This is a genomic window from Klebsiella sp. MS 92-3 (assembly GCF_000195655.1).
GTDB classification, from domain to species: Bacteria; Pseudomonadota; Gammaproteobacteria; order Enterobacterales; family Enterobacteriaceae; genus Klebsiella; species Klebsiella pneumoniae.
The window spans coordinates 10,431-55,389 of record NZ_GL882715.1 but is presented as its reverse complement, the minus strand read 5'-3'; the positions used below and the strand labels follow the sequence as shown (position 1 = coordinate 55,389).

Annotated in this window: 44 protein-coding genes and 1 pseudogene; 17 read left to right on the top strand and 28 right to left on the bottom strand. The window is 56.4% G+C overall.

Annotated features, from left to right (window positions below; genetic code table 11):
• Positions 1–68 precede the first annotated feature (68 nt).
• From glpX to gmk, 6 genes are read right to left on the bottom strand one after another with little or no spacing between them, the layout of a single operon-like run.
• Positions 69–1,079 (bottom strand): class II fructose-bisphosphatase, encoded by a 1,011-nt coding sequence (gene glpX, locus HMPREF9538_RS25455; RefSeq protein WP_002922903.1) that lies wholly within the window; start codon positions 1,077–1,079, stop codon positions 69–71.
• A 48-nt stretch (positions 1,080–1,127) separates the two neighbouring features.
• On the bottom strand, positions 1,128–3,209 hold the full coding sequence (gene recG, locus HMPREF9538_RS25460) for an ATP-dependent DNA helicase RecG (protein WP_004151504.1): 2,082 nt from the start codon (positions 3,207–3,209) through the stop codon (positions 1,128–1,130).
• 5 nt (positions 3,210–3,214) lie between these two features.
• Positions 3,215–3,904 carry a tRNA (guanosine(18)-2'-O)-methyltransferase TrmH gene (trmH, locus tag HMPREF9538_RS25465; RefSeq protein ID WP_004181538.1) on the bottom strand — a complete coding sequence of 230 codons (690 nt, stop codon included), beginning with the start codon at positions 3,902–3,904 and terminating at the stop codon, positions 3,215–3,217.
• A 4-nt stretch (positions 3,905–3,908) separates the two neighbouring features.
• Positions 3,909–6,029 carry a bifunctional GTP diphosphokinase/guanosine-3',5'-bis pyrophosphate 3'-pyrophosphohydrolase gene (gene spoT, locus HMPREF9538_RS25470; RefSeq protein ID WP_004150214.1) on the bottom strand — a complete coding sequence of 707 codons (2,121 nt, stop codon included), beginning with the start codon at positions 6,027–6,029 and terminating at the stop codon, positions 3,909–3,911.
• An 18-nt stretch (positions 6,030–6,047) separates the two neighbouring features.
• Complete coding sequence (gene rpoZ, locus HMPREF9538_RS25475; RefSeq protein WP_000135058.1) at positions 6,048–6,323, bottom strand: DNA-directed RNA polymerase subunit omega; 276 nt, start codon at positions 6,321–6,323, stop codon at positions 6,048–6,050.
• Positions 6,324–6,377: 54 nt separating this feature from the next.
• On the bottom strand, positions 6,378–7,001 hold the full coding sequence (gene gmk, locus HMPREF9538_RS0126785; RefSeq protein ID WP_002922664.1) for a guanylate kinase: 624 nt from the start codon (positions 6,999–7,001) through the stop codon (positions 6,378–6,380).
• A gap of 258 nt (positions 7,002–7,259) precedes the next feature.
• Here gmk and ligB point away from each other — a divergent pair, with 258 nt between their 5' ends.
• Complete coding sequence (gene ligB, locus HMPREF9538_RS25480; RefSeq protein ID WP_020316975.1) at positions 7,260–8,936, top strand: NAD-dependent DNA ligase LigB; 1,677 nt, start codon at positions 7,260–7,262, stop codon at positions 8,934–8,936.
• Positions 8,937–8,941: 5 nt separating this feature from the next.
• Here ligB and HMPREF9538_RS25485 read toward each other — a convergent pair whose 3' ends face one another.
• Complete coding sequence (locus tag HMPREF9538_RS25485) at positions 8,942–9,559, bottom strand: trimeric intracellular cation channel family protein (RefSeq protein ID WP_002922654.1); 618 nt, start codon at positions 9,557–9,559, stop codon at positions 8,942–8,944.
• 275 nt (positions 9,560–9,834) lie between these two features.
• On the opposite strand from HMPREF9538_RS25485, the gene HMPREF9538_RS25490 reads away from it, so the two are divergent.
• Positions 9,835–11,085 (top strand): chloride channel protein, encoded by a 1,251-nt coding sequence (locus HMPREF9538_RS25490; RefSeq protein WP_009483931.1) that lies wholly within the window; start codon positions 9,835–9,837, stop codon positions 11,083–11,085.
• A gap of 55 nt (positions 11,086–11,140) precedes the next feature.
• Here HMPREF9538_RS25490 and HMPREF9538_RS25495 read toward each other — a convergent pair whose 3' ends face one another.
• The 3 genes from HMPREF9538_RS25495 to HMPREF9538_RS25510 form a co-directional block, all read right to left on the bottom strand.
• Complete coding sequence (locus HMPREF9538_RS25495; RefSeq protein WP_009483930.1) at positions 11,141–12,199, bottom strand: bifunctional transcriptional activator/DNA repair enzyme AdaA; 1,059 nt, start codon at positions 12,197–12,199, stop codon at positions 11,141–11,143.
• 2 nt (positions 12,200–12,201) lie between these two features.
• Positions 12,202–12,948 (bottom strand): isocitrate lyase/PEP mutase family protein, encoded by a 747-nt coding sequence (locus HMPREF9538_RS25500; RefSeq protein WP_009483929.1) that lies wholly within the window; start codon positions 12,946–12,948, stop codon positions 12,202–12,204.
• A 182-nt stretch (positions 12,949–13,130) separates the two neighbouring features.
• Positions 13,131–13,994 (bottom strand): YicC/YloC family endoribonuclease, encoded by an 864-nt coding sequence (locus HMPREF9538_RS25510; RefSeq protein ID WP_002922636.1) that lies wholly within the window; start codon positions 13,992–13,994, stop codon positions 13,131–13,133.
• A gap of 499 nt (positions 13,995–14,493) precedes the next feature.
• Here HMPREF9538_RS25510 and HMPREF9538_RS25515 point away from each other — a divergent pair, with 499 nt between their 5' ends.
• A complete protein-coding gene (locus tag HMPREF9538_RS25515; protein WP_009483928.1) occupies positions 14,494–16,194 on the top strand; it encodes a lysophospholipid acyltransferase family protein in 1,701 nt (566 codons plus the stop codon).
• A gap of 37 nt (positions 16,195–16,231) precedes the next feature.
• On the opposite strand, the gene HMPREF9538_RS32020 is transcribed toward HMPREF9538_RS25515, so the two are convergent.
• On the bottom strand, positions 16,232–16,363 hold the full coding sequence (locus HMPREF9538_RS32020; RefSeq protein WP_015959141.1) for a hypothetical protein: 132 nt from the start codon (positions 16,361–16,363) through the stop codon (positions 16,232–16,234).
• On the opposite strand from HMPREF9538_RS32020, the gene HMPREF9538_RS25520 reads away from it, so the two are divergent.
• From HMPREF9538_RS25520 to pyrE, 5 genes are all read left to right on the top strand, one after another.
• Complete coding sequence (locus tag HMPREF9538_RS25520) at positions 16,323–17,249, top strand: HlyD family secretion protein (protein WP_269465108.1); 927 nt, start codon at positions 16,323–16,325, stop codon at positions 17,247–17,249. The genes HMPREF9538_RS32020 and HMPREF9538_RS25520 overlap by 41 nt on opposite strands.
• Positions 17,242–18,159, top strand: a complete 918-nt coding sequence (locus tag HMPREF9538_RS25525; RefSeq protein WP_009483927.1) for an ABC transporter ATP-binding protein — start codon at positions 17,242–17,244, stop codon at positions 18,157–18,159. The genes HMPREF9538_RS25520 and HMPREF9538_RS25525 overlap by 8 nt, the downstream gene beginning before the upstream one ends.
• Positions 18,146–19,285: an ABC transporter permease gene (locus HMPREF9538_RS25530; protein ID WP_002922603.1), complete on the top strand. Its 1,140-nt coding sequence runs from the start codon at positions 18,146–18,148 to the stop codon at positions 19,283–19,285. Before HMPREF9538_RS25525 ends, HMPREF9538_RS25530 begins: the two co-directional genes overlap by 14 nt.
• Positions 19,286–19,381: 96 nt before the next feature.
• Entirely contained in the window at positions 19,382–20,098 is a 717-nt protein-coding gene (gene rph / locus HMPREF9538_RS25535) for a ribonuclease PH (RefSeq protein WP_002922602.1), read from the top strand.
• A 110-nt stretch (positions 20,099–20,208) separates the two neighbouring features.
• Positions 20,209–20,850, top strand: coding sequence for an orotate phosphoribosyltransferase (pyrE, locus tag HMPREF9538_RS25540; protein ID WP_002922600.1), 642 nt, complete (start codon positions 20,209–20,211; stop codon positions 20,848–20,850).
• 47 nt (positions 20,851–20,897) lie between these two features.
• Here pyrE and slmA read toward each other — a convergent pair whose 3' ends face one another.
• The 3 genes from slmA to coaBC all read right to left on the bottom strand — a co-directional run bounded on the left by slmA (position 20,898) and on the right by coaBC (position 23,269).
• Positions 20,898–21,494 (bottom strand): nucleoid occlusion factor SlmA, encoded by a 597-nt coding sequence (gene slmA, locus HMPREF9538_RS25545; protein WP_002922598.1) that lies wholly within the window; start codon positions 21,492–21,494, stop codon positions 20,898–20,900.
• 124 nt (positions 21,495–21,618) lie between these two features.
• Positions 21,619–22,077, bottom strand: a complete 459-nt coding sequence (gene dut / locus HMPREF9538_RS25550; RefSeq protein WP_004145270.1) for a dUTP diphosphatase — start codon at positions 22,075–22,077, stop codon at positions 21,619–21,621.
• On the bottom strand, positions 22,055–23,269 hold the full coding sequence (gene coaBC, locus HMPREF9538_RS25555) for a bifunctional phosphopantothenoylcysteine decarboxylase/phosphopantothenate--cysteine ligase CoaBC (protein ID WP_004188117.1): 1,215 nt from the start codon (positions 23,267–23,269) through the stop codon (positions 22,055–22,057). The genes dut and coaBC overlap by 23 nt, the downstream gene beginning before the upstream one ends.
• A 172-nt stretch (positions 23,270–23,441) precedes the next feature.
• On the opposite strand from coaBC, the gene radC reads away from it, so the two are divergent.
• The 4 genes from radC (at position 23,442) to mutM (ending at position 25,693) form a co-directional block, all read left to right on the top strand.
• On the top strand, positions 23,442–24,107 hold the full coding sequence (gene radC, locus HMPREF9538_RS25560; RefSeq protein WP_002922589.1) for a RadC family protein: 666 nt from the start codon (positions 23,442–23,444) through the stop codon (positions 24,105–24,107).
• A 216-nt stretch (positions 24,108–24,323) separates the two neighbouring features.
• Positions 24,324–24,560, top strand: a complete 237-nt coding sequence (gene rpmB / locus HMPREF9538_RS25565) for a 50S ribosomal protein L28 (RefSeq protein WP_000091955.1) — start codon at positions 24,324–24,326, stop codon at positions 24,558–24,560.
• A gap of 20 nt (positions 24,561–24,580) precedes the next feature.
• On the top strand, positions 24,581–24,748 hold the full coding sequence (gene rpmG, locus HMPREF9538_RS25570) for a 50S ribosomal protein L33 (RefSeq protein WP_002922510.1): 168 nt from the start codon (positions 24,581–24,583) through the stop codon (positions 24,746–24,748).
• A gap of 135 nt (positions 24,749–24,883) precedes the next feature.
• On the top strand, positions 24,884–25,693 hold the full coding sequence (gene mutM / locus HMPREF9538_RS25575) for a bifunctional DNA-formamidopyrimidine glycosylase/DNA-(apurinic or apyrimidinic site) lyase (RefSeq protein ID WP_004173907.1): 810 nt from the start codon (positions 24,884–24,886) through the stop codon (positions 25,691–25,693).
• Between the two features lie 188 nt (positions 25,694–25,881).
• On the opposite strand, the gene coaD is transcribed toward mutM, so the two are convergent.
• From coaD to rfaQ, 7 genes are all read right to left on the bottom strand, one after another.
• On the bottom strand, positions 25,882–26,361 hold the full coding sequence (gene coaD, locus HMPREF9538_RS25580; protein WP_002922501.1) for a pantetheine-phosphate adenylyltransferase: 480 nt from the start codon (positions 26,359–26,361) through the stop codon (positions 25,882–25,884).
• Positions 26,358–27,134, bottom strand: coding sequence for a glycosyltransferase family 2 protein (locus HMPREF9538_RS25585; RefSeq protein ID WP_004145264.1), 777 nt, complete (start codon positions 27,132–27,134; stop codon positions 26,358–26,360). Before HMPREF9538_RS25585 ends, coaD begins: the two co-directional genes overlap by 4 nt.
• Positions 27,134–28,408 (bottom strand): lipid IV(A) 3-deoxy-D-manno-octulosonic acid transferase, encoded by a 1,275-nt coding sequence (gene waaA / locus HMPREF9538_RS25590; RefSeq protein WP_004145263.1) that lies wholly within the window; start codon positions 28,406–28,408, stop codon positions 27,134–27,136. Before waaA ends, HMPREF9538_RS25585 begins: the two co-directional genes overlap by 1 nt.
• A 91-nt stretch (positions 28,409–28,499) precedes the next feature.
• Positions 28,500–29,489 carry a glycosyltransferase gene (locus tag HMPREF9538_RS25595; RefSeq protein WP_004173909.1) on the bottom strand — a complete coding sequence of 330 codons (990 nt, stop codon included), beginning with the start codon at positions 29,487–29,489 and terminating at the stop codon, positions 28,500–28,502.
• Positions 29,490–29,518: 29 nt separating this feature from the next.
• Positions 29,519–30,613, bottom strand: coding sequence for a glycosyltransferase (locus HMPREF9538_RS25600; protein ID WP_009483924.1), 1,095 nt, complete (start codon positions 30,611–30,613; stop codon positions 29,519–29,521).
• A gap of 2 nt (positions 30,614–30,615) precedes the next feature.
• Positions 30,616–31,743: a glycosyltransferase family 4 protein gene (locus tag HMPREF9538_RS25605; RefSeq protein WP_009308781.1), complete on the bottom strand. Its 1,128-nt coding sequence runs from the start codon at positions 31,741–31,743 to the stop codon at positions 30,616–30,618.
• Entirely contained in the window at positions 31,740–32,816 is a 1,077-nt protein-coding gene (gene rfaQ / locus HMPREF9538_RS25610) for a putative lipopolysaccharide heptosyltransferase III (protein WP_004181527.1), read from the bottom strand. Before rfaQ ends, HMPREF9538_RS25605 begins: the two co-directional genes overlap by 4 nt.
• Before the next feature lie 111 nt (positions 32,817–32,927).
• On the opposite strand from rfaQ, the gene HMPREF9538_RS25615 reads away from it, so the two are divergent.
• Both HMPREF9538_RS25615 and HMPREF9538_RS25620 read left to right on the top strand, forming a co-directional pair.
• Complete coding sequence (locus tag HMPREF9538_RS25615; RefSeq protein WP_002922494.1) at positions 32,928–33,890, top strand: polysaccharide deacetylase family protein; 963 nt, start codon at positions 32,928–32,930, stop codon at positions 33,888–33,890.
• An 18-nt stretch (positions 33,891–33,908) separates the two neighbouring features.
• Complete coding sequence (locus HMPREF9538_RS25620; protein ID WP_009483922.1) at positions 33,909–34,988, top strand: glycosyltransferase family 9 protein; 1,080 nt, start codon at positions 33,909–33,911, stop codon at positions 34,986–34,988.
• 43 nt (positions 34,989–35,031) lie between these two features.
• Here HMPREF9538_RS25620 and HMPREF9538_RS25625 read toward each other — a convergent pair whose 3' ends face one another.
• From HMPREF9538_RS25625 to rfaD, 5 genes are read right to left on the bottom strand one after another with little or no spacing between them, the layout of a single operon-like run.
• The gene (locus HMPREF9538_RS25625) at positions 35,032–36,201 is read right to left on the bottom strand and encodes an O-antigen ligase family protein (protein ID WP_032456976.1); all 1,170 of its coding nucleotides are present in this window, start codon (positions 36,199–36,201) and stop codon (positions 35,032–35,034) included.
• Complete coding sequence (locus HMPREF9538_RS25630) at positions 36,179–37,087, bottom strand: sugar glycosyltransferase (RefSeq protein WP_002922468.1); 909 nt, start codon at positions 37,085–37,087, stop codon at positions 36,179–36,181. The genes HMPREF9538_RS25625 and HMPREF9538_RS25630 overlap by 23 nt, the downstream gene beginning before the upstream one ends.
• Positions 37,087–38,058, bottom strand: coding sequence for a lipopolysaccharide heptosyltransferase RfaC (rfaC, locus tag HMPREF9538_RS25635; RefSeq protein WP_009483920.1), 972 nt, complete (start codon positions 38,056–38,058; stop codon positions 37,087–37,089). The genes HMPREF9538_RS25630 and rfaC overlap by 1 nt, the downstream gene beginning before the upstream one ends.
• A 3-nt stretch (positions 38,059–38,061) precedes the next feature.
• Positions 38,062–39,120: an ADP-heptose--LPS heptosyltransferase RfaF gene (gene rfaF / locus HMPREF9538_RS25640; RefSeq protein WP_004145251.1), complete on the bottom strand. Its 1,059-nt coding sequence runs from the start codon at positions 39,118–39,120 to the stop codon at positions 38,062–38,064.
• Between the two features lie 9 nt (positions 39,121–39,129).
• Complete coding sequence (gene rfaD / locus HMPREF9538_RS25645; protein ID WP_002922463.1) at positions 39,130–40,062, bottom strand: ADP-glyceromanno-heptose 6-epimerase; 933 nt, start codon at positions 40,060–40,062, stop codon at positions 39,130–39,132.
• Positions 40,063–40,275: 213 nt separating this feature from the next.
• On the opposite strand from rfaD, the gene kbl reads away from it, so the two are divergent.
• From kbl to HMPREF9538_RS25660, 3 genes are all read left to right on the top strand, one after another.
• On the top strand, positions 40,276–41,469 hold the full coding sequence (gene kbl / locus HMPREF9538_RS25650; RefSeq protein ID WP_002922462.1) for a glycine C-acetyltransferase: 1,194 nt from the start codon (positions 40,276–40,278) through the stop codon (positions 41,467–41,469).
• A gap of 12 nt (positions 41,470–41,481) precedes the next feature.
• On the top strand, positions 41,482–42,507 hold the full coding sequence (gene tdh, locus HMPREF9538_RS25655) for an L-threonine 3-dehydrogenase (protein ID WP_002922461.1): 1,026 nt from the start codon (positions 41,482–41,484) through the stop codon (positions 42,505–42,507).
• A gap of 168 nt (positions 42,508–42,675) precedes the next feature.
• Positions 42,676–43,464, top strand: a complete 789-nt coding sequence (locus tag HMPREF9538_RS25660) for a glycosyltransferase family 2 protein (protein ID WP_004186125.1) — start codon at positions 42,676–42,678, stop codon at positions 43,462–43,464.
• 5 nt (positions 43,465–43,469) lie between these two features.
• Here the strand turns inward: HMPREF9538_RS25660 and HMPREF9538_RS0126775 are convergent, their stop codons facing one another.
• Together HMPREF9538_RS0126775 and envC are read right to left on the bottom strand one after the other, a co-directional pair.
• On the bottom strand, positions 43,470–44,417 hold the full coding sequence (locus HMPREF9538_RS0126775) for a divergent polysaccharide deacetylase family protein (RefSeq protein ID WP_032456975.1): 948 nt from the start codon (positions 44,415–44,417) through the stop codon (positions 43,470–43,472).
• A 3-nt stretch (positions 44,418–44,420) separates the two neighbouring features.
• Positions 44,421–44,900, bottom strand: a pseudogene (gene envC, locus HMPREF9538_RS32720) (murein hydrolase activator EnvC); the annotation flags it as partial.
• Between the last annotated feature and the right edge of the window lie 59 nt (positions 44,901–44,959).

Sequence of the window (44,959 nt, the reverse complement as noted above, 5' to 3'; positions counted from 1 at the left end):
AAAAAAAAAAAAAAAAAAAAGGGGGGCCCCCCGCGGGGGGGGGGTGGCCTGGGAGAGAAAAAGCGGTATTACAGGATGTGTTGCTGAATGTCCGGATCTTTACGGTCGAGGTAATGAATCGACTGGATACGACGGATAGTGCGCGACTTGCCGCGGATCAGCAGCGTCTCGGTGGTGGCCATGTTGCCCTTGCGGGTGATGCCGTCCAGCAGATCGCCTTTGGTGATCCCGGTGGCGGAGAAGACGACGTTATCGCTGCGCGCCATTTCATCCAGACGCAGCACTTTGCCCGCTTCAATGCCCATGGTTTTGCAGCGCGCCAGCTCATTTTCACCGATGCGGCGGTTCTCTTCGTTATCGCCCTTCACGTGGTGGCGAGCCAGCAGGCGCCCCTGCATATCCCCGTCGAGGGCGCGGATCACCGCGGCGGAAACCACCCCTTCCGGCGCGCCGCCGATGCCGTACAGTACGTCGACTTCGCTATCCGGCATGCAGGTGAGAATAGAGGCCGCGACGTCGCCATCGGGAATAGCGAACACGCGCACGCCCAGCTGCTGCAGCTGGGCAATGACCGCGTCGTGGCGCGGTTTCGCCAGCACGGTGACGGTCAGCTCGCCCAGCGGCTTGTTCAGGGCGCGGGCGATATTGTGCAGGTTCTCTTCCAGCGGCAGATTAAGGTCGATAGCGCCTTTAGCGCCCGGGCCGACGATCAGCTTTTCCATATACATATCCGGCGCGTTGAGGAAGCAGCCCTTATCGCCGACCGCCATCACCGCCAGGGCGTTGGCCTGGCCCATCGCCGTCATGCGGGTGCCTTCGATGGGATCGACGGCGATATCTACCGCATCGCCCTTGCCGGTACCCACTTTTTCGCCGATATAGAGCATCGGCGCTTCATCGATTTCGCCCTCGCCGATGACGATGGTGCCGTCGATATTGACGAGGTTAAGCATAATGCGCATGGCGTTAACCGCTGCGCCGTCGGCGGTATTCTTATCGCCGCGGCCCAGCCATTTATAGCCCGCCAGCGCGGCGGCTTCGGTGACACGCGAAAATTCGATGGCCAGTTCTCGTTTCATAATCCACTCGTTGTGTAGAAAAGTTGCCCGCAGCGCGGCAAAAGCGCGCTACGCGTTGGAATAGCGTTCGGTTTCCGGCATCCAGCGCTCGATAAGCGCCTGGGCCTGCAGCGGATAGCGTTCATGAATGTGGCGAGCAATGCGCTGGACATCGGGGATCATCGCCTGATCGCGCAGTAAGTCCGCCACTTTAAATTCGGCGTTGCCGGTCTGGCGGGTGCCGAGCAGCTCGCCGGGACCGCGAATTTCGAGGTCTTTCTGGGCAATGACGAAACCATCGTTGCTGTCGCGCAGGACCTGCAGACGTTTCTGCGCCGTTTTGGAGAGCGGCGATTTATAGAGTAGCACGCAGTGGGAAGCGACCGCGCCGCGACCAACGCGCCCTCTGAGCTGGTGCAGCTGCGCCAGACCCAGACGTTCCGGGTTTTCGATAATCATCAGGCTTGAGTTAGGCACGTCGACACCGACTTCAATCACCGTGGTGGCTACCAGCAGATGCATCTCGCCCTGCTTGAAGGCCTGCATCACCGCCTGCTTCTCCGCCGGTTTCATCCGCCCGTGGACGAGGCCGATATTGAGCTCCGGCAGCGCCAGTTTGAGCTCTTCCCAGGTGGCTTCCGCCGCCTGGGCTTCCAGCAGATCGGACTCTTCAATCAGCGTACAGACCCAATAGGCCTGGCGACCTTCATGGGTACAGGCGTTGCGCACGCGGTCGATAATATCGCTGCGCCGGGTGTCGGGGATGGCGACGGTGGTCACCGGAGTTCGGCCTGGCGGCAGCTCGTCGATAATCGAGGTGTCCAGATCGGCGTAGGCGGTCATCGCCAGGGTGCGGGGGATCGGCGTGGCGGTCATGATCAGCTGATGCGGGTGGAATCCCTGCTGCTGACCTTTCTCCCACAGCGCCAGCCGCTGATGCACGCCGAAGCGGTGCTGTTCGTCAATAATCACCAGCGCCAGGCCGTTAAACTGCACCTGCTCCTGGAAGATGGCGTGGGTGCCGACAATCATCTGCACCTCGCCGCTGGCGATAGCCTCCTGCTGCGCCTGGCGGGCTTTGCCTTTCTGTTTGCCCGCCAGCCAGCCGACTTCAATACCCAGCGGTTCGAACCAGTTGCGGAAGTTATTGGCATGCTGCTCGGCAAGCAGTTCGGTGGGCGCCATCAGCGCCACCTGTTTGCCGTGGACGATAGCGCGCAAGGCGGCCAGGGCAGCGACCAGCGTTTTACCGGAGCCAACGTCGCCCTGCACCAGGCGCATCATCGGCACGTCCAGCGCCATATCGTGTTCAATCTCGGCGGTAACCCGCGCCTGCGCGCCGGTGGGCTTAAAGGGCAGGGAGGCCAGCAGTTGGTTTTTCAGGGTATCGTTGGCGCCGAGCGGCAGGGCGTGATAGCGCTGGGCGCCTGCCCGTAGCGCCAGCATGCTGAGGTTATGCGCCAGCAGCTCTTCCAGAATCAGACGCTGCTGCGCCGGGTGCTTGCCGCTTTCCAGCTCGCTAAGTTGCAAGGAGGGAGGCGGGCGGTGCAGCGTACGCAGCGCCTCCGGCAGGCTCATCATCCCCTGCGCCAGCTCCGGCGGCAGGAGTTCGCTAATCGCGCAGGTTTCCAGGAGCTCAAGCGCCTGATCGGTGAGCTTGCGCAGGGTCGCCTGCTTGATGCCTTCGGTGGTCGGATAAACTGGGGTTAACGTTTCCTGCAGCTCCGGAGTACTCATATCGCCCTGGACGCGATATTCCGGGTGGATCATCTCGGCGCCGTACTTCCCGCGTTTGGCTTCACCGTAGGCCAGCACCCGACGACCGGTCGCGAGGCTGTTTTTCATCGCCGCGTTGAAGTTGAAAAAGCGCATGGTGAGGATGCCGGTGCCATCGCTGATCTGGCAGGTCATCATCCGCCGGCCGCCGAAGGTGATATTGCTGTTGAGCACTTCACCTTCCACGGTGGCATAAACTCCGGGAAGCAGCTCGGCTATCGGGTAAAGATGGGTGCGATCTTCGTAGCGTAAAGGCAGGTGCAGCAGCAGATCCTGTACCGTATGCAGGCCAATCTTCGCCAGTTTGCTGCTCTGCGCAGCGCCCACACCGGTGAGTGAACTGAGCGGAACGGCATCTAACAGGCGGCCTGACATTGGGTTTACCTCGCAGCCTGCATGGTAGCCCACCACGCGGCATCGGCTTCCACTTCGCCCTGCTCGTTAACGTGGGGGTAAGGCAGACCTTTTTGTCTGGCAACGCGGGCCAGCACCGGATAGCCGCCTTCGAACAGCAGGCGCTGCTGCTCTTGTGGCGGCAGCATGCTGTTGGCGCGTTGGTACATCCCGGCATTCTGCCGCTGGCGCTGCGCCTCGTAAAGGATCAGCGCCGAGGCGACGGAGACGTTCAGCGACTGCACCATGCCGATCATCGGGATAATGATGTCCTGATCGGCCAGCGCCAGCGCTTCCTGGGTGATGCCGGTTTTTTCCTGACCCATCAGGATGCAGGTTGGACGCGTATAGTCGATTTCACGAAAATCGATGGCTTTGTCGGAAAGGTGAGTGGCGAGAATTTGCATGCCCTGGCCTTTCAGGTGGCCGACGGCATCTGCGATAGTGCGGTGGGTTTTAACCTGCACCCAGCTGTTGCTGCCCGCGGCGGCGGAGGCCATGGTACGCATCCGGCTGCTCGGCCAGACGGCATGCACTTCGTGTACGCCAACGGCATCTGCGGTCCGGATGACCGCAGAGACGTTATGAGGCTTATGGACCTGCTCCATGCAGACCGTCAGGTCAGGCTGACGCCTGGCGAGCATCTCGCAGATACGCTCGTAGCGCTTTGAGTTCATAAAGCTAGTTTCGGTTACGGGTGACTTTAATCACGTCCGGCATGACGCGGATTTTGCGCATGATATTCGCCAGATGCACGCGGTCGCGCGCGGTCAGGCGGATAAAGGCGCTGTATACGCGGCCATCTTTCTCTTCCGTATTCAGGCTCTGGATATTGGAAGACGCGGTGTTGATCGCCGCCGTCAGGTTAGCCAGCGCGCCCTGGTGGTTAAACATGTCCACCTTGATTTCGGTGATGAACTCCTGAGCGGTCTCTTTATCCCACTCAACCGCCATAAATTTCTCCGGCTCTTTCTGGTAGCCGCGAATGTTACGACAGGATTCATGGTGGATAACCAGCCCTTTACCCGGGCTGACGTGGGCGATAATCGGGTCACCTGGAATTGGACGACAGCACTTGGCGAAGGTGATCAACACGCCATCGGCGCCTTTGATTGGCAGATGACCGTGGTTCGACGCGTTGGCCGGCACCGGCGCCGCAGCGGCTTCGCCCTGCTGCAGGTTTTTTGCCACCACGACGCTCATGGCGTTGCCCAGACCGATTTCCGCCAGCAGATCGTCAAGCGAGGCCAGCTTCATGCGATCGAGTTCGCGCTGGATATTCTCCGGTGGGATCTCGGCGAGTTTGCGGCTTCCGCCCAGCGCGTGATTGAGCAGACGACGGCCAAGGCTGACCGAATCGTCGCGCTTAAGGTTTTTCAGCAGCTGACGGATCTTGGCGCGCGCTTTCGAGCTGACGACAAAGTTCAGCCAGGCGGCGTTCGGGCGAGCGCCCGGCGCGGTGATAATTTCGACAGTCTGACCGCTGGAGAGCGGCTGCGACAGCGGATAGGGCTGACGGTCGACGCGCGCGCCGACGCAGGCATGACCGATATCGGTATGCACCGCGTAGGCGAAGTCCACCGGCGTGGCGCCGGCAGGCAGTTCGACAATGCGCCCTTCCGGGGTGAAAACGTAAATCTCATCGGGGAACAGATCGGATTTTACGCTCTCGATAAATTCAAACGAGCTACCGGCGCTCTGCTGCAGCTCCAGCAGGCTTTGCATCCAGCGCTGAGCGCGGATCTGCGCGGTGGTGCTGCTTTCGCCGCCGTGCTCTTTATAAGCCCAGTGCGCCGCTACCCCCATCTCCGCCATCTGGTCCATGTCTTCGGTACGAATTTGTACCTCGACCGGGACGCCGTGGGGGCCGATCATCGAGGTGTGCAAAGACTGATAGCCGTTAGCTTTCGGAATGGCGATATAGTCTTTAAAACGACCCGGACGCGGTTTGTAGAGGCTGTGCATCTGGCCGAGCACGCGATAGCAGATATCGGCATCATGGACGATAACGCGGAAGGCGTAGATATCCATGATCGAGTGAAAACGTTGCTCTTTGAGCACCATTTTACAGTAGATGGAGTATAGATGCTTCTCGCGACCGCTGACGCGGCAGGGGATCCCCGCTTCCTGCAAACGCCCTTCGATTTCGGAGAGGATCTTTTGAATCATCTCCTTACGGTTGCCGCGCGCCGCTTTGACCACCTCTTTAATGACGCGGTAGCGATTAGGGTACAGTGCTTCAAAGCCCAGCTCTTCGAGCTCGGTTTTGATGTGATGGATACCTAAACGGTGCGCCAGCGGGCTGTAAATTTCCAGCGTTTCGCGGGCGATGCGGCGGCGTTTATCCGGGCGCAGCGAGCCCAGAGTACGCATGTTGTGGGTGCGGTCGGCAAGCTTGATGAGGATGACGCGAATGTCCTGCACCATCGCCATGATCATTTTGCGAAAGTTTTCGGCCTGCGCCTCTTTCTTATCGCGGAACTTGAGCTTATCAAGTTTCGACACCCCCTCTACCAGCTCGGCGACGCTTTTACCAAAAAGCTGTTCCATGTCCTGATAGGTGGCGGGGGTATCTTCAATCACATCATGCAGCAGCGCGGCCATCAGCGTTTCATAGTCGAGCTTCATCTCGGCCAGAATGCAGGCTACCGCGACCGGGTGCGTGATATAGGGTTCACCGCTTGAACGTGTCTGACCCTCGTGAGCGTCACGTGCAACGAGATACGCCTGCCGCAGACGCTTAATCTGGTCTTCCGGCAGGTAGTTTTGAATCAGCTGATTCAGGCTTTCAAACAGATACAAGGGCGACCCGCTGTGTGATTAACGACGACCTTCAGCAATCGCGGTAACGGCTTGTAATTCAGCGGCTTCCTGCTCTTGCTGTTCCTGGCGCTCACGTACGTCGAGGATCTGGTTGTTGATCAGACCTTCTTCGATTTCGCGCAGTGCGATAACGGTGGTTTTATCGTTTTCTTCCGGTACCAGCGGATCCTTTCCGCCAACCTGCATCTGACGAGCGCGACGCGCGGCGACCAGTACCAGGTCAAAACGGTTACCAATTTTCTCTACAGCGTCCTGAACAGTTACGCGTGCCATACTTAAAATGCTCCACAGGTGAAGAAATGACTGGGCATGATACTGAATGTGGGTTCAGTCTGCCAATAGTTTGGTGATTAAAGCGCCATGTCGCTGCTTTTGGCGGCTCATGCGCAGACGTTCAGCGCGGATGATATTTTTCAGGTCGCTCAGGGCGGTGTCAAAATCATCGTTCACAATCAGGTAATCATATTCCGCGTAATGGCTCATTTCCGCAACGGCCTGGGCCATCCGTTTCGCGATCACCTCTTCGCTGTCCTGGCCGCGGCCGCGCAGGCGACGGTCCAGTTCATCTTTTGACGGCGGCAGAATAAAAATACTGCGCGCGCCGGGCATGCTTTTACGGATCTGCTGCGCGCCTTGCCAGTCGATATCGAGGAAGACATCGACGCCGGTCGCCAGCACCTGCTCGATCGCTTTACGCGACGTGCCGTAATAGTTGCCAAAGACCTCTGCATGTTCCAGAAACGCGTTTTCGCCAATCATCGAGCGGAATTCGTCGTGATTCACGAAGAAATAGTGTTCGCCGTGCACTTCACCCGGACGCGGCGCCCTCGTGGTATGGGAGACCGATACCTGGGTGTCATACAACGGTTGGGTTTTTAATAAAGCCTGAATCAGGCTGGATTTACCCGCGCCGCTAGGGGCGGAAACAATATAAAGCGTGCCTTGAGCCATGAGTGTCTTTTGTATGTGGTTATCGAAAGAGGTCCTACATACGAGCCTATTATACACGTCGCCGCGGCGTGACGCAGTCATTGTCACACTTTTTGCCGCTGTTTCTTTCATTTTGCCTGCCGTTTTCCTGAATTCGCCAGCCGTTGCTGCAATGAGGCGTAAATCCTGGAAGGCGCTTCGCAAGGCGAAAAAGCTTCCGTCGCGGCTCGCGGCATTCTGCAGCAGACTCTCCGCCAGGTGATGGAGGAGGGGACTGCAATGCGTAAAGGAGGGTGGTGGCTGGCGTTAGGGATGTTCTCTGCCAGCGCGCTGGCGACGTGTCCGGACTGGCCGCCGGCCAGAGGAAGGCAGGAGACATCACGCCTTCATCAGCAAATTGTCGCCTGGAAAGAGGCTTACTGGCGGCAGGGCGCCAGCGGAGTGAGCGATGACGTTTACGACCAGCTCACCCTGCGCCTGGCGCAGTGGCGACAATGCTTTCCGGGCGCGACGCCTGAGGATGACGATCTGCCTCCGCCCACCGGCGATGCGCGTCATCCGGTGGCCCATACCGGCGTGCGCAAGCTGGCGGATGAGGACAGCGTTGCCCGCTGGATGAAAAATAAATCCGACCTGTGGATACAGCCTAAAGTGGACGGCGTGGCGGTGACTCTCGTTTATCGCCAGGGGCGTCTGGTTCAGGCCATTAGCCGCGGCGATGGTCTACGCGGTGAGGCATGGACCGCCCGAGCGCGGCAGATCCCGGCGCTGGCGAAAGTGATGACCGGTGAACTGGCCGACAGCGTACTGCAAGGGGAACTGTTTCTGCGCCGGGACGGCCATGTCCAGCAGCAGGCCGGGGGGATGAATGCGCGGGCGAAAGTCGCCGGGTTGATGATGCGAGCCGACGCGGCGGCTGCGCTCGGCCAACTGGACGTCTTTATCTGGGCCTGGCCAGACGGCCCGTCGGATATGCGCCGTCGTCAGCAGCTGCTGGCGCAGGCGGGGTTTAAGTACAGCGGACAATATACCCATCCGGTGTCGCGCATCGAGCAGGTGGCGCAGTGGCGCCAGCGCTGGTATCGCTCGCCGCTGCCCTTCGTCAGCGACGGTGTGATTGTGCGCGAAGGACGCGAGCCGCCGGGACGAGTCTGGTCGCCCGGAAAGGGCGAGTGGCTGGCAGCCTGGAAATATCCTCCGGCATCGCGGGTGATGCAGGTACGGGCGATCCGTTTCAGTACCGGCCGCAGCGGCAGACTCAACGTGGTGGCCGAGCTTGAGCCCCAGCGGCTGGATGATAAACGCGTGCAGCGGGTTAACGTTGGCTCTGTGTCCCGCTGGCAGATGCTGGATATTGGGGTTGGCGATCAGCTGCAGATCAGTCTGGCAGGGCAGGGTATTCCTCGGGTCGACGCCGTCGTCTGGCGGACGGCCGAGCGCCATAAACCGACGCCGCCGCCGGCGAAATTTAATGCGCTAACCTGCTATTTCGCCACCCCTGAGTGCAGCGAACAGTTTCTTTCCAGGCTGATCTGGTTGTCATCAAAGTCCGCCCTGAATGTCGATGGCGTGGGGGAAAATTTATGGCGCGTCATTCAGCAGCAAAACCCGATGACGCATATCTTTTCCTGGCTGGCGCTTACCGTTGAGCAGCTGCAGGCGGTGCCAGGGATTTCCGCCGCCCGCGGGCAGCACCTCTGGCATCAGTTTGATCTTGTTCGCAAACGACCTTTTATCCGCTGGGTGCTGGCGATGGGGATCCCGGTGCCGCAGGGGGCGCTGGCGCAGCTCGAAAGCGAGAACTGGCATTTGCTGGCGGCAAAAAGTGAAGCGCAATGGCGCACGCTGCCGGGCGTGGGGGAGATCAGAGCCCGCCAGCTGGTGGCTTTCCTGCACCATCCGGACGTGGTGGCGCTGGCGCAATGGCTTAGCGGGCAGCGCATCCCCGGATTTTAAGGCGGTTAGTGGGCGTCATGGGTGTAGTGGAAGACCGGTAGCCCCAGTTTCCAGCGTAGCGCCAGCATGCGGGCGGTAAAGCCGAACAGCAGTGTAGCCAGCACCACCACATCGTGGCTGCTGACGTAATGTTGCAGAGCAATATAGAGTACGGCTGCGGCAAAGGAGATCCCGGCATACAGCTCTTTCTGGAAGACCAGCGGAATGCGTTTGCAGAACATATCGCGCAGTACGCCGCCGAAGACACCGGTGATCACGGCGGCAATAGAGGCGATAACCGGGCCTTCGCCCATGTCCAGGGCGATCTGCGCGCCGATGATGGAAAACACGATCAGCCCCAGCGCGTCCAGCACCAGAAACAGCCGACGAAGGTGCGGCATCACCGGAGCGGCAATGGTCGTGAGGACGGCGGCGACGGCGACAATGATGACATATTCGGGATGCTTCACCCAACCAAGAGGATAGTGCCCCAGCAGGATATCGCGAACGGAACCCCCGCCCAGCGCGGTCGCAGTGGCGATAATGATGACGCCAAACGTATCCATCCGCCGGCGCCCGGCAGCCAGTGCGCCGGTCATGGCTTCCGCGGTGATACCGATTAAATACAGAACATGAAGCAGCATAGATCCCCCCAGGTAATGGCGGGCAGGTTAACGATTTGTGCGCAGGATCACGATTGAGATTTTCTAAAGCGAATCATTTACGCCAGGAAAAATTAATGGAAATAGTATCCGTGATGGCTTGATTTAAAGGTTTATTGTTTTTTTAGGGATTTTTATTGATTAGAAAAAGTAATGCTAAGTGAAGCGATGGGTATCACTATCGAAAACACTATGATTACGCAATGTTTAAGTCTCGTCCTTTATTCTTTTATTTTTCCTTTTCAAGGCCTGAGAAAATGAGCGTCGCCGCCGGGAATAAAAATCATCTGATCCGCCTGATAGCCGTGGTATTAACCGGGATTCTGGCCGGTCTGTCCGGCATGGTTTTGGCACTAATTTTACACGCGATTCAGCACCTGGCTTTTGGTTACAGTTATGGGCAGATCGTCGGTTCGGTGTCATTTTTACAGGGCGTCACGGAGTCGTCCTGGCCACGCCGCATCGTGGCAATCGTGGCCGGCGGCGCCGTCGCCGGATTTGGCTGGTGGCTGCTTGGTCGCTATGGGCAGAGGCGGGTTTCCATTGCGGCGGCGGTGGCCAACCCCTGCGCACCCATGCCCGCGGGCACCACGACGATCCACGCGCTGCTGCAGATCGTCACAGTAGCGCTGGGCTCCCCGCTTGGCCGCGAAGTGGCGCCCCGGGAAATGGGCGCGCTGGGGGCGGGGATGGTGGCGCGTAAGCTGCGCCTGCTGGAAGATGAAACCCGCACGCTGATTGCCTGTGGGGCGGGCGCGGGTCTGGCGGCGGTCTATAACGTCCCGCTGGCCGGGGCGTTGTTCAGCCTTGAGGTCATGCTGCTGTCGTTTAGCTGGGAAAAAACGCTGGCGGCGATGATGACCTCGGCGATTGCCGCCTGGACGGCCACCCTGGGGTTAGGGGATGAATCGCAATACCATTTTGTTTCCAGCGCACTTCCGCACACCTTTCTCTGGTGGGCGATTCTGGCGGGCCCGATTCTTGGCACCGGCGCCTGGCTCTTTCGCAAAGCGACCAGCGCGGCGCGTTCACGCGCGCGAAGTAACTGGCAGATGCCGGTGTTCTGTCTGCTGGGGTTTTCTCTTCTTGCCATCCTGAGTCTTTATTTCCCCGAGCTTCCGGGCAATGGCAAGGGTCCAATGCAGCTGGCGCTCAGCGACGGGCTGCCTCTCTCCATGGTCGCTGTCCTGTTAGTATTGAAGATGGTGGTGATTCTGGCGGTGCTGCGCGGCGGCGCGGAGGGTGGATTGTTAACCCCAGGGCTGGCGGTGGGCGGATTGGTCAGCCTGCTGCTCTGCGCGCTCTGGCAGCTCGGCTTCCCTGGCGGTGATAAAAGCAGCTTCGCTGTGGTGGGGGCGGCCGCGTTTCTCGCCGCCTCCATGCAGATGCCGTTGACCGCAGTGGCGCTGGTGATGGAGTTTACCCACATGGATCACAGCTATCTGGCTCCGGCGCTGCTGTGCGCGGCAGGGGCGTTTTTAACCTGCCGGGTGCTGGATAAAAAATAGGCTTACCGAGCCGCGGTGAAAGTCAGGGAGGGGCCCGTTGATCCTGAAAGTAAAATCAGCCGCGTTTTTTCCTGATGGTTTCCTCATGGTTAATAAGCCATATTTTTCGTGCAATGCCGCCGCCGTAACCGGTCATCGAACCATCTTTGCCGATAATTCGATGGCACGGGATGATAATCGCGACGCGGTTAGCGCCGTTTGCAGCAGCCACCGCGCGCGTGGCCGTTGGTTTACCTATCTCCATCGCAATCGATTGATAATGCGTCGTCTCACCGAAGCTAACGTGCTGTAAACGGCGCCAGACCGCTCGCTGGAATTCGCTGCCTGGGGTATCAAGCGCCACCTCGAACGATTGACGCTGTCCGGCGAAATACTCCGTTATTTCCTGTTGCGCCTGCCTGGTGTGGGCATTTTCACCTGCGATGATGCTGGCGTTGAACCGCCGCTGCAGGTCGCTGAATTCTGACTCCAGCGCTCGTCTGTCGACAAACTCCAGCAGACAAATTCCCCGTTGCGTTGCACAAACAAACATTGGCCCTAACGGGGTGGTAAAACGATGAATTAAAACAACCTGGCGTTGCGCGCTGGGTGCGAAACCGGTCAATTTTTTGCAGGTATAGCCGAAGCCGCTTAAGGACTCGTAACCGCTATCGAAAGCGACATCGGTAGTTGAGCGGCCTGCTTTTAATTCCTGAAGCGCCATATTCAAACGCTGCATCCGTTGAAAAGCCTGAAAGGTGATCCCGTGGTTTTGCAGGAACCAGCGGCGAACGCGTTCCGGGCTAATATCGTGCTGACGTAGCTCGCTATCGCTGAGGCGGACCTTTGGAGCTTCTCGCAGCAGGCGGAGCGCTTGTTCAACAAAGGCGGGGGCCGTCCGGGCATTCTCCGTCGGGCGACAGACTTTGCATGGCCGGAAGCCGGCATCCAGCGCGGATTTAAAGTCATTATAAAATTCGACGTTTTCCCGCCGGGGTTTTCGCGCCCGACAGACCGAGATACAAAATACGCCGGTGGTTTTCACGCCGACGAAAAAAACGCCGGTGAATTCCACCGCGCGTTCAAGCAGCGCCTGATACCAGATATCGCACTGCATGCTGTCGGTAATTTTCATGGTCAAAAAACACCTGAGAAAGAGTGTTGGGTTTGCACCTGACATAATAAGTCTTTCAGTCTGGCCTGCGTCGCAGCATAAATAAAATTGCCCATCGAAATTCGTTTTACGCCCAGTGTCGATAAGGTGCTGAAGTCAGCCAGCTCAGGCATACACATTACGTTTAAGGGTAAACGCACGTGGTGAACGATGGCGATAATATCCTCCGCGCGGGTGACGCAAGGCACAAAAAAACCGCATGCGCCGTGTTTGGCGTAGAGTTGACCGCGATAGAGCGTCTGAACCAGCGCATCTTGTACGTTGAGAAGAAAGGTATCGGTGCGGACATTAACAAACAGACCGGGACAGGCGCGGGTTATTTCCTGCAGTTTGACGGCAAAGCGCTCCGCATCGTCAAGACGACGCGTACCATCCACCACATGACTATCCTCGAGATTTATTCCACTCACGCCGAGTTGCGCCAGACGCCGGATATTGTCAATGATGTGGCTGGTTGTCGCGCCGTAGCCCGCCTCTAAATCGACGCTTAACGGCAGTTCGCTAACGGTTTTGATGCGTGAGACGACATAAAACAGCTCGTCAAAACTCATCTCTTCGCCATCTTCATACCCTAACATTGCGGCGATAGCAGCGCTGGAGGATCCCAGCGCCTGATAACCAGCCTGCTGAGCAGCCTGAGCGCTGCTGGCATCCCAGACATTGGCAAGCAACAAAGGTTGGTTTTGCTGGTGAAGCGCATTAAAGTCCATTCTTTTCTCTCGCGGTAGTGTTTTCCTGACTGTGCCGCGTTGTGCTTATTTGCCACAACCGAAAACTGGACGACTATTTTTTATAAGTAGATTCTTATCATTCGCCCGTGAGAGAGATAAATAAAAAGGCCATGATTTATCATGGCCCTGGATACCGAAATACATTAACAAACGAGAAAGCGTTACTCGATATTCTGGATTTGCTCGCGCATTTGCTCGATGAGTACCTTCAGCTCAATCGCGGAGTTGGTCACCTCGGCGTTAATCGATTTTGACGCCAGGGTGTTCGATTCACGGTTGAACTCCTGCATCATAAAGTCGAGACGGCGACCCACAGCTTCTTTCTTCTTCAGAATGTTATAGGTCTCTTTAACGTGCGCTTCGAGACGGTCCAGTTCTTCGGCAACGTCGATACGCTGCGCCATCAGCACCAGCTCTTGCTCAAGGCGGTTATTTTCCAGCTGCACTTCCGCATCTTCCAGCTTGGCGACCAGACGCTCGCGCTGCCACTGGAGAATTTCCGGCATATGAGCGCGAACTTTCGCCACTTCGCCGCTCACGCCTTCAAGCCGCTGCTCGATAAGCGCTTTCAGGGCCTGGCCTTCCGTTTCGCGGGCGACGATGAAGTCGTCCAGCGCGCCGTCAAGAGCGGCCAGAATGTCGGCGGCGATGGCGTCGAGATCCTGCTCTTTGGCGGCCATCACGCCCGGCCAGCGCAGGATATCAACCGGGTTGATTTCCCCTTCATCGCTCTGCATTTTCACCCAGTTGGCAGCGTTTACCAGCTGTTTAGCCAGCTTTTCGTTGAGGATGAGTTCACCCTGAGCGCTGGGATCTTGTTCAAAACGCAAGGTGCATTCGACTTTACCGCGAGTCAGGCGGGCGCGAATGCGCTCGCGTACCACGGGCTCCAGACTACGGAACTGCTCCGGCAGGCGGAAGTACGTTTCCAGATAGCGCTGGTTTACCGAGCGCAGCTCCCATGCGGCGCTACCCCAGTCACCCTTGATTTCACGGCGGGCATAGGCGGTCATACTGCGGATCATAGGCGTTCCTGTTTTCGTAATAATGAATGCAAGGATTATAGCCGTGCGGGCGGTGACTTAACAGGAATAGTGATGAAATACTTCAAGGACGATTGTTTTAAGGGATATCGCCGCAAAGTTATTTTCACCAGGGGCTGTAGGTGGGGTTATATATTATGGGAATCCGTAGTTAATATTTTCTGATATTAGATACGGGCATGGAATTCGGATGCCTTTGTACAAATGCATATACCGCCAGACAAGCTATTCTGTGAGTTTTAGGAAGTATAACCACCAGCAATGAGATAGGGTATTACCTTTAAGCATTATGTATGTTTTTTTTGCATTGATTACTATAAATTTATTAAAACTTTGGTGATTGTATTTATGGTGAGAATACTGTTGTATTAATTATATCTAATTGTTTTGTTTTGGCCTTTTTAAGTTTTATGCGGTATTGTCCGACTGAAAGAACGCTAGTATAGTCGTTTAAGATGAGTTCTATAAAAAGGATTTTAATATGGACGCTATCTTTGACAGAGTCGTAAGGGAATTTTTTCCAAATACAACCATACCTTTTTGGAAAAAATGGCTGTTCAGGACGGCATTTGGCAATAAGGTATTTTCTCGCTTAATATATAACGAGCGACTCGTTAATAAAAATGGGGTCGAGTGGGTTAATGCAGTTGTTGAACTCCTTGAGTTGAAATGTGAAAGCGAACACCACCAACTTAACAACATACCTGGGCATGGGGCTACGGTTGTTATTTCAAATCATCCGACGGTTATCGATGGACTTAGCTTAATACATACGGTCTCCCGAGTCAGGAGTGATATAAAAATAATAGCTAATCACGTTTTGCCAATTATATTCCCCCAGGTATCGGAACTTACCATTGGAATTGAGAATATGGCCGGTAAGATGAGCCATAAAAAATTCCGCGAGATGAACGATCACCTGCGAAAAGGAGGCGTATTGATTATATGTCCTGCGGGTAAGCTGGCTAACTGGTCTCTTTCCGGGTTACAGGAGCATAAGTGGAACCCCGGTTTTTTACAGCTTGCTATGAGAAATAATGCAGCATTGGTACCAATTCATATTACGGGAGCAAACAGTAAGATTTATTATCTTACTGCAACATTCTGGCGGCAACTGTCGAACATGATGGTTATTCGTGAAGCTCTCCGCCATCATGGCAAGACCATGAAAATCAATATAGGACAGCAAATAGCCTTATCCTCGTTTAAAGAATACAATAAAGATCTTTCTGCCGCGGCAAATGTATGTTTGACGCACCTCCAGAGTATAGCGAAGAATGGCCCGGCTATGTTAGATACGATTGCGCCGCAAGAATTAGAACCAGGTAAAAAGGAGCTAATTAGCGCAATAGAGGAGTGCGAAATATTAAGGCAGTTTGAAGACGGTAGAAAACTAGTGATATATCGCTGTAATACTAACCGAACCTCACCTATTATTGATGAGTTAGGGCGCTTACGCGAACGCTGTTATCGCGATATTGGTGCCGGAACTGGTAACGACCGAGATAACGATGTTTTTGATGAAAGTTATTATCATATCATTTTGTGGGATCCTTCTGATGTGGAAATCCTGGGAGCATATCGTGTTATGCCCGTTGGCGAGCAGCTGGCCCAACATGGTGTAACAGGCCTCTATAGCAACAGCTTGTTTAAATACCATGATAATGCCTATTCCTGTTTAGAGAAGTGTGTGGAAATTGGCCGCGGCTTTATTCAGAAACCTTATCAAAAAAGTAAGGTGCTTGATTATTTATGGCAAGGGATATTTGACTTTATAAAAAGATATCCGGACTATAAATACTTGCTGGGTGTGCTGACCATTCCTGGAACTTTTCCTGAAAAAGTACAGAAACTCATCATCAGTTTCTATAATATATACTTTTCCTCGACAGCTGATTTTTGTTCGCCGATAGCATTGTTCACTGCCGAAAATGTACAGGATGATACTCCATTTTGTGGCGAAGATTTTAGAGCAGACTGGAGCATGCTCAATCACCTGCTGAGAGAAGAAGGTTATGAACTTCCCTGGCCTTTTAAACAGAGTGCTAAATGGTTCTCCCCGGGCGGATCGTCGATTCTTGCATTCACAAAAGATGATTCTTTTAATTCGATAGCTGGGTTAAATCTGAGCTCTATAGATAAATTGAATGAAAGCTACGTTAAGCATTATTTAAGAGATTAAACTGACGATGATTGTCCGGTCCTGGAGCGAGCGTGCCTCAATCCAGACCGTAGTGATAAGGGAAATGATATGCGTATGGATGCGTTTTAATGCGAAAGCCAATAAATGTATTTATTATATTGATATCGGTGCTGATACTCACCGGGTGTGATAACAAACCAGATAACATGTTATCCGGTTATTCACATGGAGAATTTGTATACCTTTCATATTCTGGTAATGAAAAAATAGAACGGATCTTGATCAATAAAGGAGATAACGTCGCCGCAGGACAGGAGTTAGTGAAGATTGAGTCCTTCGATGCGCAAAATATTTTCCTGCGCGCTGAGGAAAAGCTATCAGCAGAGAGCGCTCTATTACGAAATCTGGAATCTGGCGAACGGCCTGAAGAGCTGGATATTATACGTTCGCAGATTAAAAAAGCACAATCGGCAGAATCTCAGGTAAAGCGACAGCTTGGGCGATATCGTAATCTTTACGCCAATCATGCCATATCGCTTGCGGAATGGGAGGATATCCGGGATGAATTAACTCAAAAAGGCGCACAGGTTGAAGAGTTAATTAATCAACTCAAAGCACGGCAACTCCCTGCCCGGCAGGATGAGATTAGCAAGCAGCGCTCAATGGTGGCCGCGGCAAAACTCGAACGGGATAAGGCGCTGTGGGATGTCCAGCAAACGACGATTGTTTCTCCGGTCAATGCTAAGGTCTTCGATATTATTTATCGTGCCGGGGAGCGCCCTTCTGCTGGTAAACCAATAATCAGTCTGTTACCTCCTGAGAATATAAAAGTACGCTTCTTTATACCCGAAGCGAAGCTCGGTAAATTTAAAATCGGATCTAAGGTAAAACTTATATGCGATGGTTGCGCTGAGCCCATTGCTGGCATTATTAACTATATCAGCCCTGAGGCCGAGTTTACGCCTCCAGTTATTTATAGTACGAAACGTCGTGAGAAGCTCATTTTTATGGCGGAGGCTATCCCTGCGCTGCAGCAGGCAGGGCGGATGAAAATCGGCCAACCGTTTGATGTGGAGATTATTGGCGATGAATAATCTTTGTATTGATGTAAAAAATCTCAATAAACATTTTGGCGAGCATCACGTCGTAAAGGATTTCTCTTTACAGGTGGCAAAAGGCGAGATCTATGGTTTTCTCGGTCCGAACGGTAGCGGAAAAACGACATCGATTCGAATGATGTGTGGTTTGATTACGCCGGATGCCGGTGAAGGTACTTGTCTGGGTATGGATATCTTTACGCAGCGGGAAAAAATAAAAAAAAAGATAGGCTACATGACCCAGTATTTCTCAATGTGGGGAAATTTAACTATTCGGGAAAACTTACTTTTTATTGCGCGGTTATATAGCCTCGATCAGCGTAGAGATCGGGTTGAACGTGCGCTTTCTGAGTTAGGCCTCACTGCCCGACAGCACCAGCTGGCTAAGGAGCTTTCTGGGGGCTGGAAGCAAAGAATGGCCCTCGCCGCCTGTATGTTGCATGAACCTGTTTTGCTATTTCTGGATGAGCCGACTGCTGGCGTGGATCCCAAGGCGCGGCGAGAGTTCTGGCAAATGCTGCACCAGCTTTCTGACCGGGGGATCTCGATACTGGTGAGCACGCATTATATGGATGAGGCTGAGCGCTGCCATAAGGTTGCCTATCTCTCTTATGGTCGGCTGCTGGCGAATGGCACTATTGCGTCGATTATCGCCTCCCAGAATTTGATCACCATGCGAACCAGCGGCGCCGGTCTGACGCTGCTTGAAAGCCAGCTACAGCGCTTGCCGGATATTGAGCAAACGGTCATTTTTGGCAATCAGCTTTATATTACATCCAGAGATGACGCGAAGTTAAAATCCGCGCTTTTTGCCTTTACGCAACAGGGTTATGAGTTCTGTAAGGTGGATACCAATCTGGAAGATGCATTTACCTACTTGATGAAAAATAATTGTGAAAAAAATTAATTTTAGCTTCTCCGTTACGCGGTGGATTGGCGTGGTTATTAAGGAAATTCACGAGCTACGCCGTGATAAAGTCAGCATCAGTATGGTGCTCCTGACACCTCTTTTTCAGCTGATCATTCTTGGCTATGCCATCAATATGGATCCGCATAATCTTCCGACCGCCTTACTAAATTATGATACCGAACGCATGAGTCAAATCTTTGTGACGGAAGCGCAAAATACCGGGTATTTTTCGATGATTCCTGTCGATTCAGAAGAGGCGGCGCAGAAAGCCTTTGTGCGGGGGGATGTCACTTTTATCGTGACGATCCCTGAAGGGTTTACGCGCAAGTTACTGCGTGGAGAAAAGCCACAACTATTGATTCAGGGGGATGCCATCGATCCGATCACCACGGGGAATGCGCTCAGCGCCCTTGTGCAGGTGGCGAAGTCGATGTTTCAGCACGATTTGCCGGGCGACATGCGTGTGGTGCAAAAAGAGGATGATTTCGAGCTTATCATTCATCGCATGTTTAACCCTGAGGGGATAACCCAGTTTAATACTATTCCCGGTATTATGGGGTCTATACTCAGTACAACGTTAATCCTGATGACCGCCCTGTCAATTACCCGCGAGCGAGAAAACGGGGCGTTAGAAAATTTACTGGTCTCTCCGTTGTCCGGGCTTGAGGTCATTATTGGGAAAATAACGCCTTTTGTTATCATTGGTCTGTTTCAGGCGACGTTAATCCTGATTGCCGCCGTTTTGTTGTTCGATATCCCCCTTCACGGTAGCGTCTTCCTACTATTTTTTGTGCTGTTAATTTATGTCTTTCTTTGTCTGTCAATTGGTATCGGTATTTCTGGCTTAGCACAAAACCAGCTGCAGGCGCTGCAAATGTCCTCTTTTTACTTTATCCCTTCCATTATGTTGTCCGGCTTTATTAGCCCCTTTATTAGTATGCCTGACTGGGCGAAAGCCATTGGATCCTGTTTACCGCTGACCTACTTCATCCGCCTGGTTAAGGGCATTATGCTGAAAGGCTATTCAGCAACGGCATTGTTGCCTGACCTCTTGCCGCTGATAGGCCTGGCGGTGATTGTCATTGGTGTGGGGTTGAAATCTTATCGTAAAACGCTGGACTGACATTATCGGCGCGTCCGGCTGGAGTGGGCATAGGCTTTTTGCCATGAAATTCGTATAATGCGCCCTCACATTCGTTTCAAGCCGGAGATTTCTATCATGCGTCCAGCAGGCCGTAGCGCTAATCAGGTGCGTCCCGTCACCCTGACCCGTAATTACACAAAACACGCTGAAGGCTCCGTGCTGGTCGAATTCGGTGATACCAAAGTGCTGTGCACTGCCTCTATTGACGAAGGCGTTCCGCGTTTCCTGAAAGGCCAGGGCCAGGGCTGGATCACCGCTGAATACGGCATGCTGCCGCGTTCTACGCACACGCGTAACGCGCGTGAAGCGGCAAAAGGCAAGCAGGGCGGCCGGACGATGGAAATTCAGCGCCTGATTGCCCGTGCGCTGCGCGCAGCGGTTGACCTGAAAGCGCTGGGCGAATTCACGATTACTCTCGACTGCGATGTACTGCAGGCCGACGGCGGCACTCGCACTGCCTCCATTACCGGTGCCTGCGTGGCGCTGGCCGATGCGCTGAATAAGCTGGTCGCCGCCGGCAAGCTGAAAACCAATCCGATGAAAGGGATGGTGGCCGCGGTCTCCGTCGGTATCGTAAATGGCGAAGCCATCTGCGATCTGGAGTACATCGAAGACTCCGCCGCGGAGACCGACATGAACGTGGTGATGACCGAAGATGGCCGTATTATTGAGGTGCAGGGCACTGCGGAAGGTGAGCCGTTTACCCATGAAGAACTCCTCACTCTCCTGGCGTTAGCCCGAGGGGGGATCGAGTCCATTATCACGACGCAGAAGGCGGCGTTAGAAAATTAATGATTAAGGCGACTGAGAAGTCGCCTTTTTTTTGCGCTTTATCCTTCATCACACCTGCGAAGGGGAGCGCGCAGTCTGACAATGATGAAAAGTACCAAAGGAGCGAATCCATGAAGCCGTATCAGCGCCAGTTTATTGAGTTTGCGCTTAGCAAGCAGGTTCTTAAGTTTGGCGAATTCACGCTGAAATCCGGGCGCAAGAGCCCCTATTTCTTCAACGCCGGCCTGTTTAACACCGGGCGCGATCTGGCTCTGCTGGGCCGTTTTTATGCCGAGGCGCTGGTGGATTCCGGAATTGAGTTTGACCTGCTGTTTGGCCCGGCCTACAAAGGAATCCCAATCGCCACCACCACCGCGGTGGCGTTAGCCGAGCATCATGACCGCGATCTGCCTTACTGCTTTAACCGCAAAGAGGCAAAAACCCATGGCGAAGGCGGCAATCTGGTCGGTAGCCCGCTGCAGGGCCGGGTAATGCTGGTGGATGACGTGATCACCGCCGGTACGGCGATTCGCGAATCCATGGAGATTATCCAGGCCCAGGGCGCGCAGCTGGCGGGCGTTCTGATCTCCCTGGATCGTCAGGAACGCGGCCGCGGCGAGATCTCCGCCATTCAGGAAGTGGAGCGGGATTACGGCTGCCAGGTTATCTCAATCATCACTCTGAAAGAGCTGATTACTTATCTGGAAGAGAAACCCGAGATGGCGGAACACCTGGCGTCAGTTCGCGCCTATCGTGAAGCCTACGGCGTCTAAGACATACGCCCGGTAAGCGTCACGCTACCGGGCATCTCAGAAGAAGATTACTGCAGCTGTGCGGCGACCAGCGGCCAGCGGGCGTCGAAATCATCCGTCGGACGATATTTGAACTCGCTGCGCACAAAGCGCGACAGCATGCCCTCGCAGAAAGCCAGCAGCTGGCTGGCCAGCAGGGTTTCGTCGAGGGTGTAGCCTTCGCCTTCGCGCATTTTTTTCTCGCGCATCACCTGGCGTAGCTGCGCTTCGATGCGCTCAAAAAGCTGGTTGATGCGACCCTGAAGCCGGTCCTGTTCGAACATCAGCGCGTGCCCGGTGAGGATACGCGTCAGCCCAGGATTACGCTCGCCAAAGCCAAGAATCAACAGAACGATCAGGCGCAGGCGCGCGGTGGTGTCCTTTTCATCTTTCAAAATCAAATTGATGCGCGTAATCAGACTGTCTTCAATGAACTCGATCAGGCTGTCAAACATGCGGGTTTTGCTGGGAAAATGGCGATACAGCGCGGCTTCAGAGACGCCGACGGAAGCCGCCAGTTTCGCGGTGGTAATACGCTGACTACCATCGCTGGATTCCAGCATCAGCGCCAGAGATTGAAGTATTTCTTCGCGACGATTCCGTTTCGCAGTTTGCTTTTCTGCCATGTTTTAAAATACCCCTGAAAATAAGCACTTGTCAGGCAGACATCCACAACGCGACCGCAAACCAGGGCTTGCGGTAATGTTATTGCGTTATGCGCGTTGGGATGCAGATTCCGTGTTGCTGGGCTTATTTACGCCCTGAGTGACCGAAGCCGCCTTCGCCGCGGTCGGTGGCATCGAAGGATTCCACCAGGTTAAATTCCGCCTGAACGACCGGCACAAAGACCATCTGTGCGATACGTTCGCCCGGCTCGATAATAAAGCTCTGCTGACCGCGGTTCCAGACGGACACCATCAGCTGCCCCTGGTAATCGGAGTCGATAAGGCCCACCAGGTTGCCCAGGACTACGCCATGCTTATGACCCAGGCCGGAGCGCGGCAGGATCACCGCCGCCAGAGAGGGATCGGCGATATGAATCGCAAGGCCGGTCGGCAACAGCGTGGTTGCGCCCGGCGCCAGCTCTACGGCGTCGTCGAGACAGGCTCGCAGGTCAAGTCCGGCGGAGCCGGAGGTGGCATAGGTCGGCAGCGGAAATTGCTGGCCGACACGCGGGTCCAGAATCTTAACGTCGATTTTTTTCATCATAACGGGTCACGATCTCGTCGAGTAATAATTGGCCCAGGAGTTCCTTGCGCTCAAGTGGTAAGCGCTTTTCCCCATCCTGCCAGAAAAGGTGTAGTGCGTTGCTGTCGCTGTTAAAGCCCTGATTAGGCTGGGAAACATCGTTGGCGCAAATCAGGTCGAGGTTCTTGCGGGCACGTTTTTGCCGCGCATATTCTTCCACATTATTCGTTTCGGCGGCAAACCCAACGACGTAGGGGCGATGTGATTTTAGCGCCGCGACCCCGGCCACGATATCCGGGTTTTTAACCATTTTTATTGTTAATTCATCACCTTGTTTTTTTATTTTATCTTCGGCGATGACGGCGGCGCGGTAATCCGCTACCGCGGCGCAGCCAATAAAAATGTGCTGCTGCTGGGCGCCAGCCTGGACGGCCGCTTCCATCTCCAGCGCGGTAGTGACATCAATGCGCTGCACAAACGGCGGGGTCGGTAGCGATACCGGCCCGCTGATCAAGGTCACGTTCGCGCCCCGCTGCGCTGCGGCGGCGGCAATCGCGAAGCCCATCTTGCCAGAGCTGTGGTTGGTGATATAACGCACCGGATCCAATGGCTCACGGGTCGGGCCCGCGGTAATCATGAGGTTGAGATGTTGCAAATCTTTGACAGGGGAGGCGAAATGCTGCGCGGCCATGTCTACGATAGTTAACGGATCGAGCATTCTCCCCGGGCCGACGTCGCCGCAGGCCTGGCTACCGCTGTCTGGTCCCCATAGCAGCAGCCCGCGGGTAGCGAGCGTCTGCAGATTATGCTGGGTGGCCTGCGCGCGATACATCTGCTGGTTCATGGCGGGCACCACGGCAACCGGGGATGGGGTGGCAAGACAGATCGTCGACACCAGATCGTTGGCCATGCCGGCCGCCACGCGAGCGATTAAATCGGCGGTCGCTGGGGCGAGGATCACCAGGTCGGCCCATTTACCGAGCTCAATATGGCCCATTGCCGCTTCCGCCGCCGGATCGAGCAGGCTGTCGGAAACCGGATAGCCGGATACCGCCTGCAGGCTGAGTGGGGTGATGAACGCTTTTGCCGCCTCCGTCATCGCGACACGCACTTCCGCGCCGCGTTCACGCAGCCGGCGCACCAGTTCCGGGGTTTTATACGCCGCGATGCCGCCGCTGACGCCCAGGACGATTTTTTTACCCGCCAGAGTCATCATGATGTCTTCCTGTTGCCGTAGACCAGAATCCGCGCATCTTATCACAATCCTGCCGCCGTCGTGTCTCTGCCGGGCATTCACTTTGCGAGCGGCTACGCAGGGTGAAAATCGACGGGTCGGCAGCGCCGTCAGGCTGTGCCAGGATAGGCTGATTCACCCAGGAGGGCGCATGGACGGAATGGAAAATCTGATGCCACGGGAGAAGATGCTGCAATACGGCATCGAAACGCTAACGGATGTTGAGCTGCTGGCGCTGTTTCTGCGCGTCGGCACGCGTCGTCAGGATGTGCTCAGCTATGCCCAGGCGTTACTGCAGCGTTTTGGCTCACTCTACGCTCTGCTTTCCGCTGATAAAGCGCAACTGATTGCTGTAGACGGACTGGGGCTGGCGAAATATGCCCAACTGAAGGGCATTGCCGAGCTGGCGCGACGCTATTTTAGCTCGCAGCTGGTCGAGGAGGCCGCGCTGGTCACCCCCTCGATGACGCGCGAGTTTTTACAAAGCCAGCTGACGGAAGAGGAGCGCGAGATCTTTATGGTGATCTTTTTAGATAATCAGAACCGGGTGTTGAAACATAGTCGTCTTTTTTCTGGTACTCTTAGCCACGTTGAGGTGCATCCGCGAGAAATTGTACGCGAAGCCATCAAAGTGAACGCCGCCGCCGTGATCCTTGCGCATAATCATCCCTCCGGTAGCCCGGAGCCAAGTCAGGCCGACAGACTGATTACCGAAAGGGTGATAAAATGTTGTAGATTCATGGAGATACGCGTGCTTGATCATCTGGTTATCGGCCGCGGTGCGTATGTATCTTTTGCCGAACGTGGCTGGATTTAGCCCCGAACTGGCGATCCTTCGGGATCTTTGTCTGTTCGGGACTTGAGCACATCGCCGAGTCAGCGTATACTACGCCACCTTTGAGAATCTCGGGTTTGGCATTTGGGCCTGGCAGTCGAGAGTTCACATTGAACTGCGATGACCAGGCTGTAAAGCCTGACGAGGCGCCAATACCCCATACGAAGCTCGAGCTAATTTGATTTTTGGAGAATAGACATGTCCCGAGTCTGCCAAGTTACTGGCAAGCGTCCGGTGACCGGTAACAACCGTTCCCACGCACTGAACGCGACTAAACGCCGTTTCCTGCCGAACCTGCACTCTCACCGTTTCTGGGTTGAGAGCGAGAAGCGTTTTGTCACCCTGCGCGTATCTGCTAAAGGTATGCGTGTAATCGATAAGAAAGGCATCGATACAGTTCTGGCTGAACTGCGTGCCCGTGGCGAAAAGTACTAAGTACTTAGAGGAAATAAATCATGGCTAAAGGTATTCGTGAGAAAATCAAGCTGGTTTCTTCCGCTGGTACTGGTCACTTCTACACCACCACGAAGAACAAACGTACCAAACCGGAAAAAATGGAACTGAAAAAGTACGATCCGGTTGTACGTCAGCACGTTATCTACAAAGAAGCTAAAATTAAATAATTTTAGCCTCCTTGTATAAAAACCCCGCTTCGGCGGGGTTTTTTGTTTTTAAAACTCCCCCATATTGCTTTCACATACTCCCTTTTCAGTCACCTGTCCGTGAAGCACAATACGTCGGGTAAACGGAGGAAAATCATGCCTGAATTACCAGAGGTTGAAACCAGCCGCCGCGGCATCGAGCCGCACCTGGTTGGCGCAACCATTCTGCACGCCGTCGTGCGCAACGGACGGCTGCGCTGGCCGGTTTCCGAAGAGATCTATCGCCTGAGCGACGTTCCGGTTCTCAGCGTGCGTCGCCGCGCCAAATACCTGCTTCTGGAGCTGCCGGACGGCTGGATCATCGTCCATCTTGGGATGTCGGGGAGCCTGCGCATCCTGAGCGAAGAGCTGCCTGCTGAAAAACACGATCACGTTGACCTGGTCATGAGTAACGGCAAGGTGTTGCGCTACACCGATCCACGCCGCTTTGGCGCCTGGTTGTGGACCAGAACGCTGGAAGGCCATCCGGTACTGGCCCATCTTGGCCCGGAGCCGCTCAGCGACGCGTTCAACGCCGACTATCTCCAGCAAAAATGCGCGAAGAAGAAAACCGCGATCAAACCCTGGCTGATGGATAACAAGCTGGTGGTGGGCGTGGGGAATATCTACGCCAGTGAATCGCTGTTCTCCGCCGGGATCCATCCTGACCGGCTGGCGTCCTCGCTGTCGCGGGAAGAGTGTGAGCAGCTGGTGAAGGTGATTAAGCTGGTCCTGCTGCGTTCGATAGAGCAGGGCGGCACCACGTTAAAGGATTTCCTGCAAAGCGATGGCAAGCCGGGCTATTTCGCCCAGGAGCTACAGGTCTATGGCCGCAAGGGCGAACCCTGCCGGATCTGCGGCACGCCGGTCGTCGGGACCAAACATGCCCAGCGGGCGACCTTTTATTGCCGTCAGTGCCAGAAGTAGTTCTCAGGAACAGGAATGTTTGTCGGCCAGGTCAGCGGGCCTGCGGGTGCGCATCTGGTGGGCCGGGGGCGTTTGTAGGCCAGGTCAGCGTAGCGCCATCTGGCACAAAGACCGGGACAGAGCCGGTGTGAATGGCCCAGCGGCGCAGTGCTGCGCCAGCCGACGTGGCTCATGTCCCGGCAGATGCGTTACTTCAGCTTATTCAACAGCGCCTGATGCACATTAGCTGGCAGAAAGTGAGAAACGTCGCCCTGGTGGCGCGCCACTTCCTTCACCAGTGAGGAAGAGATAAACGACCACTCTTTGCACGGCATCAGAAACACGCTCTCAAGGGTGGGCATCAGGTGGCGGTTCATATGAGCCAGCTGCATCTCATACTCGAAATCCGCCACCGCCCGCAGGCCGCGGATCAGGATATTGGCCTGCTGCGCGCGCGCGAAATTGGCCATTAAATCACTGAAGCCGATAACCTCCACGTTCACCAGGTGGGCCGTCGCCTGCTCTGCCAGCGCAATGCGCTCATCAAGGCTGAACATCGGCTTTTTACTCGGGCTGGCGGCGATAGCCAGCACCACTTTATCGAACATACTTGCCGCGCGGGTGACAATATCGATATGACCGTTGGTGATGGGGTCGAAGGTACCCGGATAGATCGCTTTTGTGCTCATGATGACTCTTTCTCCGAGTAGCCGTGGCTCAGCGCCCACAGCTCGGTATATTTCGTAAACGTATACTGCGCGTTGACCATCGCCAGTAACCATCCCTGTTTACCGTCCAGCACCCCACCGCGCAATAGCAACGTCTTGAGGAACGCGCCCAGCGTATGGCTGAAAATCCCTGCCATCGAGGTCTTCTTGCCCTTCTGGTGACGCTCAAGCGCCCACGCGGCGGCATACGCCAGCTGTTTTTGCTGGAAGCCAGCGAAGTCGCGGCAGGTCAGGTGCAGGAGATCGCCGGTCAGCGGAATAACCTCGGCGCCCAGGCTATCCAGCGATTCATGGACCAGATTATCGTTATAGCGGTAACGGGCGCGTTCGTACAGGCGCAGGACGCGATCGGGATACCAACCGCTGTGGCGCATAAAGCGTCCGAGAAAATAGTTACGGCGGGCGATGCTGTAGATGGCGCCGCGCTGGGGGGCGTCCAGTACCTTAAGAATAGCCTGCCTGAGTTCTGGCGTGACGCGCTCATCGGTATCGATCATCAACACCCAGTCGCCGGTGGCGTAATCCTGCGCGCGCTGGCGCTGAATGCCATAGCCTCGCCAGTCGGTATGGGTATAGACCTGGGCGCCGAGGCGGCGGGCCAGCTCAACGGTGTTGTCGGTGCTACCGGAGTCGAGGACGATAATTTCATCCGCCCAGCTAACGGAGCCCAGACAATCCGGCAGCAGGTCGGCGGCGTTTTTAGCGATCATCACCACGGAAAGCCGGTTCGACATTAATGACTCCGCTGCGGCAGGTAAGGTTGCAGTAACTGTAGCAGACGCGACAGCGCGCCCTGGTTCTGGTGCAGCACTTCCACCGCGTGACGGCCATACCACAGACGGTAATCTTCATCGGTCAGGAGCGTGGACACCTCCCTGACCAGCGAATCGGCATCGGTAACGGTGATCAGGCCATCGTCCTGCTGCAGCTTGGCGCAGATATCTTTGAAGTTGAAGGTATGCGGACCCATCAGCACCGGAATGGCGTGCGCCGCCGGCTCTAGCGGGTTATGGCCGCCGCGCTCCACCAGGCTGCCGCCGACGAAGGCGAGGTCGGCAATGCCGTAGAGCAGCATCAGCTCGCCCATGGTATCGCCAATGACTACCTGGGTACTGGAGGAGGGGATCTCGCCGGTGCTGCGCAGAGTAAAGCTCATCCCAGCCTTTTGTACCATCTCACGGGCGTCAGGGAAGCGCTCCGGATGGCGGGGAACAAGGATCAGCAGCAGGTTCGGGAATGTCTCCAGCAGTTTTTTATGCGCCTGGAGGATGATTTGTTCTTCACCGTCGTGGGTGCTGGTGGCAATCCAGACCTTGCGGTGCGGTGCCCATTGCCGACGCAGCGTCACCGCCCGGGCCGCCAGCTCTGGCGTGACGGAGATATCGAATTTCAGGCTGCCGGTGACCGCCAGCTGGTTGCGCTTCAGCCCCAGAGAGAGGAAGCGGTTACCATCTTCTTCATTCTGCGCGGCGATAAGCGTAATGCGGCTCAACAGGCGGCGCATAAAGCCGCCCAGTTTGGCATAGCCTTTGGCGGAACGTTCGGACAGGCGCGCGTTGGCGATCACCAGCGGGATCTTACGCTTATGCAGCGCGGCCACCATATTCGGCCACAGCTCGGTCTCCATAACGATCACCAGCTTCGGCTGAACGGTGTTCAGGAAGCGGTTCATGGCGCCGGGCAGATCGTAGGGCAGATAGACGTGATGAACATCTTTGCCAAACGCCGACATGGCGCGCTCGGAGCCGGTCGGCGTCATGGTGGTGACAGTGATCGGCAGAGAAGGGTAGCGGTGGCGCAGGGCGCGGACCAGCGGAATGGCGGCTAAGGTCTCGCCGACGGAAACGGAGTGCAGCAGAATGCCATCCGGCTCTACCTTGTTCTGACAGAAGCCATAGCGTTCCGCCCAGCGTTTGCGATAGGCAGGAGCCTTACGACTGCGCAGCAGCAGCCGCAGCCACACCAGCGGCTGAATAAGGTAAAGTAGGGTGGTATAAAGCAATTCCAAACTATTTATCCGTTCTCTGTTTTGGCGGGCAAATTCTAAGCATTTAGCCCGCGTAAAGCTATCTCTTTGGCGGAAACAGCGGGTTTTTGGTCTATCCCGCGTGGCGATAACGCTTAATACGCAGATAACGGCGTCCCAGGCGCCAGCGTAAACGGAAAGTACAGGCGTTTTTCCAGATTAACCGCCAGATACCGCGGTCGAAGAATTCGTTAATAATAACATGCTTTTTGGACTCATCTTTCATGCTATCGAAGGTATGGATGATCCCCAGGCCTTCTTTGGCGATCTGCCAGCGACAGGCGGCGATATGGCGTACTTTATCCGGGTAGCGCTGGTTAATCGCCTCCAGCATCTCCAGAATCTTCATATAGTGGCGCGCCGAACGCATCAGCGTGTCGTCGTTGTCCGGCTTATGCGACACCGACTCAGAGTGAATGTAGTAATCATAGAACTGCTGACTGGTGTACTGCACGCGCTCCGCGGCCAGCAGGGCTTCTGTGGTCCATGGGATATCCTGATGGCGCAGGCCAGGCTCGAAATGGAAGTGATGCTGGCGGATAAAGTCGTGACGATAAATATTAAGCCAGGTGACGTGCAGAAACTTCCGCGAGTCCAGGGCCTGCTTAAGCCAGACATGGCCCGGCAGCACATCCGTCGAGGGCAGGCGATCCAGTGGGAAGATCGGGTGGCTCTCGCGGCGCTTTTCGTACACATAGGTGCCGTTGCAGGTAGCGATATCGAGATGTTCTTTCTCGGCCATCTCCAGCAGCGTGCGATACATGCCCGGATAGAGTTTGTCGTCGATATCCGGAAACGCGAGATATTTGCCGCTGGCGGCGGCGAGGCCGGTATTGCGCGCGACCGAGACGCCCTGGTTTTCCTGCTCCAGCACCTGGACGTTCTGCAGCCGCTCCTGCCATTCGGCGATCACCGCCAGGCTGTTGTCTGTCGAACCATCGTTCACCAGGATCAGTTCATAGCTGTCCAGCTGCTGCTGTTCAATGCACTCAAAGAATTGCGCTAGAAATTTCTCACCGTTGTAGACGGCAGCCACGATGCTCAATAAAGGCGTTTGACTCATAAATCTTCGATCCTGGTTAACTAACGGCGTCAGGTGCGCTGCAGCTGACGGTACTGCTGACAAATGGATACGACGCTGAATTTTTCCAGCGCGGCATCGTCGATGGCCGGCGGGTTATGGTAAATGCTTTGCATCGTCTGAGCCAGCGCCGGACTGGTGAGATCCGCCAGACCGCGGGCAAGTTCGCCGGTGAGGATCTCGGTGACGCCGCCGGGGCAGCGGGTGCTGGCGACCGGAGTATGTAACAGTAGCGCCTCCACCACCACATTGCCGAATCCTTCGCTATCGGAGCTCAAAACCAGCATCCGTGCGCCTTTGATCCACGGTAAGGGGTTTTTCTGAAAGCCTTTGAACCACACCCGATCGTCAATGTGCAGCGTTTTTGCCAGCTGGCGCAGGCGCGGCTCTTGCTCCGGTTTTCCCTGGCCTAGCAGCACCAGCGGTGCGTCGATGCCGCTCTGCGCATAGGCTTCAAGCAGGCGGTCATGGCGTTTGCCCGGATGGAAGCGACCGACGTGAATCAGGTAGTCACCGTCCGGGCGCTCGCTATCGGCTTCCGCCTCGGCGCGCAGGGCAGTGATATCGAAGGGATTGTAGATGGTTTTCAGCTGTGCCGGGCGCAGGGCAAACTCTTCCACCAGATCTCGCCCCACCGCGTCGGAAACCGTCACCACGTTGCGACCCTGATAAATTCGCTTAATTTTCTGCTGCTTCATCCAGCGGTCAAAGCCGGTGCGGTGCCCGAGATAGGAGGCAGAGAATACGCCGTGCAGACAGAACCAGACGTTACGCTCGCGCAGCGCCCGGCTGCGGGCGACGATGCGGTCGGTTTTGTGCAGGTTGGAGAGCACAAGGTCAAATTGCCCCTGCTGTTCGGCCCGCACGACTGCGGCATCCAGCTGGCGGGCGCGGCGGGACAGCTCGGTCAGCTTGCGCCACGGTTTACGGCAGCGATCGGCAACTACCTGGTAGTCGAGCCCCTCGGGCAATGGGTACTCGCAGACATCGCGCAGCGAAATGAGCGACACCCGATCGCCGTCGCGCAGGAACTGTGCCGCCAGGGTCAGAACCACTTTTTCCGCGCCGCCGCCGGGTAAGCCGTCAATCACAAATAAGATGCGCATCGTTATTTCACCAGATCCTGATAAAGAGAAAGCAGCTGGGTTGAGAGTCGCTCGCTGGTGCAGGCCATAATGCGCTCGCGGGCGTGACCGCCTTCCGCGGAGCCCAGCGCGCGCGCGGGCAGGGCCATTACCGCCTGCTGTAGCGCCGGGATATCCAGAGCGTCGCAGACGTAACCATTGTGGCCGTCGACGATAAACTCCGCCCCGCCGCAGCCGGTAGTGGTGATCACCGGCAGACCGCAGGCCATTGCCTCGAGGATGACGTTGGGGAACGGATCGTAGAGGGTGGGCAGCAGCAGACCATCGGCCATTTGATAGAAGGGCAATGTCTCCGACTGCATGCCGAAGAAGCGCACCCGCGCTTCACAGTTCAGGCTCTTCGCCAGCGCCTGATAGCGCGGCTGATCCTTATCTTTGCCGACCACCAGCAGGTAGCGATCGGTGGGAGCGATGGCGCGGATCGCCGCCGCCAGCCCTTTACGTTCAAAGCCGGAGCCGACGTAGATCAGGCAGGTCGCCTGCAGCGGCAGCTGCCATTTGGCGCGTAAGGCGGCAAAGGTCTCTTCGTCTGGCGGCAGGAAGCGCTGGTTGTCAATGGCGTTGTAAATAACGTGGATCTTCTCCGCCGGCAGGCCAAAGTCTTCGATAATCTCGCGCTTGATCATCTCGGCGTTGCAGATCACCCCGCGCAGGTGTGAGTCTTCATACATCTCGCGTTCCGCCTGCATGACGTAGCGGTGGTAACGGTCGGCGAACAGCAGGCGGCTTTTCCAGGCCGGTAAAATGCGCGAGCGCTGCTGCAGCCAGCGGCGATGAACGCCATCGCCAGCGCGGTAGAGATCGCAGCCGGGAATACGTTCATGGCTCTGCACCAGGTCGAAGGACTCGCGCTGCCAGAGCGCGCGCGCGGCGTTGGCAAAGCCGCGCTCGCGGCTGATGCGCCCCCATTTACGTGGGTTACAGATATGGATCTGCCAGTCCGGTTTCACCGGCCCCTGCCATTCGCGGGTGATGACGTTCAGTTGCAGATGACTGCTGTCGAGGGCTTCCAGCGCGCGGGAGACAAACCGTTCTGCGCCGCCGTCCGGGCGGTACTTCTGCCGCACCAGAGCCAGCCTGAATTTACTCATGCCAGTACCTTTTTCGCCGCCGCGATCACGGCGTCGGTAGGAATTAAATCAAGATAACGTTCGTCGGTGTTGGTGTTGATAGCGTCCGGATCGGGCAGCGGACCGAAGTCGCCGGCCCAGATCACCTCGCCTTTCGCCTGCCACGGACGCCAGAAGGTCAGCTTCGAGGGACCGAACAGGGCGACCAGCGGAGTGCCAAGGGCTGCAGCCATATGCATCGGCACCGAGTCGACGCCGATAAACAACCGGGCATGATCGATCACCGCCGCCAGCTGGCGCAGCGTTAACTGGCCGGCTAAAGAGTGTAGTCGCGCCTGCGGGCAGCCGGCGATGATGGTATCCACCATCTTCTTCTCTCTAGCATCGGGGCCGGAGGTGAGCACCACCGCGTATCCTTCGGCGGACAGCGCGTTGATCAGGGCGCTCATCCGATCTTCACGCCAGCATTTAAAGAACCAGCGCGACGTCGGCTGGATGACGATGTAGTGTTCCCGGAAGTCCTCCGGCAGCAGGGCGCGGCTGGCGGCCCAGTCTGCTTCGCTGTAGCCCATCCGCGCCGGCGCATCGTTCAACTGGAGACCGAGCGGAGCGAGAATAGAGAGATTCTGCTGTACCGTATGCAGCTGGTTGTGCTGTTGGGTGGAGGCCAGCGCGGTGTGGCAATAGCGCCAGACCGGGTGGCGGCGCTTCGGAAAATCAAAACCAATCCGCGTCGCGGCGCCGGTCAGTTTGCTGATAACCGCGCTCGGCCACTGGTCGGCCAGGTTAAGCACCATATCGTACCGCTGCTGGCGCAGCGTCTGAATGAGCTGCCATTGCATCTTCAGCTGATACCTTTTTCCCTGCTTTTTCCAGCGGCGATCGAGACCATAAATATGGTGGATATCGGGGTTGGCTGCGAGCATATCCCGGGTCTCTTCATACAACAGGACATCCACGCTGGCGGCGGGGTACTGCTGTTTCAGCGCGTGAATAAGCGGCGTGATCAGCAGCATGTCGCCATGATGGCGCAGCTTAATGACCAGGATCCGCGCCGGGTTCAACGGGCCGCGGGAGAGGGTTTCAGGCGTCATACTCTGTTCTTCATCCAGGATAAGGGTTCCGATTCTAGGGGATCAGACAGATTGAGAGAAGCGTTGTATTGCTCTACCATGACCCGATACGTATGGCCTGAGGACGTTTTCGTGCACAATCCCGCATTTCTCATCACGATTGATACAGAGGGCGATAACCTCTGGCAAAAACATGACAGCATCACCACCGAGAATGCGCGTTATCTTCCGCGTTTTCAGCAGCTTTGCGAAAAGTATGGCTTTAAACCGGTCTATTTGACCAACTATGAAATGGCCATCGACCCCTTTTATATCGAATTCGCCAGAGACGTGATTGCCCGCGGCACCGCGGAAGTCGGCATGCATCTGCATGCGTGGAACAGCCCGCCGACCGAGCCGCTGACTGCAGATGACTGGCGCCATAAGCCTTATCTTATTGAATACAGCGACGCTATGATGCGTGAGAAGGTCGACTATATGACGCGTCTGCTGGAGGATACCTTCCAGACCAAAATGGTTAGCCATCGCGCCGGGCGCTGGGCTTTTGACGAGCGCTATGCGCGTCTGCTGGTGGAGTACGGGTATCAGGTGGATTGCTCGGTGACCCCGCGGGTGAACTGGAAGACCGCCAAGGGGGCGCCGCAGGGCGATGGCGGGACCGATTATCGCCGCTTTCCGCAGCATGCCTATTTCCTCGATGAAAATGACATCAGCCGCGAGGGCCACTCGCCGCTGCTGGAAGTGCCGATGAGCATCCAGTACAAGCACTCAGCGTGGATGAACAGCGTGAAGCAGGGTTACGACCGCCTGCGCGGCAAAGTGCGCTCCCCCTCCGTACACTGGCTGCGACCGATGGGCGGCAATGTGGAGACGATGAAAAAAGTCGTCGAACAAACGTTGACGCAGGGCAATGACTACGTGGAATATATGCTCCACTCTTCAGAGTATATGCCCGGCGGCAGCCCCACGTTCCAGAATGAACGGGATATTGAGCGTTTATACGCTGACCTCGAAGCCTTTTTTAGCTGGCTGGCGCCGCAGGTGAAGGGCATGACGTTGGCAGAATATTACCAGCGGAAAATTACACAGCGCTAACACAGCTCAAGGTACCGTATGCGTATCCTTAAACAATTAACGCGGAAAAAGAATGCCTTTTTCCGCGGCATTAAATTTAATTTAATTAACTATCGATACAGAAATAAGCCGGCGCGTAAAGCCTTCGACCCAGCGGCTGTGCGCCGCGTGCTGCTATTGCGTCTGGATGATAAAGTCGGTGATATGGTGGTCACGACCGGCTGCGCCAGAATACTGGCCGAACGGGGATATCAGGTTTCGGTGTTAACCGGACCAATATGCAGCGAAATATTAGCAGGCTCAGAATTCATTCAGCAAGTATATTTATATCGGCCCCGCATGTCCTTAAATACGTTGCGGGCGGCGGGTTTTGATGCGGTTATCGATTTTGATGACGTGACCAGCTATGAACGCTTTAAATTACTCGCCGATTTACGGGCGACCAGCGTGATTGGTTTTAATAAAGAGCCCTATAAACTTTACGATCACTCAATCGCTTTTTTTGACGGCAATAGCCATATTTCCCTGCGCTATAAGCAGGTGGTGAAGCTGTTTGGCATCGTTGACGACCGCCCGTATCACTATCATCTCCCCGGCTGCCGCCATGAGCGGGAGAAAGTGGCCCGCTTGCTTTCTCAGGCCGGAGAGGTCGAACTGCGTATCGCCATTAACCCTTTTCCCGCCTCCGAGGATAAAGACTTCTGTCGTCACCAGGTGGCGACCCTGGTCGAGCGGCTACATGCTCTGCCTTACCGGGTCTGTATCGTGATGGTGGGGCGCAGTGAAAAAATCCGCCAGCTGGGGCTGGATATGGCGCTGTACATCGCCGACAGCACCATCAACTCCGCCGTAGAAGTGATCCGCAGCTGTGATTTAGTCATTACGCCGGATACCTCGATCGTGCATATTGCCCGGGCTTTCGATAAGCCGATGGTGGCGGTCTATAACAAACGCAAACTCAAGAATACCGGGCTGCCCGGCTATCACATCTGGGCGCCGGGCTATGACAAGGCGAAGCAGATAGTCTGTGAAGAAGCGAATGTCGCCGATGTGGCGATTGAGTCGGTGTGGCCCGTGATTAAAGAGCAGGCCGACCGGCTGGTCGCCGCCCGCAGTTGATTTAAAAAGTTAATATAAAAAGGGCCGCTGACGGCCCTTTTTGTTAGCGTTTTTCCGCCAACCCTTTGCTGAGCGCAATGCCCAGCGGCAGCCAGAACAGCACCCAGGTTTCCCGGGGATTGCTGATGATAAACATCCCCTGCGAGGCCATAAACACCAGCGCGTAAAACAGGATCGCCAGACTGTAGCGGCTGTCGGTATGGCGCTTGCGCCACGCCTGCCATAGCCCGCAGGCAATGATCGCCAACAGCAGCAGTAACCCCACGATGCCGCCTTTCAGCAGGGCGCCCATATACACACTGTGGGTGGTGGTGATGTGCTCGCCGCTGTAGTTGATGAAATCCAGTTCATAGCTGAAACCGCGCCCCAGCCACGGCTGGCTGGCCATCTCCGACAGCGTATGGTGCCAGATGCTCAGGCGCAGCCCGCTTTGGGTGCCCAGCTCCTCGAAACGGGCGAGCAGCATGTCGCCCACCGGCGTCATGACCAAAAGCAGCGCCACCAGCACGGCCAGCGCCGCGGCGATCAGCAGGTTGCGGCGGGTGAAGACGTGCAGGTGCAGCGTACAGCCGACCGCCAGCACCAGGGCGATGATCGGCCCACGGCTTTGGGTGAGCAGCAGCATCACCAGCATGATGACCACCGGCAGATAGAGCCAGTGGCTGGCTTTTTCTTTCAGTAGCATGCCGCAGATTAAAATGCCGATGCCGCAGTAACCGGCAAGGTCGATAACGTTCGTTGGTCCGGGGTTCTCGGGGGAGACCGCTCGTTCGGTGAGAACCAGCGTATGGTCGATAATCAGCGTCCACAGGGAGAGCACGGTGATCCCGCCGACCACCGCCAGCATCGCCAGCCGGCGGGGTCGTCCGTCCCTGAGCAGCATCGTCATCAGCAACAGATACCCGGTCAGATACACGCCGTGGGTGATCGGCGAGTCAATATGCTGCGGCGTATGGCCCCACACATTACTGAGGGCGTAATAGATAAAGAAAGCCGCCAGCAGCGTCCAGGTCTGCCACTGCTCGCGTAACACCCCGGCCAGCGCCTGGCGGTTTTCCTGGCGTACCAGCGACAGCAATAGCAGCAGGATCGATAAATGCAGCAGATTATTGGTCCGGGTGGACATGCAAAAAATCGCGCTGAAAAATAGAAACAAAGGAAAGACAATCGAGTAACCCTGTCTGGCGAAGTTACTCACTTTTAAAGTACTCATTAAACGCAACCTTTTCGAAGATAGTATCCGGCACAGCGCTTTCTGGGGAAAAATTAATCACCCGAATCTGGCGTTGCTGCAGTACCTGCGCGGCATGCGCAAAGGAGGGCATGACGAGGGTATCCACTTTTGTTGCCAGGTAAGAAGGCAATTTTTCTTGTTGTGTTTCGTAGAATCGCGGCTGGTTAAAGTTGGTCATATCCAGGCCGCTCACCAGGATAGTATTGAAGCCCAGCCAGGCGAGAATTTGCAGCGCCCAGTAGACCACCGTGCCGGCATCAAAGATGCCCTGGCGAATATCGGTGCTAAAACAGATATCCGGGCGCTGAGGATGAAAGCACATCGCCGCATTCTGCTGGTAAGTGCGCTTTATCGCTTCGCTGGCGACTTTCGGCTGGTAAATCTTATAGCAACCGTCCTCAATCAACGCCAAACGGCAGCGCAGCGCGTCCCCATAGCGATCGACGATTTTGGCGATCCCGTGCATGGTGGTGAACAGCAAAATATCCGGCTGGCTGACAATGGCGCGGATAATGTCCGGCTTCTTATCGAAAAATTCCATGTCGACGATGGTATAGAGCGAAAAGTGCAGCCGGTCGGCAAGATGCCAGGCGCCATTGACGCCCATCACCGGGATCGTTTTCGACAACAGGGAAAAATCGATATTGCGGGTTGAGGGGCCGGTGGCGGTCAGCAGGACTTCGCCCTGCATACTGTTTTTCAGCGCGCTCAGGCTGACCAGCGGCACCGTTTTCCCTTTATAGCGTAACGCGCTGATTTCGCCGCTTGGCGCGCGCGTAATACGGGTAAAAGGCCACAGATTTTCATTGTGGCGATACGCGCGAGGGCGCGTATAGCGGTAGATCTGCTTAAACAGGGATCCCATCAGAGCAGCCCCTGATTTTGCAGGAGAAGATGAATCCGGCTGGCCGCAATATCGCCGGTGCTGGCGCTGTTTTCCGGCCGCACGATATGCTGGTTTTTACCGTATCCGCCAATCAGCCCCGGGTCGGTCGGGCCGTAGAGCGTAAAGTTCGGTTTATCCAGCGCGGCGGTCAGATGGCTCAGCCCGGTATCGACCGAGACGACGGCCCGGGCGCCGGCCAGAACCTGCGCTACCTGCTCAAGGCTCATGCGCGGCAGCACTTCAACATACTCCCGGCCTTCCGCCAGCCGCTTCGCCCGCGCCTCTTCGTGCGGGGCGCCCCACGGCAGCTTAATGTGGACGCCGCTGTCGGCCAGCAGGTCGAGAAGCTCCTGCCAGCGGGTTTCCGGCCAGTGCTTATCGTCGCGGGTGGTGGCGTGCAGAAACACCAGATAGGGCGCGGCAGCGCTAGCCTCGTGCTGCAGGAAATGGCGCGCAATGGCGTAATCCCCCTGGGTCAGGGGTTTCGCGTAGCCAAGGCTTTTGGCGAACAGCTCACGGGTACGCTCCACCGCGTGCTGTTGTTTCGCGATATGGTGCCGGCGGTTGTAAAACAGGCTCGCCAGCGGCTCGCGGGCCGATTGCCAGTCCATACCGTGCTTGACGCCGTGCGCCAGGCGAGTAACCAGCGCGGCGCTTTTCACCAGCCCCTGGGCGTCGATGATGGCGTCATACTTTACCGCCTGAACGGCCTCGCGAAAGGCTTGACGCTCGGCTTTGATCGGCGCGGAGAACCAGGCTTTGCGCCAGCGGCGGATCGCCACCGGGATCACCCGTTCGACGCTTTTATGCCAGGAGGGGATCTGCGCGAAACCCTCTTCAACCACCCAGTCGAAGCGGATGCCGGGGATAGCCTGCGCGGCGTCGGTTAGCGCGGGCAGCGTGTGCAGCACGTCGCCCATGGAGGAGGTTTTAACGATCAATACCCGCATCCGTTACGCTTCCTCGTGCTCGGTTTTTTCCGCTAACAGTTCGTTCAGCTCTTGCAGGACGCGTTCTGGGGTGATGTCGATCAGGCTCTGATGATAGCCTTCGGCGGCATCGCCTTTGCGCACCTTGTGGTAGCCGGTAATCAGACGGATAACCCGCGCTTTATGCGACAGCGGCGGGGTAAAGTCCGGACTGCTCGGGCCATACAGCGCCACCAGCGGGCGGTCCAGCGCCGCGGCGACGTGCATCAGCCCCGAATCGTTAGTCACTACAGCTTTACAGGCGGCGATCAGAATGACCGCCTGCTCCAGCTGGGTTTCACCCGCCAGATTACGGCACCAGGCCTGCTGCTCGCTGCTGAGGGCGGCGATGATCTCTTTGCCGGCCTCGTTATCTTTCGCCGAGCCGAAAAGCGCAATCTGATAGCCATCGTCGATAAGCTTTTTCGCCAGCGCAGCATAGTGATAGTGCGGCCAGCGTTTGGCCGGGCCGAACTCCGCGCCGGGGCAGAAGCCGATGATAGGCCGATCGTTGGACAGGTTAAAGGCGCTGCAGGCCTGCGACTTTTCCCCTTCGTTGACCTGCAGCTGCGGCCACAGCAGCGGCTGCGGCAGATCTTTGGCGCAGCGCATCACGCCGTTGTCGTAGGCCAGCGCCACGTAGCGTTCCACCATCAGCGGCCAGGCGTCTTTGTCCAGCACCCGGGCGTCGTTGAGCAGGCCGTAGCGCATCTCGCCGCGCCAGCCGGTGCGCAGCGGGATATTGGCAAAGAAAGGGACTAATGCCGATTTAAACGAGTTCGGCAGCACGTAAGCGCGATCGTAGCGACGTTCGCGCAGGCTGTGGCCGAGCTTACGGCGTTCGCCGATAGCCAGCGCGCCGTGACCCAGCGGCATCGGGATCGCTTCGTTCACTTCCGGCATGCGCGAAAGCAACGGACGGCACCAGGCTGGCGCCATCACGTCGATAATCGCCTGGGGATAGCGCGCCCTGAGCGTACGATAAAGACTTTGCGACATCATCATGTCGCCCACCCAAGACGGGCCTACCACCAATATTTTCATGCTTGTTTCTTACGCGTCGCGGTTTAGCCAGGCCATATATTCCGTTACGCCTTCGGCAACGGTTTTGAACGGTTTGTCATAGCCCGCTTTGCGCAGGTTAGTCAGATCCGCCTGAGTGAACGCCTGGTAGCGGCCTTTCAGTTTGTCCGGGAACGGGATGTACTCGATGCTGCCTTTTTTGTGGTACGCCAGGGTCGCATCGGCAACCGCCTGGAAGGATTCCGCACGGCCGGTGCCGAGGTTGAAGATGCCGGAAACGCCGTTTTCCCAGAACCACAGGTTGACGTCAGCCACGTCGCCCACGTAGACGAAGTCGCGCTTGAAGCCGTCGCTGCCTTCGAACAGTTTCGGGCTTTCGCCATTATTCAGCTGGGTATTGAGGTGGAAAGCGACGCTCGCCATGCTGCCTTTGTGGCCTTCGCGCGGCCCGTAGACGTTAAAGTAGCGGAAGCCGACGATCTGCGAATTGGCTTCCGGCAGGATCTGGCGGACGTATTCGTCGAACAGGAATTTGGAGTAGCCGTAAACGTTCAGCGGCTGTTCGTACTCGCGGGACTCGATGAAGTCGCTGGTGCGTCCGCCATAGGTGGCCGCGGAGGAGGCGTACAGGAACGGGATTTCGCGCTCCAGGCAGTAGTGCAGCAGCTCTTTGGAGTACTGATAGTTGTTGTCCATCATGTACTTGCCATCCCACTCGGTAGTGGAAGAGCACGCGCCTTCGTGGAAGATTGCTTCGATTTCACCGAACTCTTCACCCGCCATAATCTGGATCAGAAAGTCTTCTTTATCCATGTAGTCAGCGATGTTCAGGTCAACCAGGTTTACAAACTTGGTGCCGTCTTTCAGATTGTCGACAACCAGAATGTCGGTGATGCCTTTGTCATTCAGCGCTTTAACGATGTTGCTGCCGATAAAGCCTGCGCCGCCGGTAACGATGATCATAACTGTACCTTTGAAGTTGAGAGCCCGGAGACAATCCGGACATGAATGCTCTTATCATATCACCACATGAGCAAGCCTACAGCCATTCGCAGAATAAGGTGCTGGGCTGACGTGATTTATGCTGCAAATAATTCATTCAGGCCTGCATCATCTCGTATCAGCGTATAGCTTTGGGTAATATGTGCCAAATTTTGCCGAATCTGGAGAGTTGCAATGCGTGGTGATTTCTACAAACAGTTAACTAGCAATCTGGAGACCGCTCGGGCCGAAGGGTTGTTCAAAGAAGAGCGCATCATCACCTCGGCGCAGCAGGCGGACATTACCGTCGGCGACAGCCACGTGATTAACTTCTGCGCCAATAACTATCTGGGTCTGGCGAACCACCCGGAACTGATTGCCGCGGCGAAATCCGGCATGGACAGCCACGGTTTCGGGATGGCCTCGGTACGCTTCATCTGCGGCACCCAGGATACGCATAAGCAGCTGGAGAAGAAGCTGGCCGATTTCCTCGGTATGGAAGACGCGATCCTCTACTCCTCCTGTTTCGACGCCAACGGCGGCCTGTTTGAAACGCTGCTCGGCCCGGAAGACGCCATTATCTCCGACGCCCTGAACCATGCCTCGATCATCGACGGCGTGCGTCTGTGTAAAGCGAAGCGCTTCCGCTATGCCAACAACGATATGCAAGAGCTGGAGGCGCGTCTGAAAGAAGCTCGCGAGGCCGGCGCGCGTCACGTGCTGATCGCCACCGACGGCGTGTTCTCGATGGATGGCGTGATCGCCAACCTGCAAGGCGTTTGCGACCTGGCGGATAAATACGATGCGCTGGTGATGGTCGATGACTCCCACGCCGTCGGCTTCGTCGGCGAAAACGGCCGCGGCTCCCACGAATACTGCGATGTGATGGGGCGTGTCGACATCATCACCGGCACGCTGGGTAAAGCGCTGGGCGGCGCCTCCGGCGGCTACACCGCCGCGCGCAAAGAGGTGGTCGAGTGGCTGCGCCAGCGCTCCCGTCCGTATCTGTTCTCCAACTCTCTGGCGCCGGCCATCGTGGCCGCCTCCATCAAAGTGCTGGAGATGGTTGAAGAGGGGGCAGACCTGCGCGATCGCCTGTGGGCTAACGCGCGTCTGTTCCGCGAAAAAATGACCGCGGCAGGCTTCACGCTGGCCGGCGCCGACCACGCCATCATTCCGGTGATGCTGGGCGAGGCGGTGGTGGCGCAGAACTTTGCCCGCGAGCTGCAGAAAGAAGGGATCTATGTCACCGGCTTCTTCTATCCGGTGGTACCGAAAGGCCAGGCGCGTATTCGCACCCAGATGTCGGCGGCGCATACCCCTGAACAAATTGAGCGTGCGGTGGAAGCCTTTACCCGCATCGGCAAACAACTGGGCGTCATCGCCTAATAAGGGTATGAGATGAAAGCGTTATCCAAACTGAAAGCGGAAGAAGGCATCTGGATGACCGACGTACCGGAACCGGAAGTCGGCCATAACGATCTGCTGATTAAAATCCGCAAGACCGCCATTTGCGGGACCGACGTGCACATCTACAACTGGGATGAGTGGTCGCAGAAGACCATTCCGGTGCCGATGGTGGTCGGTCACGAATATGTCGGCGAAGTGGTGGGGATTGGTCAGGAAGTGCGCGGCTTTAAGATTGGCGACCGCGTCTCCGGCGAAGGGCATATCACCTGCGGCCACTGCCGTAACTGCCGCGCGGGCCGCACCCATCTGTGCCGCAACACCATCGGCGTGGGCGTCAACCGCCCGGGCTGCTTTGCTGAGTATCTGGTGATCCCGGCCTTTAACGCCTTTAAAATCCCCGACAATATCTCTGATGACCTGGCGTCTATCTTCGACCCGTTCGGCAACGCGGTGCACACCGCGCTCTCCTTCGATCTGGTCGGGGAAGACGTGCTGGTTTCCGGCGCCGGTCCGATCGGCGTGATGGCGGCGGCGGTAGCGAAACACGTCGGCGCGCGTAACGTGGTGATCACCGACGTCAACGAGTACCGTCTTGAGCTGGCGCGCAAAATGGGCGTTACCCGCGCGGTGAACGTGGCCAAAGAGAACCTTAATGACGTGATGGCCGAGCTGGGGATGACCGAAGGTTTCGATGTGGGTCTGGAGATGTCCGGCGCGCCGCCGGCGTTTCGCAGCATGCTTGATACCATGAACCACGGCGGCCGTATCGCGATGCTGGGTATCCCGCCGTCGGATATGTCCATCGACTGGACCAAGGTCATCTTCAAAGGGCTGTTTATCAAAGGTATCTATGGTCGCGAAATGTTCGAAACCTGGTACAAGATGGCGGCGCTGATCCAGTCTGGTCTGGATCTCTCACCGATCATCACCCACCGCTTCGGCATTGATGACTTCCAGAAAGGTTTTGACGCGATGCGCTCCGGCCAGTCCGGTAAAGTGGTTTTGAGCTGGGACTAATCCCCCATGCTGGCGTAAAAATCAGCAAAAAAGGCGCCTGCGGGCGCCTTAATTTAGATTTGGATAACATTTTTAGCCTGCTTAATATTAAGCGCACAATTTCTACATCGATTTTACGGTTATTCGCTTATACAGTGTGTTTAGTCGCAGTTTAACTTTGTAACTATCATGCTTAAACTCTCCGTATGCTTACTGACCTGTAACTCTGCGCGCCTGCTGATGGAGGTGCTGCCGCCTCTGCTGAAGGTGGCCGATGAATGTATCGTCGTCGACTCCGGCAGTACCGACGAAACCGTCGCTATTTGCCAGCAGTTTGGTCTCACCGTCCATCACCATGCCTATAAAGCCCACGGCGCGCAGATGAACTATGCCATCGGACTGGCCAGCCATGACTGGGTGCTGTGCATGGACAGCGACGAAATTCTTGATAATGACGTGGTGGCGGCCATTCAGGCGCTAAAAGCGGGGGAGGAGCCTGAGCCGACCTGCGCCTGGCGTCTGCCGCGCTACTGGTTTGTGCTAGGCAAACAGGTACGGACTATCTACCCCATTTCCTCACCGGATTATCCGGTGCGCCTCTTTAACCGCCAGCAGGCGCGGTTTAACGATCGGCCGGTGGATGACCAGGTGGTCGGACACGCGAGCTCCGTCAGGCTGCCGGGCTTCGTTCGCCACGATACCTTTTATTCGCTGCATGAAGTGTTTAATAAGCTGAACAGCTATACCACCCGGCTGGTGAAGTACCAGCAGATCAAACCTTCGCTGACGCGGGGGATCGTCAGCGCCATTGGCGCTTTCTTTAAGTGGTATCTGTTTAGCGGAGCGTGGCGCTATGGCAAAGTCGGCGTGGTGACCGGCCTGTACGCGACGTTTTACAGCTTTCTGAAATATTTTAAGGCGTGGTACGCCCACGAAGATAACCAGGCGCCCGTCGCGCAAAAGCGAACGGACCCCTGAGTGGTCTAGTTGCCGGGGTTGTCCCAGCCCTGCCATTTGAGGCGATAGTACTGGATCAGCGCGCTCTGGCTGATGCTATCGCTGAGGATAGTGAAGAAGCGGCTGGCGTTCACAGGCTCCAGTGGGCGCTTCGGTTTGCAAGACTTCACGCCATGGAACGGATTACGCGGCTTCTGCTGCGTTTGTTGCGCAGGCGGCTGGGCGTAGTTTGGCGTCGAGTTGTCGACCTGCGGCTCGTTCAGCAGGCTGCTCGGGCGCACCAGCGTGATATCCGGCGGCAGGTTATAGACCATCTGCTGCAGCACCCGCACCGTCGTCGGATGCGGATGGCCAATGGCTATCGCCGAACCGTTGCGCCGCGCCAGGGCGATGGCGCGATTGAACTGGTTGCGGATATCGGCTTCATTCTGCGTATCGTCGAGAAACACTTTGCGCTTAATCCCCTTCACGCCGGTACCCTGCGCGGCGCGCATGGCCTGGGTGTTGCCGATGGTGACGCTGTCGAGAAAATAGAGATTGTAGCGCTCCAGGGCCTGCATCACCTTCTGCATGCCAAACAGGTTGGAGGTCATCGCGCTGCCCATATGGTTATTCAGCCCGACGGCGTAAGGGACTTTGCCGTAAGCCTCGCGAATAATGCGCTCGATCTCCTCGCTGCTCATTTCGGGACGCAGGGTGTCTTTTTCCAGCGGCTGTTTGCTGAGCGGCGCCATTGGCAGATGGATGAGCACTTCATGGCCCTGATTATGCGCTTTAGTGGCCATTTCCCGGGCGTGCGGCGCGTTCGGCAGCACGGCGACGGAGATAGTTGCCGGCAGCGCCAGCACCTGATTCTCGGTCTGCGGGCGGTAGCCAAAATCGTCAATAACGATGGAGAGTTTGCCAGCGAACGCTGGCGCCGCCAGAGCCAGCGAACCGGCTACGGCAAGAGCAATTGCGCGAAATTGAAGCAAAACTTATCTTCCCAACCACGGCTGTGGATTGACCGCCTGACCCTGGCGGCGAATTTCGAAATAGAGCGACGGACGGCCCTGACCGCCGCTGCTGCCTACGAGCGCGATAGGCTGGCCGGCACGCACCTGGGTACCAACGCTGACCAGCGCGCTTTGGTTATAGCCATACAGGCTCATGTCGCCTTTGCCATGTTCGACCACCACCACCAGACCATAGCCCTGCAGCCAGTCGGCCAGAATGACCCGACCATCGGCAATGGCTCTGACTTCGGTGCCTTCAGACGCGGCGATAACCATCCCTTTCCAACGTAGTTCACCTTGCAGCTGTTCGCCATATCGATGAAGGAGCGGACCGCGAACCGGCCAGAACGCCTGACCGCGCGGCGAGCCCAGCCCGCCGGTGCGTGACATCAGCGAACGCTCACTTTCCGTTGGTTTATAGGTGGTGCCTTTGCGCGATGCTTCCTGCTGGCGGTTCCGCCCCCCCCGCGCCGCCCCGTCCCCCCCCCCCCCGCTCCTTCCGCGATGACCTCTGTGCTACT

Coding starts and splice junctions, on each gene's coding strand:
- glpX (WP_002922903.1), bottom strand. CDS start 1,079: ATGAAACGAGAACTGGCCATCGAATTTTCGCGTGTCACCGAAGCCGCC.
- recG (WP_004151504.1), bottom strand. CDS start 3,209: ATGTCAGGCCGCCTGTTAGATGCCGTTCCGCTCAGTTCACTCACCGGT.
- trmH (WP_004181538.1), bottom strand. CDS start 3,904: ATGAACTCAAAGCGCTACGAGCGTATCTGCGAGATGCTCGCCAGGCGT.
- rpoZ (WP_000135058.1), bottom strand. CDS start 6,323: ATGGCACGCGTAACTGTTCAGGACGCTGTAGAGAAAATTGGTAACCGT.
- gmk (WP_002922664.1), bottom strand. CDS start 7,001: ATGGCTCAAGGCACGCTTTATATTGTTTCCGCCCCTAGCGGCGCGGGT.
- ligB (WP_020316975.1), top strand. CDS start 7,260: ATGCGTAAAGGAGGGTGGTGGCTGGCGTTAGGGATGTTCTCTGCCAGC.
- HMPREF9538_RS25485 (WP_002922654.1), bottom strand. CDS start 9,559: ATGCTGCTTCATGTTCTGTATTTAATCGGTATCACCGCGGAAGCCATG.
- HMPREF9538_RS25490 (WP_009483931.1), top strand. CDS start 9,835: ATGAGCGTCGCCGCCGGGAATAAAAATCATCTGATCCGCCTGATAGCC.
- HMPREF9538_RS25495 (WP_009483930.1), bottom strand. CDS start 12,199: ATGAAAATTACCGACAGCATGCAGTGCGATATCTGGTATCAGGCGCTG.
- HMPREF9538_RS25500 (WP_009483929.1), bottom strand. CDS start 12,948: ATGGACTTTAATGCGCTTCACCAGCAAAACCAACCTTTGTTGCTTGCC.
- HMPREF9538_RS25510 (WP_002922636.1), bottom strand. CDS start 13,994: ATGATCCGCAGTATGACCGCCTATGCCCGCCGTGAAATCAAGGGTGAC.
- HMPREF9538_RS25515 (WP_009483928.1), top strand. CDS start 14,494: ATGGACGCTATCTTTGACAGAGTCGTAAGGGAATTTTTTCCAAATACA.
- HMPREF9538_RS32020 (WP_015959141.1), bottom strand. CDS start 16,363: ATGTTATCTGGTTTGTTATCACACCCGGTGAGTATCAGCACCGATATC.
- HMPREF9538_RS25525 (WP_009483927.1), top strand. CDS start 17,242: ATGAATAATCTTTGTATTGATGTAAAAAATCTCAATAAACATTTTGGC.
- rph (WP_002922602.1), top strand. CDS start 19,382: ATGCGTCCAGCAGGCCGTAGCGCTAATCAGGTGCGTCCCGTCACCCTG.
- pyrE (WP_002922600.1), top strand. CDS start 20,209: ATGAAGCCGTATCAGCGCCAGTTTATTGAGTTTGCGCTTAGCAAGCAG.
- slmA (WP_002922598.1), bottom strand. CDS start 21,494: ATGGCAGAAAAGCAAACTGCGAAACGGAATCGTCGCGAAGAAATACTT.
- dut (WP_004145270.1), bottom strand. CDS start 22,077: ATGATGAAAAAAATCGACGTTAAGATTCTGGACCCGCGTGTCGGCCAG.
- coaBC (WP_004188117.1), bottom strand. CDS start 23,269: ATGACTCTGGCGGGTAAAAAAATCGTCCTGGGCGTCAGCGGCGGCATC.
- radC (WP_002922589.1), top strand. CDS start 23,442: ATGGACGGAATGGAAAATCTGATGCCACGGGAGAAGATGCTGCAATAC.
- rpmB (WP_000091955.1), top strand. CDS start 24,324: ATGTCCCGAGTCTGCCAAGTTACTGGCAAGCGTCCGGTGACCGGTAAC.
- rpmG (WP_002922510.1), top strand. CDS start 24,581: ATGGCTAAAGGTATTCGTGAGAAAATCAAGCTGGTTTCTTCCGCTGGT.
- mutM (WP_004173907.1), top strand. CDS start 24,884: ATGCCTGAATTACCAGAGGTTGAAACCAGCCGCCGCGGCATCGAGCCG.
- coaD (WP_002922501.1), bottom strand. CDS start 26,361: ATGAGCACAAAAGCGATCTATCCGGGTACCTTCGACCCCATCACCAAC.
- HMPREF9538_RS25585 (WP_004145264.1), bottom strand. CDS start 27,134: ATGTCGAACCGGCTTTCCGTGGTGATGATCGCTAAAAACGCCGCCGAC.
- HMPREF9538_RS25595 (WP_004173909.1), bottom strand. CDS start 29,489: ATGAGTCAAACGCCTTTATTGAGCATCGTGGCTGCCGTCTACAACGGT.
- HMPREF9538_RS25600 (WP_009483924.1), bottom strand. CDS start 30,613: ATGCGCATCTTATTTGTGATTGACGGCTTACCCGGCGGCGGCGCGGAA.
- HMPREF9538_RS25605 (WP_009308781.1), bottom strand. CDS start 31,743: ATGAGTAAATTCAGGCTGGCTCTGGTGCGGCAGAAGTACCGCCCGGAC.
- rfaQ (WP_004181527.1), bottom strand. CDS start 32,816: ATGACGCCTGAAACCCTCTCCCGCGGCCCGTTGAACCCGGCGCGGATC.
- HMPREF9538_RS25620 (WP_009483922.1), top strand. CDS start 33,909: ATGCGTATCCTTAAACAATTAACGCGGAAAAAGAATGCCTTTTTCCGC.
- HMPREF9538_RS25625 (WP_032456976.1), bottom strand. CDS start 36,201: ATGAGTACTTTAAAAGTGAGTAACTTCGCCAGACAGGGTTACTCGATT.
- HMPREF9538_RS25630 (WP_002922468.1), bottom strand. CDS start 37,087: ATGGGATCCCTGTTTAAGCAGATCTACCGCTATACGCGCCCTCGCGCG.
- rfaC (WP_009483920.1), bottom strand. CDS start 38,058: ATGCGGGTATTGATCGTTAAAACCTCCTCCATGGGCGACGTGCTGCAC.
- rfaF (WP_004145251.1), bottom strand. CDS start 39,120: ATGAAAATATTGGTGGTAGGCCCGTCTTGGGTGGGCGACATGATGATG.
- rfaD (WP_002922463.1), bottom strand. CDS start 40,062: ATGATCATCGTTACCGGCGGCGCAGGCTTTATCGGCAGCAACATCGTT.
- kbl (WP_002922462.1), top strand. CDS start 40,276: ATGCGTGGTGATTTCTACAAACAGTTAACTAGCAATCTGGAGACCGCT.
- tdh (WP_002922461.1), top strand. CDS start 41,482: ATGAAAGCGTTATCCAAACTGAAAGCGGAAGAAGGCATCTGGATGACC.
- HMPREF9538_RS25660 (WP_004186125.1), top strand. CDS start 42,676: ATGCTTAAACTCTCCGTATGCTTACTGACCTGTAACTCTGCGCGCCTG.